At 71.8% G+C, this 54,732-nt stretch carries 58 protein-coding genes and 1 pseudogene; 36 read left to right on the top strand and 23 right to left on the bottom strand.

Annotation, left to right across the window (positions count from 1 at the left end):
- Positions 1–8: 8 nt before the first annotated feature.
- Both ACZ6K0_RS42770 and ypfJ read right to left on the bottom strand, forming a co-directional pair.
- Positions 9–410: a VOC family protein gene (locus ACZ6K0_RS42770; protein WP_376394777.1), complete on the bottom strand. Its 402-nt coding sequence runs from the start codon at positions 408–410 to the stop codon at positions 9–11.
- 68 nt (positions 411–478) lie between these two features.
- The gene (gene ypfJ, locus ACZ6K0_RS42765) at positions 479–1,369 is read right to left on the bottom strand and encodes a KPN_02809 family neutral zinc metallopeptidase (RefSeq protein ID WP_376394774.1); all 891 of its coding nucleotides are present in this window, start codon (positions 1,367–1,369) and stop codon (positions 479–481) included.
- 275 nt (positions 1,370–1,644) lie between these two features.
- On the opposite strand from ypfJ, the gene ACZ6K0_RS42760 reads away from it, so the two are divergent.
- The 3 genes from ACZ6K0_RS42760 to ACZ6K0_RS42750 all read left to right on the top strand — a co-directional run bounded on the left by ACZ6K0_RS42760 (position 1,645) and on the right by ACZ6K0_RS42750 (position 4,772).
- Positions 1,645–3,243 (top strand): ABC-F family ATP-binding cassette domain-containing protein, encoded by a 1,599-nt coding sequence (locus tag ACZ6K0_RS42760; protein WP_024756250.1) that lies wholly within the window; start codon positions 1,645–1,647, stop codon positions 3,241–3,243.
- Between the two features lie 376 nt (positions 3,244–3,619).
- Positions 3,620–3,841, top strand: a complete 222-nt coding sequence (locus tag ACZ6K0_RS42755; protein ID WP_024756249.1) for a helix-turn-helix domain-containing protein — start codon at positions 3,620–3,622, stop codon at positions 3,839–3,841.
- Positions 3,842–3,971: 130 nt separating this feature from the next.
- The gene (locus tag ACZ6K0_RS42750) at positions 3,972–4,772 is read left to right on the top strand and encodes an enoyl-CoA hydratase/isomerase family protein (protein WP_376394769.1); all 801 of its coding nucleotides are present in this window, start codon (positions 3,972–3,974) and stop codon (positions 4,770–4,772) included.
- 24 nt (positions 4,773–4,796) lie between these two features.
- Here ACZ6K0_RS42750 and ACZ6K0_RS42745 read toward each other — a convergent pair whose 3' ends face one another.
- Positions 4,797–5,552, bottom strand: coding sequence for an Asp23/Gls24 family envelope stress response protein (locus ACZ6K0_RS42745; RefSeq protein ID WP_469228081.1), 756 nt, complete (start codon positions 5,550–5,552; stop codon positions 4,797–4,799).
- A 93-nt stretch (positions 5,553–5,645) separates the two neighbouring features.
- Between ACZ6K0_RS42745 and ACZ6K0_RS42740 the strand changes: the two genes are divergently transcribed.
- The 5 genes from ACZ6K0_RS42740 (at position 5,646) to amaP (ending at position 7,985) form a co-directional block, all read left to right on the top strand.
- Positions 5,646–6,122, top strand: coding sequence for an Asp23/Gls24 family envelope stress response protein (locus ACZ6K0_RS42740; protein WP_469228080.1), 477 nt, complete (start codon positions 5,646–5,648; stop codon positions 6,120–6,122).
- Positions 6,123–6,203: 81 nt separating this feature from the next.
- Complete coding sequence (locus ACZ6K0_RS42735) at positions 6,204–6,395, top strand: hypothetical protein (RefSeq protein WP_024756245.1); 192 nt, start codon at positions 6,204–6,206, stop codon at positions 6,393–6,395.
- Between the two features lie 6 nt (positions 6,396–6,401).
- Entirely contained in the window at positions 6,402–6,746 is a 345-nt protein-coding gene (locus ACZ6K0_RS42730; protein ID WP_469228079.1) for an Asp23/Gls24 family envelope stress response protein, read from the top strand.
- Entirely contained in the window at positions 6,743–7,393 is a 651-nt protein-coding gene (locus ACZ6K0_RS42725) for a DUF6286 domain-containing protein (protein ID WP_469228077.1), read from the top strand. Before ACZ6K0_RS42730 ends, ACZ6K0_RS42725 begins: the two co-directional genes overlap by 4 nt.
- 4 nt (positions 7,394–7,397) lie before the next feature.
- A complete protein-coding gene (amaP, locus tag ACZ6K0_RS42720; RefSeq protein WP_376394753.1) occupies positions 7,398–7,985 on the top strand; it encodes an alkaline shock response membrane anchor protein AmaP in 588 nt (195 codons plus the stop codon).
- A 7-nt stretch (positions 7,986–7,992) separates the two neighbouring features.
- Here the strand turns inward: amaP and ACZ6K0_RS42715 are convergent, their stop codons facing one another.
- The 6 genes from ACZ6K0_RS42715 to ACZ6K0_RS42690 all read right to left on the bottom strand — a co-directional run bounded on the left by ACZ6K0_RS42715 (position 7,993) and on the right by ACZ6K0_RS42690 (position 13,555).
- A complete protein-coding gene (locus ACZ6K0_RS42715) occupies positions 7,993–8,775 on the bottom strand; it encodes an SDR family oxidoreductase (protein WP_469228075.1) in 783 nt (260 codons plus the stop codon).
- Positions 8,776–8,789: 14 nt separating this feature from the next.
- The gene (locus ACZ6K0_RS42710) at positions 8,790–10,595 is read right to left on the bottom strand and encodes a glycoside hydrolase family 15 protein (RefSeq protein WP_469228073.1); all 1,806 of its coding nucleotides are present in this window, start codon (positions 10,593–10,595) and stop codon (positions 8,790–8,792) included.
- 34 nt (positions 10,596–10,629) lie between these two features.
- Positions 10,630–11,502: an SURF1 family cytochrome oxidase biogenesis protein gene (locus ACZ6K0_RS42705; protein WP_469228071.1), complete on the bottom strand. Its 873-nt coding sequence runs from the start codon at positions 11,500–11,502 to the stop codon at positions 10,630–10,632.
- A gap of 80 nt (positions 11,503–11,582) precedes the next feature.
- Positions 11,583–11,816 (bottom strand): hypothetical protein, encoded by a 234-nt coding sequence (locus tag ACZ6K0_RS42700; protein ID WP_376394741.1) that lies wholly within the window; start codon positions 11,814–11,816, stop codon positions 11,583–11,585.
- A gap of 63 nt (positions 11,817–11,879) precedes the next feature.
- Positions 11,880–12,881 carry a DEDDh family exonuclease gene (locus ACZ6K0_RS42695; protein WP_469228069.1) on the bottom strand — a complete coding sequence of 334 codons (1,002 nt, stop codon included), beginning with the start codon at positions 12,879–12,881 and terminating at the stop codon, positions 11,880–11,882.
- Complete coding sequence (locus ACZ6K0_RS42690) at positions 12,878–13,555, bottom strand: TetR/AcrR family transcriptional regulator (protein WP_376394735.1); 678 nt, start codon at positions 13,553–13,555, stop codon at positions 12,878–12,880. The genes ACZ6K0_RS42695 and ACZ6K0_RS42690 overlap by 4 nt, the downstream gene beginning before the upstream one ends.
- A gap of 108 nt (positions 13,556–13,663) precedes the next feature.
- On the opposite strand from ACZ6K0_RS42690, the gene ACZ6K0_RS42685 reads away from it, so the two are divergent.
- The 8 genes and pseudogenes from ACZ6K0_RS42685 (at position 13,664) to ACZ6K0_RS42650 (ending at position 21,411) form a co-directional block, all read left to right on the top strand.
- Positions 13,664–14,461, top strand: coding sequence for an acetoacetate decarboxylase family protein (locus tag ACZ6K0_RS42685; protein ID WP_376394732.1), 798 nt, complete (start codon positions 13,664–13,666; stop codon positions 14,459–14,461).
- Positions 14,461–15,342: pseudogene (locus ACZ6K0_RS42680) on the top strand (SDR family NAD(P)-dependent oxidoreductase); the annotation flags it as partial. The gene ACZ6K0_RS42685 and the pseudogene ACZ6K0_RS42680, both read left to right, overlap by 1 nt.
- Before the next feature lie 82 nt (positions 15,343–15,424).
- Complete coding sequence (locus ACZ6K0_RS42675; protein WP_469228067.1) at positions 15,425–16,711, top strand: amidohydrolase family protein; 1,287 nt, start codon at positions 15,425–15,427, stop codon at positions 16,709–16,711.
- Complete coding sequence (locus ACZ6K0_RS42670) at positions 16,708–17,934, top strand: amidohydrolase family protein (RefSeq protein WP_469228065.1); 1,227 nt, start codon at positions 16,708–16,710, stop codon at positions 17,932–17,934. The genes ACZ6K0_RS42675 and ACZ6K0_RS42670 overlap by 4 nt, the downstream gene beginning before the upstream one ends.
- 24 nt (positions 17,935–17,958) lie before the next feature.
- Positions 17,959–18,696 carry a VIT1/CCC1 transporter family protein gene (locus ACZ6K0_RS42665; RefSeq protein ID WP_376394724.1) on the top strand — a complete coding sequence of 246 codons (738 nt, stop codon included), beginning with the start codon at positions 17,959–17,961 and terminating at the stop codon, positions 18,694–18,696.
- A 103-nt stretch (positions 18,697–18,799) separates the two neighbouring features.
- Positions 18,800–19,681, top strand: coding sequence for a sterol desaturase family protein (locus ACZ6K0_RS42660; RefSeq protein WP_376394721.1), 882 nt, complete (start codon positions 18,800–18,802; stop codon positions 19,679–19,681).
- Positions 19,678–20,349: a lysoplasmalogenase gene (locus tag ACZ6K0_RS42655; RefSeq protein ID WP_469228064.1), complete on the top strand. Its 672-nt coding sequence runs from the start codon at positions 19,678–19,680 to the stop codon at positions 20,347–20,349. Before ACZ6K0_RS42660 ends, ACZ6K0_RS42655 begins: the two co-directional genes overlap by 4 nt.
- 18 nt (positions 20,350–20,367) lie before the next feature.
- Positions 20,368–21,411, top strand: coding sequence for a zinc-dependent alcohol dehydrogenase family protein (locus ACZ6K0_RS42650; protein WP_376394716.1), 1,044 nt, complete (start codon positions 20,368–20,370; stop codon positions 21,409–21,411).
- A 108-nt stretch (positions 21,412–21,519) separates the two neighbouring features.
- Here ACZ6K0_RS42650 and ACZ6K0_RS42645 read toward each other — a convergent pair whose 3' ends face one another.
- Positions 21,520–22,821, bottom strand: coding sequence for a CoA transferase (locus tag ACZ6K0_RS42645; protein ID WP_469228061.1), 1,302 nt, complete (start codon positions 22,819–22,821; stop codon positions 21,520–21,522).
- Positions 22,822–22,906: 85 nt separating this feature from the next.
- Positions 22,907–24,448: a S8 family peptidase gene (locus ACZ6K0_RS42640; RefSeq protein ID WP_376394710.1), complete on the bottom strand. Its 1,542-nt coding sequence runs from the start codon at positions 24,446–24,448 to the stop codon at positions 22,907–22,909.
- A gap of 273 nt (positions 24,449–24,721) precedes the next feature.
- On the opposite strand from ACZ6K0_RS42640, the gene ACZ6K0_RS42635 reads away from it, so the two are divergent.
- From ACZ6K0_RS42635 to moaA, 3 genes are all read left to right on the top strand, one after another.
- Positions 24,722–25,096, top strand: a complete 375-nt coding sequence (locus ACZ6K0_RS42635; protein ID WP_469228059.1) for a DUF485 domain-containing protein — start codon at positions 24,722–24,724, stop codon at positions 25,094–25,096.
- Positions 25,093–26,733 (top strand): solute symporter family protein, encoded by a 1,641-nt coding sequence (locus ACZ6K0_RS42630; RefSeq protein ID WP_469228057.1) that lies wholly within the window; start codon positions 25,093–25,095, stop codon positions 26,731–26,733. Before ACZ6K0_RS42635 ends, ACZ6K0_RS42630 begins: the two co-directional genes overlap by 4 nt.
- Before the next feature lie 165 nt (positions 26,734–26,898).
- Positions 26,899–27,888, top strand: a complete 990-nt coding sequence (gene moaA / locus ACZ6K0_RS42625; RefSeq protein WP_376394701.1) for a GTP 3',8-cyclase MoaA — start codon at positions 26,899–26,901, stop codon at positions 27,886–27,888.
- A 99-nt stretch (positions 27,889–27,987) separates the two neighbouring features.
- Here the strand turns inward: moaA and ACZ6K0_RS42620 are convergent, their stop codons facing one another.
- Positions 27,988–28,203 carry a hypothetical protein gene (locus ACZ6K0_RS42620; protein WP_469228054.1) on the bottom strand — a complete coding sequence of 72 codons (216 nt, stop codon included), beginning with the start codon at positions 28,201–28,203 and terminating at the stop codon, positions 27,988–27,990.
- Positions 28,204–28,385: 182 nt separating this feature from the next.
- On the bottom strand, positions 28,386–28,730 hold the full coding sequence (locus tag ACZ6K0_RS42615) for a DUF3099 domain-containing protein (protein ID WP_376394695.1): 345 nt from the start codon (positions 28,728–28,730) through the stop codon (positions 28,386–28,388).
- 170 nt (positions 28,731–28,900) lie between these two features.
- Between ACZ6K0_RS42615 and ACZ6K0_RS42610 the strand changes: the two genes are divergently transcribed.
- Positions 28,901–29,176, top strand: a complete 276-nt coding sequence (locus tag ACZ6K0_RS42610) for a GlsB/YeaQ/YmgE family stress response membrane protein (protein WP_376394692.1) — start codon at positions 28,901–28,903, stop codon at positions 29,174–29,176.
- A 102-nt stretch (positions 29,177–29,278) separates the two neighbouring features.
- Here the strand turns inward: ACZ6K0_RS42610 and tyrS are convergent, their stop codons facing one another.
- From tyrS to ACZ6K0_RS42595, 3 genes are all read right to left on the bottom strand, one after another.
- Positions 29,279–30,553 carry a tyrosine--tRNA ligase gene (tyrS, locus tag ACZ6K0_RS42605; RefSeq protein WP_376394690.1) on the bottom strand — a complete coding sequence of 425 codons (1,275 nt, stop codon included), beginning with the start codon at positions 30,551–30,553 and terminating at the stop codon, positions 29,279–29,281.
- Positions 30,554–30,605: 52 nt separating this feature from the next.
- On the bottom strand, positions 30,606–31,997 hold the full coding sequence (locus tag ACZ6K0_RS42600; protein WP_376394687.1) for a metallopeptidase TldD-related protein: 1,392 nt from the start codon (positions 31,995–31,997) through the stop codon (positions 30,606–30,608).
- 106 nt (positions 31,998–32,103) lie between these two features.
- Complete coding sequence (locus tag ACZ6K0_RS42595; RefSeq protein ID WP_376394684.1) at positions 32,104–33,627, bottom strand: TldD/PmbA family protein; 1,524 nt, start codon at positions 33,625–33,627, stop codon at positions 32,104–32,106.
- 270 nt (positions 33,628–33,897) lie between these two features.
- On the opposite strand from ACZ6K0_RS42595, the gene fabG reads away from it, so the two are divergent.
- The 3 genes from fabG to ACZ6K0_RS42580 all read left to right on the top strand — a co-directional run bounded on the left by fabG (position 33,898) and on the right by ACZ6K0_RS42580 (position 36,035).
- Positions 33,898–34,617, top strand: coding sequence for a 3-oxoacyl-[acyl-carrier-protein] reductase (gene fabG, locus ACZ6K0_RS42590; protein ID WP_376394681.1), 720 nt, complete (start codon positions 33,898–33,900; stop codon positions 34,615–34,617).
- A gap of 4 nt (positions 34,618–34,621) precedes the next feature.
- Positions 34,622–35,398 carry an enoyl-ACP reductase FabI gene (gene fabI, locus ACZ6K0_RS42585; protein ID WP_125749898.1) on the top strand — a complete coding sequence of 259 codons (777 nt, stop codon included), beginning with the start codon at positions 34,622–34,624 and terminating at the stop codon, positions 35,396–35,398.
- A 184-nt stretch (positions 35,399–35,582) separates the two neighbouring features.
- Positions 35,583–36,035, top strand: coding sequence for a hypothetical protein (locus ACZ6K0_RS42580; RefSeq protein ID WP_469228050.1), 453 nt, complete (start codon positions 35,583–35,585; stop codon positions 36,033–36,035).
- On the opposite strand, the gene ACZ6K0_RS42575 is transcribed toward ACZ6K0_RS42580, so the two are convergent.
- Positions 35,938–36,693: a FadR/GntR family transcriptional regulator gene (locus ACZ6K0_RS42575; RefSeq protein ID WP_469228048.1), complete on the bottom strand. Its 756-nt coding sequence runs from the start codon at positions 36,691–36,693 to the stop codon at positions 35,938–35,940. The two genes, ACZ6K0_RS42580 and ACZ6K0_RS42575, sit on opposite strands and share 98 nt — an antisense overlap.
- Positions 36,694–36,756: 63 nt before the next feature.
- Between ACZ6K0_RS42575 and ACZ6K0_RS42570 the strand changes: the two genes are divergently transcribed.
- The 4 genes from ACZ6K0_RS42570 (at position 36,757) to ACZ6K0_RS42555 (ending at position 39,137) form a co-directional block, all read left to right on the top strand.
- On the top strand, positions 36,757–38,088 hold the full coding sequence (locus ACZ6K0_RS42570) for a CynX/NimT family MFS transporter (RefSeq protein WP_469228047.1): 1,332 nt from the start codon (positions 36,757–36,759) through the stop codon (positions 38,086–38,088).
- A gap of 17 nt (positions 38,089–38,105) precedes the next feature.
- Positions 38,106–38,222 (top strand): SGM_5486 family transporter-associated protein, encoded by a 117-nt coding sequence (locus ACZ6K0_RS42565; protein WP_260605691.1) that lies wholly within the window; start codon positions 38,106–38,108, stop codon positions 38,220–38,222.
- Positions 38,223–38,379: 157 nt separating this feature from the next.
- On the top strand, positions 38,380–38,583 hold the full coding sequence (locus tag ACZ6K0_RS42560; protein ID WP_376394668.1) for a hypothetical protein: 204 nt from the start codon (positions 38,380–38,382) through the stop codon (positions 38,581–38,583).
- A 35-nt stretch (positions 38,584–38,618) separates the two neighbouring features.
- Positions 38,619–39,137, top strand: a complete 519-nt coding sequence (locus ACZ6K0_RS42555) for a SixA phosphatase family protein (protein ID WP_376394665.1) — start codon at positions 38,619–38,621, stop codon at positions 39,135–39,137.
- 283 nt (positions 39,138–39,420) lie between these two features.
- On the opposite strand, the gene serB is transcribed toward ACZ6K0_RS42555, so the two are convergent.
- On the bottom strand, positions 39,421–40,635 hold the full coding sequence (serB, locus tag ACZ6K0_RS42550; protein ID WP_376394662.1) for a phosphoserine phosphatase SerB: 1,215 nt from the start codon (positions 40,633–40,635) through the stop codon (positions 39,421–39,423).
- A 198-nt stretch (positions 40,636–40,833) separates the two neighbouring features.
- On the opposite strand from serB, the gene ACZ6K0_RS42545 reads away from it, so the two are divergent.
- Entirely contained in the window at positions 40,834–43,434 is a 2,601-nt protein-coding gene (locus ACZ6K0_RS42545) for an FHA domain-containing protein (RefSeq protein ID WP_376394659.1), read from the top strand.
- Between the two features lie 89 nt (positions 43,435–43,523).
- Here the strand turns inward: ACZ6K0_RS42545 and ACZ6K0_RS42540 are convergent, their stop codons facing one another.
- A complete protein-coding gene (locus tag ACZ6K0_RS42540) occupies positions 43,524–44,303 on the bottom strand; it encodes a transglycosylase SLT domain-containing protein (protein WP_469228044.1) in 780 nt (259 codons plus the stop codon).
- Between the two features lie 670 nt (positions 44,304–44,973).
- Between ACZ6K0_RS42540 and ACZ6K0_RS42535 the strand changes: the two genes are divergently transcribed.
- The 3 genes from ACZ6K0_RS42535 (at position 44,974) to ACZ6K0_RS42525 (ending at position 47,163) form a co-directional block, all read left to right on the top strand.
- Positions 44,974–46,119 (top strand): GAF domain-containing sensor histidine kinase, encoded by a 1,146-nt coding sequence (locus ACZ6K0_RS42535; RefSeq protein WP_376394653.1) that lies wholly within the window; start codon positions 44,974–44,976, stop codon positions 46,117–46,119.
- A complete protein-coding gene (locus ACZ6K0_RS42530) occupies positions 46,112–46,756 on the top strand; it encodes a response regulator (protein WP_376394650.1) in 645 nt (214 codons plus the stop codon). The genes ACZ6K0_RS42535 and ACZ6K0_RS42530 overlap by 8 nt, the downstream gene beginning before the upstream one ends.
- 164 nt (positions 46,757–46,920) lie before the next feature.
- On the top strand, positions 46,921–47,163 hold the full coding sequence (locus ACZ6K0_RS42525; protein WP_359679161.1) for a chaplin: 243 nt from the start codon (positions 46,921–46,923) through the stop codon (positions 47,161–47,163).
- Positions 47,164–47,329: 166 nt separating this feature from the next.
- Here the strand turns inward: ACZ6K0_RS42525 and ACZ6K0_RS42520 are convergent, their stop codons facing one another.
- Positions 47,330–48,121, bottom strand: coding sequence for a hypothetical protein (locus tag ACZ6K0_RS42520; RefSeq protein WP_469228042.1), 792 nt, complete (start codon positions 48,119–48,121; stop codon positions 47,330–47,332).
- A gap of 135 nt (positions 48,122–48,256) precedes the next feature.
- Between ACZ6K0_RS42520 and ACZ6K0_RS42515 the strand changes: the two genes are divergently transcribed.
- From ACZ6K0_RS42515 to ACZ6K0_RS42500, 4 genes are all read left to right on the top strand, one after another.
- A complete protein-coding gene (locus ACZ6K0_RS42515; RefSeq protein WP_376394644.1) occupies positions 48,257–49,054 on the top strand; it encodes an ABC transporter ATP-binding protein in 798 nt (265 codons plus the stop codon).
- 76 nt (positions 49,055–49,130) lie between these two features.
- Positions 49,131–49,562 (top strand): NfeD family protein, encoded by a 432-nt coding sequence (locus tag ACZ6K0_RS42510; RefSeq protein ID WP_376394641.1) that lies wholly within the window; start codon positions 49,131–49,133, stop codon positions 49,560–49,562.
- Between the two features lie 161 nt (positions 49,563–49,723).
- Positions 49,724–50,662 (top strand): SPFH domain-containing protein, encoded by a 939-nt coding sequence (locus ACZ6K0_RS42505; protein WP_376394639.1) that lies wholly within the window; start codon positions 49,724–49,726, stop codon positions 50,660–50,662.
- 92 nt (positions 50,663–50,754) lie between these two features.
- Complete coding sequence (locus tag ACZ6K0_RS42500) at positions 50,755–51,528, top strand: sulfite exporter TauE/SafE family protein (protein ID WP_469228038.1); 774 nt, start codon at positions 50,755–50,757, stop codon at positions 51,526–51,528.
- A gap of 84 nt (positions 51,529–51,612) precedes the next feature.
- On the opposite strand, the gene ACZ6K0_RS42495 is transcribed toward ACZ6K0_RS42500, so the two are convergent.
- The 3 genes from ACZ6K0_RS42495 to ACZ6K0_RS42485 form a co-directional block, all read right to left on the bottom strand.
- Positions 51,613–52,119 carry an HNH endonuclease gene (locus tag ACZ6K0_RS42495; protein WP_024756197.1) on the bottom strand — a complete coding sequence of 169 codons (507 nt, stop codon included), beginning with the start codon at positions 52,117–52,119 and terminating at the stop codon, positions 51,613–51,615.
- 164 nt (positions 52,120–52,283) lie between these two features.
- Positions 52,284–52,823 (bottom strand): YbhB/YbcL family Raf kinase inhibitor-like protein, encoded by a 540-nt coding sequence (locus tag ACZ6K0_RS42490; RefSeq protein ID WP_376394634.1) that lies wholly within the window; start codon positions 52,821–52,823, stop codon positions 52,284–52,286.
- Between the two features lie 42 nt (positions 52,824–52,865).
- Positions 52,866–53,648, bottom strand: coding sequence for a sporulation protein (locus tag ACZ6K0_RS42485; RefSeq protein ID WP_376394632.1), 783 nt, complete (start codon positions 53,646–53,648; stop codon positions 52,866–52,868).
- Between the two features lie 87 nt (positions 53,649–53,735).
- Here ACZ6K0_RS42485 and ACZ6K0_RS42480 point away from each other — a divergent pair, with 87 nt between their 5' ends.
- Positions 53,736–54,398 carry a DNA-3-methyladenine glycosylase gene (locus tag ACZ6K0_RS42480; RefSeq protein ID WP_469228036.1) on the top strand — a complete coding sequence of 221 codons (663 nt, stop codon included), beginning with the start codon at positions 53,736–53,738 and terminating at the stop codon, positions 54,396–54,398.
- Positions 54,399–54,732: the final 334 nt, after the last annotated feature.

Genomic DNA, 54,732 nt, shown 5'->3' with positions numbered 1-54,732 from the left:
GCGCCCGGCTACTCCGCGGCGCCGGGCGTGTACGTCCCGAAGCTCCAGATGTTGCCCTCGGCGTCCCGGGCCGTGTAGTCCCGCGAGCCGTACTCCTGGTCCGTGGGCGGCAGCACGATCTCGATGCCGTGGGCCACGGCCCGCGCGTGGTGCTCGTCCACGTCGTCCACGTGCACGAAGACGCCCACCGGGCCCCCGCCCGCCATCAGCTTGTCGAACTCGCTGCCCGTGCCCTTGCTGCCGAGCATCACCATGCCGTTCCCGTACGCGAGCTCGGCATGCGCGACCAGCCCGTCCTCGGCCTCGTACACGGCGGTCGCCGTGAAGCCGAAGCCCTCCGTGAGCAGCTTGATCGCGCCCTTCGCGTCCTCGTACGTCAGCGTCGGACAGATGTGGGGTGCCTCTGCCATCCCGATCACTTCCTCTCGATTCAGCCGAATGTGACCTGGATCTCAGTCTGGCAGCCCCCACGGACAACTCAGCGGAAGGTGTTGCACTGGGCCATGTCGCCGGTCTTGTACCCCTGGTAGAACCACTGCTGCCGCTGCGCCGCCGAGCCGTGCGTCCAGCTCTCCGGGGTCACCCGGCCCTGGAACCTCTCCTGGATCCGGTCGTCGCCCACCGCGGCCGCCGCGTCGAGGCCGTCCCGGATGTCCTCGTCCGTGAGCCGGGTCAGCAGCGGCCGGCCCGTCTTCTCGTCGGGGGTGGTCGTCGCGTGCCGGGCCCACACCCCGGCGTAGCAGTCGGCCTGGAGCTCGACCCGGACGGCGTTGGAGTTCGCGCCGGTCCGGCCGTCCTGGGCCCGGCCGAGGGTCCCCATCATGTTCTGGACGTGGTGCCCGTACTCGTGAGCCACCACGTACGCCTGGGCGAAGGGTCCGCCGCTCGACCCGAACTTGGTCCGCAGCTCCTCGAAGAAGCCCAGGTCCAGATAGACCTGCCGGTCCCCGGGGCAGTAGAAGGGCCCGACGGCCGAGGTGGCCGAGCCGCACGCGGTCCCGACCCGCTGGGTGAACATCACGGTGGGGGCGTTCCCGTAGGTCCCGCCCCGCCGCGCGTACTCGCTCCGCCAGAAGTCCTGGACGCTGTTGACGACGGCGACGATCCGGCAGTCCTCGCGGGTGTTCGCGTCCGAGCCCTTCTTGCAGGTCTGGTTCACCTGGGCCGCGGAGGAGGAGGTCGCGACCGGTGCCTCGCCGCCGTCGGAGAGCCCGAGCTGGTCGGGACCGACCCCGAAGATCACGCCCAGGATCAGCGCGATGAGCCCGATGACGCCGCCGCCGATCGTCGCCTTGCCGCCGGGGACGCGGCTGCTCCGGACGTCCTTGACCTCCGAGGTGTCCAGGTCGGCGTCGTCGTCGAACTGCACGGTCCACCACCCTCCGCGTCACTGCCGCGGCAGTGGCCGCCGCCCTGCGCCGAGTATCGAACGATCTCTGCGCGCTCGCCCCTTTTGTGTGACATGGGAGAGATCTTGAGAAATGTGAGAAAACTCCGATCCCGCCGCAGGGCACCCACATGGCCGAAAACCAGTTGCAGAAGCCCGTTAGACTGGCCGTATGGCCACTCTCCCCGTGCATTAGCGGCGTCGAAGCCCGTCAGCAGCAGTCCTTCCGCCGTTTCCCACCGCCCTGGAGTCTGTCCGTGATCACCGCCACCGGCATCGAGCTGCGCGCCGGCGCCCGCGTCCTCCTCGAGTCCGCTTCCTTCCGCGTCGCCAAGGGCGACCGCATCGGCCTCGTCGGCCGCAACGGAGCGGGCAAGACCACCCTCACCAAGTGCCTCGCGGGCGAGGGCCAGCCGGCTGCCGGTGCCATCGCCCGCTCCGGCGAGGTCGGCTACCTCCCGCAGGACCCGCGCACCGGCGACCTCGACGTCCTGGCCCGCGACCGCATCCTCTCCGCCCGCGGCCTCGACACGCTCCTCAAGAAGATGCGGGCGAACGAGGAGCGCATCGCGACCGGCAGCGGCGGCACCCGCGACAAGGCCATGCGGCAGTACGAGCGCCAGGAGACCGAGTTCCTGACCAAGGGCGGTTACGCGGCCGAGGCCGAGGCCTCCACCATCGCCGCCGCCCTCGGTCTGCCCGACCGCGTCATGGGCCAGCCGCTGCACACCCTCTCCGGTGGTCAGCGCCGCCGCGTCGAGCTCGCCCGGATCCTCTTCTCGGACGCCGACACGCTCCTCCTCGACGAGCCCACCAACCACCTCGACGCCGACTCCATCGTCTGGCTGCGCGACTACCTGAAGACCTACCGCGGTGGCTTCATCGTCATCTCCCACGACGTCGACCTCGTCGAGACCGTCGTCAACAAGGTCTTCTACCTGGACGCCAACCGCACCACGATCGACGTCTACAACATGGGCTGGAAGCTCTACCAGCAGCAGCGCGAGGCCGACGAGAAGCGCCGCAAGCGCGAGCGTCAGAACGCCGAGAAGAAGGCCGCGTCCCTCAACTCGCAGGCCGACAAGATGCGCGCCAAGGCCACCAAGACCGTCGCCGCGCAGAACATGGCCAAGCGCGCCGAGCGCCTGCTCTCCGGCCTGGAGGCCGTGCGCGCCTCCGACAAGGTCGCCAAGCTCCGCTTCCCGGACCCGGCGCCCTGCGGCAGGACGCCGCTGACCGCCGAGGGGCTCTCCAAGTCCTACGGCTCGCTCGAGATCTTCACCGACGTGGACCTCGCCATCGACAAGGGCTCCCGCGTCGTCATCCTCGGCCTCAACGGCGCGGGCAAGACGACGCTGCTGCGGCTCCTCGGCGGTGTCGAGAAGCCCGACACGGGCCAGGTCACCCCCGGCCACGGTCTGAAGCTCGGCTACTACGCCCAGGAGCACGAGACGCTCGACCCCGAGCGGACCGTCCTGGAGAACATGCGCTCCGCCGCGCCCGACCTCGACCTCGTCGCCGTCCGCAAGACCCTCGGTTCCTTCCTCTTCTCCGGTGACGACGTCGACAAGCCGGCCGGGGTCCTCTCCGGCGGTGAGAAGACCCGTCTCGCGCTCGCGACCCTCGTCGTCTCCTCGGCGAACGTGCTGCTCCTCGACGAGCCGACCAACAACCTCGACCCGGCCAGCCGCGAGGAGATCCTCGGCGCCCTGCGGACGTACAAGGGCGCGGTCGTCCTCGTCACCCACGACGAGGGCGCCGTCGAGGCCCTCGACCCGGAGCGGATCATCCTGCTCCCGGACGGTGTCGAGGACCTGTGGGGCGCGGACTACGCGGACCTCGTGGCCCTGGCCTGACCCGGTCCGGAGCTCCGGACGCGCCCGACGGCGTGTCCCGGGGCCCGGAGTGATCATTCAGGGCTGGATCATTCGGCTCATGGGTGATCCTTCATCTGAGTGAGGGCGTCTCGTACACCCCGGCGCGGTGCTCTGCCGAATCCTTCCGGCAGACCCGCGCCGTACGTGTGTTCCCCCTGCGCCGTTGACCTGGCACTTCCCGCTCCGTACGGCACGGGGCCCGCTTTCCGCCGGTGCGGAATTCATGGTTCCGGTCGTGGCGGGGAGGTGCTCCTCGTGCAACCCGGCGGCACGGACCTTGTCGAATGGGTGGCCAGGACGGCGGGGAGGGGTGATCATGAGAAGTCCAGAGCGCACTTCCCATGAGGAGGCACGGGTGGCCGAGACTCTGAAGAAGGGCAGCCGGGTGACCGGCGCCGCGCGCGACAAGCTCGCGGCAGACCTGAAGAAGAAGTACGACTCCGGTGCGAGCATCCGGGCGCTGGCCGAGGAAACCGGCCGCTCCTACGGATTCGTCCACCGGATGCTGAGCGAGTCCGGAGTCACGCTGCGTGGACGCGGCGGAGCGACACGGGGCAAGAAGGCAGCCTCGGTCTGAGTCATCGGGGCGGCTCGACCGGCCACCGGGTCTCTCGGTGGCCACCCGGTCGGCCGTGCGGTCGGCCAGGTGGTTACTGTGCAGTCACTTAGCATCGATGCAAGTGCTGCACCGGAACCGGAGGCGCCCCATGACTACGCTCGACGACTCTGAGCTCGTATTCGACAAGGACGGTGTACGGCTCACCGTCGAGGACGCCGTTGCCACGGTGACCCTGACCAATCCGGCGAAGCGCAACGCTCAGTCTCCCGCTCTGTGGCGGGCGTTGACAGAAGCCGGCCGGTCGTTGCCCGGCAGCGTGCGGGTCGTGGTCCTGCGCGGAGAGGGAAAGTCCTTCTCCGCAGGGCTCGACCGGCAGGCGTTCACGCCCGAGGGCTTCGACGGAGAGCCGTCCTTCCTCGATCTCGCGCGCGGTTCCGACGAGGACCTCGACGCGGAGATCGCCGAGTACCAGGAGGCGTTCACCTGGTGGCGCCGTAGCGACCTCGTGTCGATCGCGGCCGTCCAGGGGCATGCCATCGGCGCGGGCTTCCAGCTCGCCCTCGCCTGCGACCTGCGGGTCGTCGCCGAGGACGTGGCGTTCGCCATGCGCGAGACCAGCCTGGGTCTCGTCCCGGACCTGACCGGGACGCACCCGCTCGTCTCGCTCGTCGGCTACGCCCGCGCGCTGGAGATCTGCGCCACCGGCCGCTTCGTCCACGCGGAGGAGGCCGAGCGCACCGGTCTCGCCAACATCGCCGTGCCCGCGGAGGAACTCGACGCGACGGTACGGGACTTGAGCGCCGCCCTGCTCGCGGCGCCGCGCGCCGCGGTCAACGAGACCAAGGCGCTCCTCCAGGCTGCCGCCGGCCGCTCGTACGAGGAGCAGCGCACCGCCGAGCGCGCCGCCCAGGCCCGCCGTCTGCGCGACCTCGCGGGCCTCGGCGACTGACGCACGCCCCCCTTACGGCGCTCCCTACCGCAGTTCCGAGACCAGTACCGTGACCGCCGTCGCCTCCGGGGCGGCGGCGGTCACGGCGCTCCGGACGGCGCGGGCCACGTCCAGGGGGCGGTGGCCCGCCGTCACCGCCAGCTCGACCCGCACCCGGCCGGACTCCCGCAGGACCGGCGGGCCCAGCGCGTCCGTCACGCCCGCCACGCCCTCGACCCGCAGCGCCGCGAGGGCGGCGGGGTCGTCCGTCGCGGGCGAGGGTCGCCCGGGTGGGGGAGTGGCAGGCCCGGGATTCTCCGGTGCCGTGTCGAGCAGCTCCGTCACCCGGAGGTCCACGGCCGCCACCACCAGGCCGAGCCCGTCCTCCGCCGCCGCGAGGAGGGCCGCGCGCAGCTCGGCGGCGAGCTCCGGAAGCGGGCGCCCGGCCACGGCCCCGAAGCCCGCCGAGATCCGCAGGCCCCCAGGTGCGGGCCCGTCGCCCGCCCCGCCTTCCGGTCCGCGGTCCGGCCCGCCGTCCGATCCCTCGCCCGACCAGCCTTCCGGTCCGTCGCCCGACCCGGCTTCCGGTCGGTCGTCCTCGTCCGGTCCGGTCTCCGTGGCGGGCCCGACCCGGAGTCCGCCCGGCACCACTCCCCGTACCGCCGCCGCTGCCCCGTCGAGGGCCGTCCGCGCCGCGCGCTCCGTGATCCAGGCCCCGTCCTCCGGTGCCCCGAGCGGCAGCAGCCTGCCCGGTGCGAGCCGGTCCCGTACCGCCGCCGCCCAACCCTCAGCCGTCGTCATTGCCCCAGCCTGCCGTATCCCCGGGGCGGGATCGGGCAGCCGCCCTTAGTGTGGGCGAAGAACCCCGAAATATCCCAGAAGGGGCGAAATCTGATGGCGGACTCCGCACACTCCGGTGACAGCACGACCGACGAACCGCGCCGTACCTCCGTGACCAAACGCGGCGGCGGCGCCCCGGCCTCCCGGGGCCGGACCACGATCGCCGACGGCGTCGTGGAGAAGATCGCCGGCCTCGCCGCACGCGATGTCGTCGGCGTCCACGCCATGGGCAGCGGCCTCTCCCGCACCTTCGGCGCCGTACGCGACCGCGTACCCGGCGGAGGCGGCGGCAAGGCGAGCGTCACCCGAGGGGTGAAGGCCGAGGTCGGCGAGGTGCAGACCGCGCTCGACCTGGAGATCGTCGTCGACTACGGCGTCTCCATCGCCGACGTCGCCGGCGACGTACGGGAGAACGTCATCGCCGCCGTGGAGCGGATGACCGGCCTCGAAGTCGTCGAGGTCAACATCGCCGTCAGCGATGTGAAGCTCCCGGACGAGGAGGAGGAAGAGCCGGAGCAGAGGCTCCAGTAGCCGTCGGCGGCCCGTCCGTCGGCCAGGCCTCGAAAGGCGACCAGGCCTCGAAGGGCGAACAGGCCTCGAAAGGGGACAGGAATGAGCATGGCGGTGGTCGGCCTGGTGGCCGGCATGGCCCTCGGCTTCGCCGGGTACTTCGGCGGCTTCGGGGCGTTTCTGCTGGTCGCGGCCTTGGGCGCGATCGGCTTCGTGGCCGGGCGTTTCCTCGACGGCGATCTCGAACCCGGCGACCTGTTCCGGGGCCGCGAGCGCGGCGACCGGCGGCGGTGACCCGGGGTGGCAGCGGACCCGGTACGCGACCGCGGGGCGACCACGATCGCCGACCGGGTCGTCGCGAAGATCGCCTCCCAGGCCGCACGTGAGGCGCTGGACGCCGTCCCGGAGGGCGGCTCGGCGCCGCACGCCTCGGTCGTCGTCCACCGGGACGTCGCCCGGGTCTCGGTCAACCTCGACCTCGCCTACCCGTCCGACATCGGCCGCCAGTGCGGGGCCGTCCGGGGCCGGGTCCGCAACCGCGTGGAGGGCCTCGTCGGCATGGAGGTCCACGAGGTCACCGTCCACGTGGAGCGCCTCCACTCCCCGCACACGCGCCAGAGCACCCCGAGGGGCCGCCTCTCATGACCACCACCCCGGCCCCCGCCCCGGGCCCGCACCCGCCCTCCGGCGAAGCCGAGGAGGCCGGGCCCCCCGACTCCGTACCCGTCCTCGCCGACGCCCCGGGACCCCGGGTGCGCCGCTTCTGGGCGGTCCGGCGGATCCCCGCCGCCGTCCTGGCGGCCGTCGTCCTCGGCGGAGCGGGGCTGCTCCTGTACGACGTGGCGGCCGTCCGGGCCGATCGCTCCGCCATGGCCTGGCGGCACGAGCTCGCCGACACGCTCGCGAGCAAACCCCTCGACAGCGCCACGGTCCTCACCGGCGCCGCCCTCGCCGTCCTGCTCGGCGTCTGGCTGCTGATCCTGGCCGCCACCCCCGGGCTGCGCGCCGTCCTCCCCATGCGCCGCGAACACGCCGACGTACGGGCCGGGCTCGACCGGGAGGCCGCCGCCCTCGCCCTGCGCGACCGCGCCATGGAGGTCTCCGGCGTCCAGTCCGTCCGGGTCCGCGTCGGCCGCGCCAAGGTGGGCGTCCGGGCCGTCTCGCACTTCCGGGCGCTCGACGAGGTCCGCGCCGACGTGGAGACCGTCCTCGCCACCGGCGTCGACGAACTCGGCCTCGCCCACCCGCCCGCGCTGACCGTACGGGTGACCCGACCGGCCAGGAAGGGGTGACCCGGTGACGGTCGTCCTCCGACGCGTCAACCGCGTCCTGCTCGGGCTCGCCGGGCTGCTCCTCGTCCTCGCCGGCGGCGCCGTCCTCGCCGCGGGCCTCGACCTGTCCGTGCCGTCCTGGTGGCCCTGGTCCGGCCCCTCCGACGTCCTGCTCTCCGCCGCCGACCGGCAGCGGTGGCGCGACGAGAGCTGGTGGTGGCCGGTGGTCATCGCGGGCCTCGGGCTCGTCGTCCTGCTCGCCCTGTGGTGGCTGCTCGTCCAGTTCCGGCGGGCCCGGCTCCGCGAGGTCCTCGTCGACACCGGCGACGGCGAGGGGGCGGTCCTGCGCGGCCGGGCCCTGGAGGACGTCCTGGAGGCGGACGCCGCCGCGCAGGACGGCGTGGCCAAGGCCCGGGTCTCCCTCACCGGCCGCCGCACCGCCCCCCGTACCCGCGTCGCCCTCCTCCTGGAGCCGCACGCCGTCCCGGGGGACGCCCTGAGCACCCTCAGCACCGAGGCCCTCGCGCACGCCCGGACGTCCGCGGGGCTGCCCGCGCTGCCGACGGAGGCCCGCCTGCGGGCCGTGAAGCACCGGGCCCGCAGGGTCACCTGAGCGCGGCTCAGAAGCCGCCGCGCGCGCCGCCGTCCACCGGGAGCATCAGCCCCGTCAGGTACGAGGCGGCCGGCGACAGCAGGAAGGCCGCCGTCCGCCCGAACTCCTCCGGGGTGCCGTAGCGGCGCAGCGGGATCGTGGCCTCGTTCGCCGCGCGGGCCGCGTCCGCGTCGCCGGAGAGCGCGTCGAGGGAGCGCACCCGGTCCGTGTCGATCCGGCTCGGCAGCAGCCCGACGACGCGGACCCCGCGCGGGCCCAGGTCGTTGGCGAGGGACTTCGCGAAGCCGGCGAGCCCCGGCCGCAGCCCGTTGGAGATGGTCAGGCCGGGGATCGGCTCGTGGACCGAACCGGACAGGACGAAGCCGATGACACCGCCCTCGGTGAGCGTGGCGGCCGCCGCGCGGGCCAGCCGTACGGCCCCGAGGAAGACGGTGTCGAAGGCGGCCGCCCACTGCTCGTCGGTGTTGTCGGCCGCGAAGCCGGGCGCCGGGCCGCCGACGCTGATCAGGACGCCGTCGAAGCCGCCGAAGCGCGCCCGGGCCTCGGCGATCAGCCGGTCAGGGGTGCCCGGATCGGCGTTGTCGGCGGCGACCCCGGCGACCTCGCCCGCACCCGCGACCCCGCCCGCACCGGCACCCAGCTCGGCCACCGCCTCCGCGACGGCCTTCTCCTCGCGCCCGGTGATCAGCACCTTCGCGCCCTCGGCGAGCAGCGCCTCCGCCGAGGCCCTGCCGAGCCCACGCGTCGCGCCGGTCACCACGTACACACGGTCCTTCAGTCCAAGATCCATGGCCCCATCCTGGCCTATCCCGCCGTCTCCGCAGCCGCCGCCGCCTCCTCCTCGGCGGCCAGGGCGAAGGCGGTGCCCACGAGCCCGATGTGGCTGAAGGCCTGCGGGAAGTTCCCCAGCTGGCGCCGGGCCACCGGGTCGTACTCCTCCGCGAGGAGCCCCACGTCGTTGCGGAGGGCGACGAGCCGGTCGAAGAGCCGGCGCGCCTCCTCGGTCCTGCCGGTCAACCGCAGCGCGTCCGCCAGCCAGAACGAGCAGACGAGGAACGTCCCCTCCTGGCCGGGCAGCCCGTCCACCGTCCCGGAGTCCGTGCTGTACCGGCGCAGGAAGCCGCCGTGCAGCAGCTCCTTCCGCACCGCGTCCACCGTCCCGACGACCCGGGGGTCGTCCGGCGGCAGGAAGCCGACCTGCGGGATGAGCAGGGTGGCGGCGTCCAGCTCCCGGGAGCCGTACGACTGGGTGAAGGTGTTCCGCTCGGGGTCGTACGCCTTCGCGCACACCTCGGCGTGGATCTCGTCGCGCATCGCCCGCCACCGCGCCGGATCGCCCGGCAGCGACGGATCCGCCTCCAGGGTGCGCACCGCCCGGTCGGCGGCCACCCAGGCCATCACCTTCGAGTGGGTGAAGTGGCGGCGCGGCCCGCGGACCTCCCACAGGCCCTCGTCGGGGTTCCGCCAGGTCGACTCCAGGAAGCCGAGCAGGCTCAGCTGGAGGTTCCAGGCGTGCCGCTCCGCCGGGATCCCGGCCTCGCGCGCCCGGTTGAGCGAGTCCATGACCTCGCCGTACACGTCGAGCTGGAACTGCTCCACGGCCGCGTTCCCGGTCCGTACCGGCGCCGAGTCGGCGTAGCCGCGCAGCCACGGCAGCGTCGTCTCGGGCAGCCGGCGCTCTCCGGCGGGGCCGTACATGATCTGGAGGTCGGCCGGGTCGCCCGCGACCGAGCGCAGCAGCCAGTCCCGCCAGGCGGCCGCCTCCTCGACGTATCCGGCGGAGAGGAGCGCGCCGAGGGTGAGGGAGGAGTCGCGCAGCCAGCACGCCCGGTAGTCCCAGTTCCGTACGCCGCCGAGCTCCTCCGGCAGCGAGGTGGTGGGGGCGGCGACGATCCCGCCGGTCGGGGCGTACGTGAGGGCCTTGAGGGTGATCAGGGAGCGCAGCACCGCCTCCCGGTGGGGGCCGCGGTAGGTGCAGCGGGCCGCCCACGCCCGCCAGTCCTCCAGGGACAGCTCCAGGGCCTCGAAGGGGTCGACGAGGTCGGGGCGCGGCTCGTGGGAGGGGTGCCAGGTCAGGACGAAGGCGACCTTCTCGCGGGCGGCGACGGTGAAGGAGGAGCAGGTGGCGAACTGCTGGCCCCAGGTCTTCACGGGCGGCTCGCTGCGCAGCCAGACGGCGTCGGGCCCGGCGACCGCGACCCGGTGGCCGTCGGCGCGGCGCACCCAGGGCACGATCGAGCCGTAGTCGAAGCGCAGCCGCAGGGCGGCGCTCATCTCGACGGTGCCGCTGACGCCCTCCACGATCCGCATGACGTCGGGCGACTTGTCCCGCTGCGGCATGAAGTCGACGACCTTGACGGTGCCGGTGCGGGTCGTCCAGAAGGTCTCCAGGATCAGGGAGTCCTCGACGTAGCGGCGGCTCGTGCAGGTCGTGGCGCCCTTGGGCGCGATGCGCCAGTGGCCGTTGTTCTCGTCGCCGAGGAGCGCGGCGAAACAGGCGGCCGAGTCGAAGCGGGGCAGACACAGCCAGTCGATCGACCCGTCACGGCCGACGAGCGCGGCGGTCTGGAGATCGCCGATGAGGGCGTAGTCGTCGATACGTTGCGTCACGCTTTGGGCTGTTCCCGGAAGCGGCGGCCGTCAATCAGAGGGACGGGGTGGCCTGGACCGCAGCGGTGTCCCCGGCAGGTGCCTCCGGGGCGTCGGAGGCAGCCCCGTCGCCGTCCCCGTCGCCGTCCCCGGCCCCGCTCCCGGCGGCTCCGGCGCGGGCGGCGGCCTCCTGGTCGCGCTTCTCCCGGCGCACGAGGATCACCCAGCCGACGGGCACCCCTGCGGTGAAGAGCCACCACTGCACGGCGTACGCCATGTGGGCGCCGATCGAGTCGTGGTCGGGCTCGGGGATCAGCTCGGGGGTGTCGCCGACCGGATCGGGGGCGGTCTGTTCGAGGTAGCCGCCGAGGACCTCGCGGCCGATGAGCGCGGCCTGCTGCTCGCTGTTGATCAGCATGACCTGGCGGTCCGGCAGGCCCTTCAGGTCCTTGATGCCGCTGGCGCCGGTCGTCTCGTCCGCCTTGAGCCGGCCGGTGACGGTGATCTCGCCCTTGGGGGCGGGCGGCACCGACGGGTAGGAACGCTGGTCGGCGGCGGCCGGCACCCAGCCGCGGTTGACCAGGACGACGCGGCCGTCCCGGAGGACGAGCGGCGTCAGGACGAGCACGCCCTGCCGGTCGTCGGAGTTCGTGCGACGGCGGACGACCACCTCGTGGGAGGTGTCGAAGGTGCCGGTGGCGGTGACCTGCCGCCAGTAGTCGGCGCGCGGGACGGTGTGGCCGGGGGAGGTGAGCTCCCCGACCGGGACCGGCTTCGCCTTGAGGTTGTCTGCGATCAGGGCGTTCTGGGCCACGCGGCGTTCGTGCCGGTGGAACTGCCAGAAACCCAGCTCGATCATCGTGGGGATGAGAACGAGGGCGATGAGGGTGAGGATCACCCACTGCCGGGACAACAGGAAGCGGTACACCCCATGACGGTACAACTGCGGTCATGGGGTGCACGCGGCGGGGTTCGGCCGACTCGGAGGCCGACCCCAGGATCGTTTCCTCACACCCTGTCGACGATGCCCACCTTTCCCTCCGCGCGGGCGCAGTGGGCGCCGCAGAACCAGCTGCCCTCGACCTCGACGCCCTGTCCGATGATCTGGACGCGGCAGTGCTCGCAGATGGGCGCCATGCGGTGGATGGCGCAGGAGAAACAGTCGAAGACGTGAATCGCACCCTGGGCATGAACCTCGAAGGACATGCCGTAATCGTTTCCGCAGACCTCACAACGTGCCATGCGCCACAGGGTGGAGCGCCCGGCGGGCGGGCGCAGCGAGGCACGCCCACCCGGCCCCGCGCGTCACCCGTCTGCCGGGGCCACGTCCCGCAGCAGCTGCGTGTAGGCCGCCTCGTCGACGACCGGCGTCCCGAAGGACTTCGCCTTCAGCGTCTTGGAGGTGTGCGCGTCGGGGTCGTTCGTGACGAGGAGGCTCGTCAGCCGGGAGACGCTCGTGGCGACGTGGAGCCCGGCGTCGACCGTACGGTCCTCCAGGAGCTCGCGGTCGACGGAGGTGTCGCCGGAGAAGGCCACCCGCATGCCCTGCTTGAGGGGGCGGTCCTTCTCGTACCGCCCGGGGTTGGGGTACGGGCAGGCCGGGCGCTTCCGGGAGGGGCGCCAGCTGTTCATGCGGTACGCGGAGGCGGAGGACGACGACGGGTACGAGCCCTGGTGGCCGACCCGGGGCTGCGCGGGGGCCCCGGCCCACTCCGTCAGCGGCCGGCACTCCAGGAGCGGCAGCCGGACGTTCCGCTCGGCCGCCGTGTGCAGGCTCGGCCGGAACGCCTCGGCGAGGACCCGCGCGTCGTCCAGCGCGTTGTGCGCGCGCTGCTGGACGACGCCGAAGTGCGCGGCGAGCGACTCCAGCTTGTGGTTGGGCAGCGGCAGCGACAGCTCCTTGGCGAGCGCGATCGTGCACAGCCGCTGGCGCACCGGCGCGGCCGACTCGGCGCGCGCGTACTCCCTGGCGATCATCTGCCAGTCGAACATCGCGTTGTGCGCGACCAGGACCCGGCCGTCGAGCCGGGCCGCGAACTCCGCCGCGATCTCCGGGAAGAGCGGCGCGCCCTCCAGGACGTCGGTGGTCAGCCCGTGGATCCAGACGGGACCGGGGTCGCGCTCGGGGTTGACGAGCGTGTACCAGTGGTCCTCGACGTTCCCCTGGGCGTCCAGCCGGTAGACGGCAGCCGACACTATCCGGTCGTCGCGGGCGAGGCCGGTGGTCTCCACGTCGACGACCGCGTACCCCTGTGGGTAGGCGGCCGGCCACGTCGCTGCTGTCGTACGGTCGTCGAGCATGGTCAATGAGAATACGGCCCGCGACCGACAGTGCCGTCCCCGGTGTCCCCGCCGGTCCCGCCGGCGGGGGTGAGCAGACCGTCCACCAGGGCCCGTACGGAGTCGACGAAGAGGGCCTCGGTGTCGATCGGCGCGGCCAGGGCGCGGGCCAGCTCGGGGTCGGCCTCGGCGGTCTCCTCGCGCCACAGCTCCTCCTCGGCGGGGGACTGGGCGGGGGCCCGCTCGCGGTTGCGCTCGACCAGCACGTACCCGACGACCTGGAACTGCAGCGCGCGGACGGCCCGCGCCGCGTGCGCCCCGCGCAGCCCCGCCGCGTGGGCTTCGTGGACCAGGGCGCGCTGGGCCGGCAGGAACATCCGCTCCGTCAGGCCCCGTTCGTGGACCATCGCCACCAGGTGCGGGCGCTCGCGCAGGGCGCGGCGGAGCGCGCGGGCGACCGAGACGATCCGCTCGGCGGGGTTCGTCCCGCGCGGGCGGATCGTGCCGAGATCGGTGACCGTACGGGTGACGAGCGCGTCGAGGAGCGACTCGCGGTTGCCGACGTGCCAGTAGATCGAGGTGACCGCCGTGCCCAGCTCGGCAGCGAGCCTGCGCATGGTCAGGGCGCCCGGCCCGTGCTCCCTCACCAGGGCGGCCGCGGTGTCCAGGACTTCGTCGCGGCTCAGCGCCGAGCGTGCCATCGCTTCCCCCAACTCCTCTGCGTGCACGGGTCTTTACCCTTCATCGGTCACGGTGTAACTGTGTTACAGGCCGAGTGTCCAGCCGACTGTCCCGAAGGGTGGTACGTCATGGCACGAGTACGGTACGGAGCGCGCACCGAGGTCGAGGCCGCCGCGGCCCGCGAGCGGAGCTCCCGCCTCCCCGACATCTGGTCCACCGGAGTGGTCGCCGTCTGGGAGACCGACCCCGACGTCGTCGCGGCGATCCTGCCGCCCCCGCTGAAACCCACCGCACGCCCGCTCGTCCGCGCCAACATCAGCCGGGTCGACCTGCCCGGCTACCCCCTCGGCGCCGGCTCCGTGGCGGTCGCCGCCGCCCACGGCGACCGCGAGGGCTGGTACCCGCTGGTCATGCCGATGACCCACGAGCGCGCCCTGATCGGCGGCCGCGAGGTCTTCGGCGAACCGAAGAAGCTGGGCGAGGTCACGGTCGAGCGCGAAGGGCTCGTCGTCCGCGCGGCCCTCGCCCGGCACGGCATCGCCTTCGTCGAGGTGCGCGGGGCCGTCTCCGGCCCGCTGCCGCTGCCGGAGCCCGTCCAGAAGACCGACTTCTACTTCAAGTTCCTGCCCGGCGTCGACGGCACCGGCTTCGACGGCGACCCCGTCCTCGTCCACTGCGTCCGCAACGAGAAGGTGCGGAAGCTGGAGCGGGTCACCGGTGACGTGATCCTGCGCGAGTCCATGTACGACCCGGTGGCCGACCTCCCCGTACGCCGGCTCGTCGAGATCACGATCGGCGAGAAGACCACCGACCAGCGGGGCACGGTCGCCGAGCGCGTCTCCGCGCAGGCGCTGCTGCCCTACATCCACCAGCGGTACGACGACCCGCTGCAGATCCTCGACGGCCCCCCGGAAGGAAGTGTCTGATGGAGCTGCGCGCGGGACAGGTCGCCGTCGTCACCGGCGCGGCGAGCGGCATCGGGCGCGCCATGGCCCGCCGCTTCGCCGCCGAGGGCATGGCCGTCGTCCTCGGGGACGTCGAGCCGGGCGCGCTCGCGGAGGCCGCCGACGAGCTGATGGAGGGCGGGGCGCAGGTCCTCGCCCGGACGGTCGACGTCTCCGACCCCGACGAGGTCCGGGCGTTCGCGGAGGCGGCGTTCGACACCTTCGGAGCGGTCCACGTCCTCTGCAACAACGCCGGCGTCGGCTCCGGCGCCGAGGGCCGGATGTGGGAGCACGAGCCGAACGACTGGAAGTGGGCGTTCTCCGTCAACGTCTGGGGCGTCTTCCACGGCATCCAGGCCTTCGTCCCCCGCATGATCGCGAGCGGCGAGCCCGGCCACGTCGTCAACACCTCCTCCGCCGACGGCGGCATCGCCCCCCTGCCCACCGCCTCCGTGTACGCGGTCACCAAGGCGGCCGTCGTCACCATGACCGAGTCGCTCTACGCCCACCTCCGGGCCGAGCACGCGCGCGTGGGCGCCTCCGTGCTCTTCCCCGGCCCGCACATGCTCCGCACCGGCCTGTGGGAGTCGCACCGCAACCGGCCCGAGCGGTTCGCCAAGGAACGCCCGCGGAAGACGCCGTACCGCAGCCTCGACCAGTGGGAGGCCGCGATGAAGGAGGCGGGGCAGGAGATCGCCTTCACCCCGGTGGAGGAGGTCGCCGAGCTGGTCGTCGACGGCATCCGCGCCGACCGGTTCTGGATGCTGCCGGAGAGCGAGCACAGCGACGGCCAGATCCGGGCGCGCTCGCGGTCGATGCTCGACCGCGCCAACCCGGCGTACCTGGAGAGCTTCATCCTCGACCGGGCCCCGGCCCCGGCCAAGGACCGAGAAGGCGACCGAGCCGGCGACCGCCCCGGCGACCGAGACTGAAGGACGCACCGCCATGACGACGTACGAGGATCCGTATCTGATCATCTCCTCCGACTGTCACGCCGGACTGCCCACCGAGCGATACCGGCCCTATCTGGAGTCCCGCCACCACCGCGCCTTCGACGAGTTCCTCGCCGGGCGCGACGCGCGCCGCGAGGCGATGACCCGCCTCGGCGTACGCAACGAGGCCTTCGCCGACAAGTGGTTCCACGACAACGAGGAGGGCCTGCGCGGCGGCTGGGACGCCGCCCAGCGGCTCAAGGAGCTCGACGGCGACGGGGTCGCCGCCGAGGTCGTCTTCCCCGACGCGGACGCCGTCGACAGCCAGACCGCCGCCCCCTTCGGCGTCGGCCTCGGCCTCTCCGGCGACCAGGACCCGGTCCTCGGCATGGCCGGCGCGAAGGCGCACAACCGCTGGCTGGCCGAGTTCGTCGGACAGAACCCGCAGCGGCACTGCGGGGTCGCGCTGCTCCCCGTCACCGCCGACCCCGTCGAGGTCGTCGCCGAGATCCACCGGGCCAAGGAGTCCGGGCTCGGCGCGCTCATGATCCCCTCGATGTGGGTGGACAAGGCCCCCTACCACGACCGGCGTTACGACCCGGTGTGGGCGGCCGCCGCCGAGACCGGCATGCCGGTCGTCACCCACTCCGGCGCCGCGCCGCGCGAGGAGTACGGCGACCACCTCGGGATCTACGTCTCCGAGGTCACCTTCTGGCCGGCCAGGCCGCTCTGGTTCCTCCTCTGGTCCGGGGTCTTCGAGCGCCACCCCGGACTGAGGTTCGGCGTCGCCGAGTCCGGCTGCTGGTGGCTGCCCAACCTGCTCTGGTTCATGGACCGGCTCTACCTCGGCGCGCACGGCGGCAAGAAGCTGTCCCCGTTCGCGGAGCTGAAGCGGCCGCCGAGCGAGTACCTGGACCGGCAGGTCTTCATCTGCGCGACCAACACCAAGCGGCGCGAGCTCGCCCAGCGGTACGAGATCGGCGTCGACAACATCCTGTGGGGCTCGGACTTCCCGCACCCGGAGGGGACCTGGCCCGCCACCCGCGCGTGGCTGCGGAACACCTTCCACGACATCCCGGTGGAGGAGACCCGGCGCATGCTCGGCCTGGCGGCGGCGGAGGTCTTCGGATTCGACCTCCCGGCCCTCGAACCGATCGCCCGCCGGATCGGCCCCACCCCCGCCGAGCTCGGCCAGCCGGCCGACCAGACGGCCGTGGAGGCGTCCTGGGCGCGCTCCCGCGAGGTCGGCCGCCACTGGCTGACGGACCACGACTTCCCGGTCCTGGGCGTGACGTCATGACGGACCGCTACACGGTGATCTCCGCCGACTGCCACGCCGGCGCCGACCTCCTCGACTACCGGCCGTACCTGGAGAAGAGGCACCACGAGGCCTTCGACGCCTGGGCGGCCGGCTACGTCAACCCGTACGAGGACCTGCTCGCCGACACCGCCGACCGCAACTGGAACTCGCAGCGCCGCCTGCGGGAGCTGGAGGCCGACGGGATCGTCGCCGAGGTCGTCTTCCCGAACACCATCCCGCCGTTCTTCCCGTCCGCCTCCCTGATGGCCCCGGCGCCGACCCGCGAGGAGTACGAGCTCCGCTGGGCGGGCCTGCGCGCGCACAACCGCTGGCTCGCCGACTTCTGCGCGGACGCGCCGGGCCGTAGGGCGGGCGTGGCGCAGATCCTCCTCAACGACGTCGACGAGGCCGTACGCGAGATCCGCCGCGTCAAGGAGGCCGGACTGACCGGCGGGATCCTGCTGCCCGGCGCCCCGCCCGGCAGCGGCGTGCCCGAGCTGTACTCGGAGGCGTACGACCCGATCTGGGCCGTCTGCGCGGAGCTGGACGTGCCGGTCAACCACCACGGCGGCTCGGCCTCGCCGCCGCTCGGCGACGAACCGGCGGCCCGGGCCGTCTTCATGGTGGAGACGACCTGGTTCTCCCACCGGGCCCTGTGGCACCTCGTGTTCGGCGGCGCGTTCCGTCGCCACCCGGACCTCAAGCTGGTCCTGACGGAACAGGGCTCCGGCTGGATCCCCGGGGTCATGGACATGCTGGACTACTACCACGGACGGCTGGTCGCCGCGGCCTCGCGGGCCACCACCGCCGAGTCCAAGTTCGGCGCCGGGCTCGCGGAGTCCATGGGCAAGGGCCCCAGCGAGGTCTGGCGCGACAACTGCTTCGTCGGCGCGAGCTTCATGCGCCCGCACGAGGTGCCGCTGCGCCACCGGATCGGCCTCGACAAGATCATGTGGGGCAGCGACTACCCGCACGACGAGGGCACCACGCCGTACTCCCGCGAAGGCCTCCGCATCGCCTACGCGGGCGTGCCGAGGGAGGAGGTCGCCGCCATGGTCGGGGGCAACGCCGCCCGCGTCTACGGCTTCGACCTCGCGCTCCTCGACCCCCTCGCCGCCGTCCACGGCCCGGAGGTCGCGGAGATCGCCACGCCCCTGGAGAAGATCCCGGAGGAGGCGACCAGCCCGGCCTTCGCCCCGGGCGGGTCGGTCCGCGTCTGGTGAACCGCCGGGTGCGAACCTCCTGACGTGACCGCACCCGCAGCATCCGACGACGTACCCGACGCAGCGCACGACGAGGCCCACGGCGGAGCCCTCGGCTCCCGTCTCAACTGGCTCCGGGCCGCCGTGCTCGGAGCCAACGACGGAGTCGTCTCCACCGCGGGCCTCGTCGTGGGCGTCGCGGGCGCCACGGAGTCCCAGGCGGCCCTGCTCACCGCCGGCCTCGCGGGGCTGCTCGCCGGGTCGATGTCGATGGCGGCGGGGGAGTACGTCTCCGTCTCCACCCAGCGCGACTCGGAGGAGGCCGCGCTCGCCCAGGAGAAGCGCGAACTGCGCGAGCGGCCGGAGGCCGAACTGGACGAGCTGACCGGGCTCCTGGCCGCCCGCGGGCTCTCCTCGGACGTGGCCCGCGAGGCCGCCGAGCAGCTCACCGAGCGCGACGCCCTGCGCGCCCACGCGCGCGTGGAGCTGGGCATCGACCCCGACGCCCTCACCAACCCCTGGCACGCGGCCGGCGCCAGCTTCCTCGCCTTCACCGTCGGCGCCCTGCTCCCCCTCCTCGCGATCGTCCTGCCGCCGGCCCCGGCCCGCCTCTGGGTCACGGTCGCGTCCGTCCTGGCGGCCCTCACCCTCACCGGCTGGTGGAGCGCCCGCCTCGGCAGCGCCCCCGCGGGCCGCGCGATCCTCCGCAACGTCGGCGGCGGCGCGCTCGCGATGGCGGTCACGTACCTCGCGGGCTCGCTCCTCGGCGCCACCGGGCTCTGACAGGCTTGTCAGAAGGTGCCAAAGCTTGCTGACAAGCCGTCTCGCATACTTGTTGGTAACAACGTCTAGCGGGCCCCCGCCCGCCCCGCCTACCGTCGACGGCATGCCGAACCTGCCCGATGTCGTGCTCTGGTCCATACCGGCGTTCGTCCTGCTCACCGTCCTGGAGATGGTCAGCCACCGCATCCACCCCGACGAGGACGCCGCCGGGTACGAGACCAAGGACGCCGCCACCAGCCTCGGCATGGGGATCGGGAGCCTCGCCTTCGACGCGCTGTGGAAGATCCCCGTGGTCGCGATCTACACCGCCGTCTACGAGCTCACCCCGCTCCGCGTCCCCGTCCTGTGGTGGACGATCCCGCTGATGCTGCTCGCACAGGACTTCCTCTACTACTGGCAGCACCGCGGACACCACGTCATCCGCATCCTCTGGGCCTGCCACGTCGTCCACCACAGCAGCCGCAAGTTCAACCTCACCACCGCCCTGCGCCAGCCGTGGACCAGCGTGACGGGCTGGCCGTTCTACCTGCCGATGATCGCCCTCGGCGTGCACCCGGCGGCCGTCGCCTTCTGCTACTCGATCAATCTCGTCTACCAGTTCTGGATCCACACCGAGCGCGTCGGGAAGCTGCCCCGGCCCTTCGAGTACGTCCTCAACACGCCCTCGCACCACCGCGTCCACCACGCCTCCCAGGGCGGCTACCTGGACCGGAACTTCGGCGGGATCCTCATCGTCTGGGACCGGATGTTCGGCTCCTGGGTCGGCGAGACCGACCGGCCCGTCTACGGCCTCACCAAGAACATCGAGACGTACAACCCGCTGCGCGTCGCCACCCACGAGTACGCCGCCATCGCCCGCGACGTCCGCTCGGCGAGCGACTGGCGCGAGCGGGCCGGCCGGGTCTTCCGCGGCCCCGGCTGGCAGCCGGGAGCCCCCTCGCCCAAGCCCCCGCAGACCGGTGCCGCGCCGGAGGCCGCCGCGTGAGCGCCGCCCCGACGGCCGTCCCCGCCGCCTCGCCCTCCTCGACCGTCTCCCGCGCGCTGCTCGCCGCCTTCGGCCTCGCCGCCGCCGTCGACCTGGTCTCCCTCCTCGCCGGCGCCGAGCTCGGCCACCAGCTCGCCAAACCGCTCCTGATGCCCCTGCTCGCCGCGTACGCCGTCACCCGGGGCGCCCCGAAGCTCCTCGTCGCCGCGCTCCTCTTCGGCTGGGGCGGCGACGTCTTCCTGCTCTCCGACGCCGACTGGGCCTTCCTCGTCGGCATGGGCTCCTTCGCCGGCGGACACGTCTGCTACCTGGTCCTCTTCGGCCGACGGCGTACGTCGCCGCTCCTCGGCGCCGCATACGCGGCCGCCCTCGTCGGCACCGTCGCGCTCCTCTGGCCCGACCTCCCCGCCGACCTGCGGATTCCCGTCGCCGGGTACTCGCTCCTGCTCACCGCGATGGCCTACCGCGCGAGCGCCCTCGGGCGCGTCGCCGGCGTCGGCGGCGCGCTGTTCCTGTTGTCCGACACCCTCATCGCCACCGGCGTCGCCGAGTGGCCCCAGCTGCCGGCCCCCGACTTCTGGGTCATGCTGACCTACATCGCGGCGCAGTACCTGCTGACCGCGGGAGTGCTCTCCGCGATGTACGGTGAACGTCGTACAACTGTCTGACAGCAAGGACCGCCCCCCATGCGCGCCACCACCATCCACGCCCCGTTCGACATGCGCGTGGAGGACGTGCCCGACCCGGTGATCCAGGACTCCACCGATGTCGTCCTGCGCGTCCTGCGCGCCTGCATCTGCGGCAGCGACCTGTGGGCCTACCGCGGAGAGTCGGCCCGGAAGCCCGGCCAGCGCATCGGCCACGAGTTCCTCGGCATCGTCGAGGCGGCCGGCTCCGACGTCACCGGCTTCGCCGCCGGCGACCTCGTCGTCGCCCCCTTCGTCTGGTCCGACGGCACCTGCGAGTACTGCGCCGAGGGCCTCCAGACCTCCTGCCCGCGCGGCGGCTTCTGGGGCTCGGTCGGCTCCGACGGCGGCCAGGGCGAGGCCGTCCGCGTCCCCTTCGCCGACGGCACGCTCGTCAAGCTCCCCGCCGACGCCGCCTCCGACGACCACCTGCTGACCGCGCTGCTTGCCCTCTCCGACGTCATGGGCACCGGCCACCACGCCGCCCTCGGCGCCGGCGTGACGCGGGGCTCCACCGTCGCGGTCGTCGGCGACGGCGCCGTCGGCCTCTGCGGCGTCCTCGCCGCCAAGCGCCTCGGCGCCGAGCGGATCATCGCCCTCGGCCGGCACACCGCCCGGACCGACATCGCCCGCGCCTTCGGCGCCACCGACGTCGTCGCCGAGCGCGGCGAGGCGGCCGAGGCCGCCGTCCGCGAGCTCACCGGCGGCCAGGGCGCCCACGCCGTCATCGAGGCCGTCGGCACCGAGCAGTCCATGCGGACCGCCGTCGCCATCGCCCGCGACGGCGGCTCCATCGGCTACGTCGGCGTCCCGCACGGCAGCGGCACCGGCCTCGACCTGTCCGTCATGTTCGACCGGAACATCGCGCTGCGCGGCGGCGTCGCGCCCGTTCGCGCGTACATCCCGGAGCTGCTCCCGGACGTCCTCGACGGCACCATCGACCCGTCCCCGGTCTTCGACCTGACCGTCGGCCTCGACGGCGTCCCCGGCGGCTACCAGGCCATGGACGAGCGCACGGCCCTGAAGGTCCTGGTCAAGCCGTAGGCGGCCGGCCGGGGGTGCGCCCGCCTCGGCTTCACCGCCGAGCAGGTGCGCCCCCGGCCCGTGCCTCCCGGCCCGCGCTCGGCCCGCGCCTCCCGGCCCGCCCGCCCGTCAGCCCCCGGCCCACTCCGGCGCGTCCGCTCCCGCGATGCCCGGGGGCCGGGACCAGCCCGCCGGGCCGCCCTCGTACGCGACCGGCGACAGCGCGTGCAGCAGCCGTCCCAGCGGGCCGTCCGTCTCGGTGACGTACCGCCCGGGCTCGTACCGGGGCAGCGCGTGCGTCAGCCAGTGGCCCGTCTGCGCGAGCGCGAGCCGTACGAGCCGGGTGCCGCCGTCCCGGTCCTGCTCGGTCAGCGAGCGCAGCACCGCCGCGGCGAGCAGATAGCCCGTGCCGTGGTCCAGGGCCTGAGCCGGCAGCGCGCCCGGCTCCTCCGCCGAGCCCTCGGTCGCGGCGATCCCGGTCGCCACCTGCACCAGACTGTCGAAGCCGCGCCGCCCGCCCCAGGGGCCGTAGTCGCCCCAGGCGGACAGCCGGGCGGTCACCAGACCCGGCCGGTCCAGGTCGAACCGGTCGAGCGCGCCCGGCCGGTAGCCGGTGACCAGCACGTCCGCGGAGTCGAGGAGCTCACCGAGGGCACGCCGGCCCGAGGGGCTGTCCAGGTCGACGGCGGAGGTCCGCTTCCCGACACCCGTCTCCGCGTGCTGGTCCGGCAGTTCGGGGTTGCCCGGCGGGTCGATCCGCAGCACGTCCGCGCCGAGCAGCGCCAGCGTCCGGGTCGCGACGGGACCGGCGATCACCCGGGTCAGATCGAGCACCCGCAGGGGACCCGAGCGGCGCCGCGGCGGGGCGTCGTCGAGCCGCTCCCGGGTCAGCAGCGGCCGCGCCGCCACCTCCCGGCCCTGCTCGCTCGCGGCCCACTCGCCGGGCGTGCGCAGGGCGACGGCCAGGCCCCCGGCCGCGTACACCGCGCTCTCCACCTCGACGGCCTTCCGCTCCCCGATCGCCGCCGCGACGGCCTCCACCGACTCGGTCGGGACGCCGAGCGCGGCGAGCAACGCCGCCCGGTGGTGCGGGTAGTTGGCATGCGTACGGACCCAGCCGTCCGCCGCCCGCCAGAACCGCGACAGCGGCGCGAAGTTCACCGGCGCCCGACCGTCGACCCGCAGATGACGCTCGCTCACGAAGGCGGTGGCGACGGCCCCGTCGTCCACCCGCACGGGCCCCGGAAGGCCGGCGTGCTCCACGGCGGCGAGCGAGCAGGCCGCCACCGTCGCCCGGGCCAGGTCCATCACGGGCAGCCGCGCGGGCAGCAGCCCCGAGGTCCCTCCGTACTCCACCCGGTCGACCAGGGCGGGATCGCCGCCGAGGGCCGACCAGAGCAACTCCGTACCGGAACGCACTGTGTTGTCCATGAAGGCACTATGGCACTCAGTGCCATGCGAAAGGGCCCCGATGCGGCACACCGCACCAGGGCCCTCCGTCACGCACACGCGATGACTACCGGCGAACGGCGTCCAGCGCGTCGATCAGACCGGCTCCGTAGAAGCCGTTCTTGTTCTTGCCACCCTCGCAGACGGCGTCGATCTTGCCGTCGCCCTCGATGTCGTACGGGTTGGTGCAGGCGCGGTCGTCGGCCTGCGCGTACAGCAGCGCCTTGAGGGCCGCCGGGCTCGCGTAGGGGTGCGTCGACTTGATCAGCGCGAGGACGCCCGCCGCGTGCGGCGAGGCCATCGACGTGCCGGCCTTGTAGTTGTAGCCGCCGTCGACCGTGGTCGACAGGATGCGGCCGTTGACCGCCGGGGCGTCCGGCGTCTGGTACTCGGTGCGGTCACCGCCGGGGGCGGCGATGTCGATCACGCCGAGACCGTAGTTGGAGTAGGACGCCTTGAGGTCCTTGGCTCCGGTCGCGGAGACCGTGACGACACCCGGCAGCTGGGCCGGGTAGTCGAAGCACTCCTTCGGGTCGATGACCCGGTCGCCCGGCGTGGTGTCGTTCGGGCTGCTGTTGTCGACGATCGAGTCGGCCGCGAGGTCGAACTTCGAGTTGCCGGCCGCCGCGACGTTGACCGTGCCCTTGCGCTCCGCGTAGCGGGTCGCACGGGTGACCGCCTCGATGAGGGCCTTCTGGTCCTCGTCGGTCTTGCAGGCGAACATCCACGGGTCGGTGTAGTAGCTGTTGTTCGTGATGTCGACGCCGTGCTCGGCCGCCCACACGAAGCCGCAGACGACGGCCTCGGTGTAGAAGAAGCCGTCCGGGGTGGACACCTTGATGCCGGAGACCTTGACGCCCGGGGCGACACCGGTGATGCCGATGCCGTTCTTGGCGGCGGCGATCGTGCCGGCGACGTGCGTGCCGTGGTCGCTCTCGCCCGGGTTCGGACGCCACGAGCCGGCGGTGGTGTCCGGCTTGCCGGACACGCAGTTGGCGGAGGCCTTGGCGTCGAAGTTCGGCGCCAGGTCCGGGTGGGTGTCGTCGACACCCGTGTCGATGACGCCGACGGTGACGCGCTTGCTGCCGAGCGTCTTCTGGTGGGCCTTGTCGGCCTTGATCGCCGGGAGGTCCCACTGCAGGGGCTCCAGCGGGTCCTGCTCGTCCGTCGCCTTGGCGGCGGCGGCCTTCGCCTCGGCCGCGGAGAGCGACTGCGCGCCCTCGTCGACGGCGTCGTCGGACTGGACGGAGAGCGGGGCGGTACGGGTCGAACCGACCGACGCCACGCCACGGGCCTGACGAACCGTCTTCGCGAACTCGGGGTTCTGCGAGTGGACGACTATCACGCCTATCTGGTCGTACGAGATGACCACCTCGCCGCCCGCGGCGGCGATCGCCTTCTTCACCGAGGCGGCGGTCCAGCGGCCACCCTCGACGTTGACGACGTACGAGAGCTTCGGCCCGTTCGCCGCGGCTACGGCTGCCGCCGGTGCGTCACTCAGCTCCGCGGCGGAGGCGGCGCCGGAAGGCAGGAAGCCGAGCGAGGCCGTGAGCGCGAGACCAGCAGGCAGAGCAAGAGCTCGGCCGCGCCTCGATCCCAGATGAGCCATGGGTTCTCCACATCATCCGTATGTACTGTCCACGCGCGGGTTTACGCGTGAACAGGTGCATGACGAGTGAAGCTATCGCTGATCTTCCTGGTCCTTCAATAAGTTGAGAAGACTTCATGAAGATCTGTTCAAGAAAATCCCCAGCGTGAACCACTTCGCTTCCGGCTCCGTGCCGTTGGGCAGGGGAGGGGCTCCGACCGGAGCCCCCGTTTCCGCACCCCTGGTGAGGCCCCCTTGACCATGCCGCCCGCCCCCGCGTCACGAGGAGATTCCGTGGCTACCGAAGCACCGCCGCCGCCCAGAAACGGAACGGAGATCGACCACGGTCCCGTGCCGCCCACGACGGAGCAGTTCGTCGAGGTGCAGCAAGGCGCGGAGTTCGGCGAACTGCGCCGTACCTACCGCTCCTTCGCCTTCCCCCTCACCCTCGCCTTCATCGCCTGGTACCTGCTCTACGTACTGCTCTCCAACTACGCCGGCGACTTCATGGGCACCAAGGTCTTCGGCAACATCAACGTGGCGCTGGTCCTGGGCCTCGGTCAGTTCCTGACCACCTTCCTCATCGCCTGGCTCTACTCGCGGCACGCCGCGAACCGCCTCGACCCCCGGGCCGAGGCCATCCGGAACCGTATGGAGGGCGACGCATGAGAACCACCGTCCTGCTCGCGGCGGGCAACGCCACCACCGAGCACCGACCCCTGATCATCGCCCTCTTCGGGGCCTTCGTCGTCGCCACCCTGGTCATCACCGTCTGGGCCGGCCGCCAGACCCGCAGCGCCGCCGACTTCTACGCCGGCGGAGGCCAGTTCACCGGCTTCCAGAACGGCCTCGCGATCTCCGGCGACTACATGTCCGCCGCGTCCTTCCTCGGCATTAGCGGCGCCATCGCCCTCTACGGCTACGACGGCTTCCTCTACTCGATCGGCTTCCTGGTCGCCTGGCTCGTCGCCCTGCTCCTGGTCGCCGAACCGCTGCGCAACTCCGGCCGGTTCACGATGGGCGACGTCCTCGCCTACCGGATGCGCCAGCGGCCCGTCCGTACCGCCGCCGGCACCTCGACCATCGTCGTCTCGATCTTCTACCTGCTCGCGCAGATGGCCGGCGCGGGCGTCCTCGTCTCGCTGCTGCTCGGCATCACCAGCGACGGCGGCAAGATCGCGATCGTCGCCCTCGTCGGCCTCCTGATGATCGTGTACGTGACCATCGGCGGCATGAAGGGCACCACCTGGGTGCAGATGGTGAAGGCCGTCCTGCTCATCGCGGGCACGCTCCTCATCACCTTCCTCATCCTCCTCAAGTTCCACTTCAACATCTCCGAGCTGCTCGGCGCCGCCGCCACCAACAGCGGCAAGGGCGACGCCTTCCTGAACCCCGGTCTCAAGTACGGGGCCACCGCCCTGTCGAAGCTGGACTTCCTCTCCCTCGGCATCGCGCTCGTCCTCGGCACGGCCGGCCTGCCCCACATCCTGATCCGCTTCTACACGGTGCCGACCGCCCAGGCCGCCCGTAAGTCGGTCAACTGGGCCATCGGCATCATCGGCGCCTTCTACCTGATGACGATCGTCCTCGGCTTCGGCGCCGCCGCCCTGCTCAGCGGCGACACCATCAAGGCGTCCAACAAGGCGGGCAACACGGCGGCCCCGCTCACCGCCCTGGAGGTCGGCGGCGGTGCCGGCTCCACCGGCGGCGCGATCCTCCTCGCCGTCATCTCCGCCGTCGCCTTCGCCACCATCCTCGCCGTCGTCGCGGGTCTGACCCTGGCCTCGTCCTCGTCGTTCGCGCACGACATCTACGCGAACGTGATCAAGCGCGGGAAGGCCACCGAGAAGGAGGAGATGCGGGCCGCCCGCTGGTCGACCGTCCTCATCGGCATCGTGTCGATCGCGCTCGGCGCCCTCGCCCGCGACCTCAACGTCGCCGGCCTGGTCGCCCTGGCCTTCGCGGTCGCCGCCTCCGCCAACCTGCCGACGATCCTCTACTCGCTCTTCTGGAAGCGCTTCACCACCCAGGGCGCGCTCTGGTCGATCTACGGCGGACTGATCTCCTCCGTGGTCCTCGTCCTCTTCTCGCCGGTCGTCTCCGGCGGACCGGCCTCGATGTTCAAGGGCGTGGACTTCCACTGGTTCCCGCTGGAGAACCCGGGCCTCGTCTCCATCCCGCTCGGCTTCCTCCTCGGCTGGCTCGGCTCGCTCCTCTCCAAGGAAGAGCCGGACGCGGGCAAGTACGCGGAGCTGGAGGTCAAGTCGCTCACCGGCGTCGGAGTGGCCGCCGCGGTCAAACACTGACCGGAGAGCAGCGGGTCGTATACGTTCCGCGACCGCCGGACGGCCGCGTCGTAGAGTTCTACGACGCGGCCGCGTCGGTCCTCGTGACAATCTGCCCTGCTCGTTGTCCGCTGCCTCACGTAGTCTCGAACCACACGCCACCACAAGACGGGGAGGGGGCCCACAGTGCTCATCGACACCTATGGCCGTGTGGCCACCGACCTGCGCGTCTCACTGACGGACCGCTGCAATCTGCGCTGCACGTACTGCATGCCGGAAGAGGGCCTCCAGTGGCTCGCCAAGCCGGATCTGCTCACCGACGACGAGATCGTCCGGCTGATCCGTATCGCGGTCACCGACCTCGGCGTCACCGAGGTCCGCTTCACCGGCGGCGAGCCGCTGCTCCGCCCCGGCCTCGTCGGGATCGTCGAGCGCGTCGCCGCCCTGGAGCCCCGCCCCCGGATGTCCCTCACCACCAACGGCATCGGGCTGAAGCGCACCGCGACCGCCCTCAAGGCCGCCGGCCTGGACCGGGTCAACGTCTCCCTGGACACCCTGCGCCCCGAGGTCTTCAAGACCCTCACCCGGCGCGACCGCCACCGGGACGTCATCGACGGCATGGCCGCCGCGCGGGACGCTGGCCTCACCCCGGTGAAGGTCAACGCGGTCCTGATGCCCGGGCTCAACGACGACGAGGCACCCGACCTGCTCGCCTGGGCGATGGAGGAGGGGTACGAGCTCCGCTTCATCGAGCAGATGCCCCTCGACGCCCAGCACGGCTGGAAGCGCGACGGCATGATCACCGCCGGGGACATCCTGGAGTCGCTGCGCACCCGCTTCACCCTGACCGCCGAGGGCGCCGACGAGCGCGGCTCCGCCCCCGCCGAGCGCTGGGTCGTCGACGGCGGACCGCACACGGTCGGCGTCATCGCCTCCGTCACCCGCCCGTTCTGCCGGGCCTGCGACCGCACCCGGCTCACCGCCGACGGACAGGTGCGCACCTGCCTCTTCGCCACCGAGGAGACGGACCTGCGGGCGACGCTCCGCTCGGACGCCCCGGACGACGAGGTCGCGCGGATCTGGAAGCAGGCCATGTGGGGCAAGAAGGCCGGCTCGGGCCTCGACGACCCGAGCTTCCTCCAGCCCGACCGCCCGATGTCGGCGATCGGCGGCTGAGCCGCAAGGCATCGGCCCCGGCTCCGACCGATAGCGACGCCCGGCCGGGATCAGCCCCGGCCGGCATCAGCCCCGGCCGGGATCAGTCCTCGGCCGGCGTCAGTCCCCGACGGGCTCCCACTCGCTCAGCGGGACGACGTCCTTGAGGAATCCCCGCACCCCCAGGAACTGGGAGAGGTGCTCGCGGTGCTCCTCGCACGCGAGCCACGTCTTGCGCCGCTCGGGCGTGTGCAGCTTGGGGTTGTTCCACGCGAGGACCCAGACGGCGTCGACGCGGCAGCCCTTGGCGGAACAGATCGGCTTCTCTTCGCTCACCTGATCATTGTCCAGCAAAGGCGATGCCGGGCAGCCACGGGGGGAGCTGCCCGGCATCGGTCTGTCGCTCCGACGGGGGATGCGGAGCGCGTAGGCAGTATGTCACGGCACATGGGGTCCGAGGCACTGGAACTTCACGATTGATCTGAGCTTTTCTTGAGGTTTCCGGCCACTGTCCGTGATCAGTTCCGGCCGTGCGGAGTCTCTGTTCCAGCGCCCTCCGCCGCCTCCGCAGCGCCCAGCGCGGGGCGCACCGGAGCCGGTACGAAGGTGGAGGGAAGGGACGGAGCCGACTCCCGGCCCGCGTTCGCGATGACCACGGCGACATAGGGGAGCAGGATCCCCAGGGCGAGCGCCACGATCGCCACGTGCCGCTCGACGTTCCACAGCACCGCCGCGGCGATCACGGAGAGCGTTCGGACCGTCATCGAGATGATGTACCGCCGCTGTCGTCCCCGGACGTCGTCCGCGAGCCCTTGACGGGCCCCCGTGATCCGGAAGACCTCGGTTCCGCCACTCTTCGGCATTGCCCGTCCACCACCCACCGGTCATGCCGGACCCTCCCCGGTCCGGACCTCGTTCCACCGTACGCCCGCCCTCCCGCGCCGACGAGACCGGGGCACGGATGGCGGTGCCCGACATGCGCCGAATGGTCGACGGGCCGAAACTGGGCCCACATGCGCAATAGGAGGCGACGATGAGTTGGTTGTGGGCGATCATCGTGGGATTCGTCCTCGGTCTGATCGCGAAGGCGATCCTCCCGGGGAAGCAGCAGATCCCGCTCTGGCTGACGACCGTGTTCGGCATTCTCGGCAGTGTCCTCGGCAACGCGGTCGCGACCTGGATCGGTGTCAACGACACCAAGGGCATCGACTGGACCCGCCACCTGCTCCAGCTGCTCGGCGCCGTCGCCGTGGTCGGCGTGGGCGACATGCTGTGGGTCTCGCTGAAGGGCAACAAGCAGCGGGCGTGACACACCCGGGAAAACCGGGAGGCCCGGTACGGCACATCACGTGCCGTACCGGGCCTCCGGCATGCGGGGCGAGCTTGTGACCTCGGGGCCTCTCCGGCCCCGTCAGCCCTCCGCGCCGGCGAACTCGATCGCCGCCAGGTTCTTCTTGCCGCGCCGCAGCACCAGCCAGCGGCCGTGCAGCAGCTCCTCCGCCGACACCTCGGCGTCCTCGGCGGTGACCTTCACGTTGTTCACGTACGCCCCGCCCTCCTTCACCGTGCGGCGGGCGCCCGACTTGCTCGGCGCGAGTCCGACCTCGGTGAACAGGTCCACGACCTGGCCGAGCTCGGTCACGCGCGCGTGCGGCAGCTCGGACAGGGCGGCGGCCAGCGTCGCCTCGTCCAGCTCGGCCAGGTCGCCCTGCCCGAACAGCGCCTTCGAGGCGTTGATGACGGCCGCGCACTGGTCCGCGCCGTGCACGAGCGCGGTGAGCTCCTCGGCGAGCGCCCGCTGGGCGGCGCGCGCCTGCGGCCGCTCGGCGGTCTGCGCCTCCAGCTCCTCCAGCTCCTCGCGGGACCTGAAGGAGAGGATCCGCATGTACGTCGAGATGTCCCGGTCGTCCACGTTCAGCCAGAACTGGTAGAACGCGTACGGCGTGGTCATCTCCGGGTCCAGCCAGACGGCCCCGCCCTCGGTCTTGCCGAACTTGGTGCCGTCCGCCTTCACCATCAGCGGCGTCGCGAGCGCGTGCACGTCCGCACCCGGCTCCAGGCGGTGGATCAGGTCGAGACCGGCCACCAGGTTGCCCCACTGGTCCGAGCCGCCCTGCTGGAGGACGCAGCCGTAGCGGCGGTACAGCTCCAGGAAGTCCATGGCCTGGAGCAGCTGGTAGCTGAACTCCGTGTAGCTGATGCCCTGCTCGGACTCCAGGCGCCGAGCGACGGAGTCCTTGGTCAGCATCTTGTTGACCCGGAAGTGCTTGCCGATGTCCCGCAGGAACTCGATCGCCGACAGGCCGGCGGTCCAGTCCAGGTTGTTCACCATGACCGCCGCGTTCTCCCCCTCGAAGGAGAGGAAGGGCTCGATCTGCGAGCGCAGCCGGTTCACCCAGTTCGCGACCGTCTCGGGGTCGTTCAGGGTGCGCTCGGCCGTCGGACGCGGGTCACCGATCTGCCCGGTGGCCCCGCCGACCAGCGCCAGCGGCCGGTGCCCGGCCTGCTGGAGCCGGCGGACGGTGAGGACCTGGACGAGGTGACCGACGTGGAGACTGGCCGCGGTCGGGTCGAAACCGCAATAGAACGTGACGGGACCGTCCGCGAGAGCCTTGCGCAGTGCGTCCTCATCGGTGGACTGGGCGAAGAGCCCACGCCACTTCAGCTCGTCGACGATGTCCGTCACGACCGTCAGTCTCCTCAGGTTGTTGGTGGTACGACGACTCAGTCTAGGTGGGTCAGACCCCCTTGCTGACCGAGCTCATGTTGAAGTCCGGCACCCGCAGGGCGGGCATCGCGGCCCGGGTGAACCAGTCGCTCCACTCGCGCGGCAGCGTCTTCTCCGTCCGGCCCGCCTCCGAGGCCCGCGACAGCAGGTCCACCGGCGACTCGTTGAACCGGAAGTTGTTCACCTCGCCGACGACCTCGCCGTTCTCGACGAGGTAGACGCCGTCCCGGGTCAGTCCGGTCAGCAGCAGCGTCGCCGGATCGACCTCGCGGATGTACCAGAGGCAGGTCAGCAGCAGACCGCGCTCGGTGGAGGCCACCATCTCCTCCAGGGAGCGCTCGCCGCCGCCGTCCAGGATCAGGTTCCCCGCCCCGGGCGCCACGGGCAAGCGAGTAAGTCCCGCGGTGTGCCGGGTGGTGATGAGGTGGGCCAGGCTGCCGGCCTTCACCCAGTCGATCGGCCCGACCGGCAGACCGTTGTCGAAGACGGAGGAGTCGTCGCCGGAGGAGTGCGCGATCACGAACGGCGCGGACTCCAGGCCCGGCTCGTTCGGGTCGCTGCGCAGGGTCAGCGGCAGCGGGGAGAGGGTCTCGCCGAGCCGGGTGCCGCCGCCGGGCTTGGAGAAGACCGTACGGCCCTCCACCGCGTCCCGGGCGGTGGACGACCACAGCTGGTAGATCATCAGGTCGGCCACGGCGGTCGGCGGCAGCAGCGTCTCGTACCGCCCGGCGGGCAGCTCGATGCGCCGCTCCGCCCAGCCGAGGCGGGTCGCCAGCTCGGCGTCGAGCGCGGCCGGGTCGACGTCCTTGAAGTCCCGCGTCGAGCGGCCGGCCCACGCGGAGCGCGAGCGGTCCGGGGACTTCGCGTTCAGCTCCAGCGTCCCGTTCGGCTGGTCGTGCCGGAGCCGCAGCCCCGTCGACGTCCCCAGGTACGTGGAGGTCAGCTCGTGGTTGGCGAAGCCGTAGAGCTCGCGCCCGCCGGCCCGGGCCCGGGCGAAGGCCTCGCCGAGCGCCGGGGCGAAGTCGGCGAAGACGGCGGAGGAGGTCTCGGCCGGGGCGTCCGTGAAGTCGGGGGAGGAGGACCCGCCCTCGACCAGCGGCTGGGCGTCCTCGGCGGGCCCGGCGGCCCGCGCGGCGGCCTCGGCGGCCCGGACCAGCGGCTCCAGGTCGTCGACGGTCACGGCGGAGCGGGACACGACACCGGAGGCGGTGCCCTGGGCGCCGTCGACGGTCGCGATGACGGTGAGCGTACGACCCCGGGTGACACCGTTGGTCGTCAGCGCGTTCCCGGCCCAGCGCAGATTGGCCGAGGACTCCTCGTCCGCGATGACGACACACCCGTCGGCACGGGACAGCTCAAGCGCCCGCTCGACGATCTCGTACGGCTTGCTGACGCGGCTCATCGACCGGCCTCCTGCGTCGTGTTCAGGCTGTGCTTGCCCGGGGGACACTGCATCTGATTGCGGCCGCGCCGCGGGCCGGACCCCCGGCAAATCTGGTGGCGCGCGCTCATCGACCGGCCTCCTGCGTCGTGTTCAGAATGTTGACGCCCCGGAAGAGGGCGGAGGGGCAGCCGTGGGAGACCGCGGCGACCTGGCCCGGCTGGGCCTTGCCGCAGTTGAACGCGCCGCCGAGCACGTACGTCTGCGGGCCGCCGACCTGCTCCATCGAGCCCCAGAAGTCCGTCGTCGTCGCCTGGTACGCCACGTCCCGCAGCTGCCCGGCGAGCCGGCCGTTCTCGATGCGGAAGAAGCGCTGACCGGTGAACTGGAAGTTGTAGCGCTGCATGTCGATCGACCACGACCGGTCGCCGACCACGTAGATGCCGCGCTCGACCCCGCCGATCAGGTCCTCGGTCGACAGGCCGCCCGGGTCCGGCTGGAGCGAGACGTTCGCCATCCGCTGCACCGGCACGTGCGCGGGGGAGTCCGCGAAGGCGCAGCCGTTCGAGCGGCCGAGGTCCGTGAGCTTCGCGATCCGCCGGTCCAGCTGGTAGCCGACGAGCGTGCCGTCCTTGACCAGGTCCCAGCTCTGCGCCTCGACGCCCTCGTCGTCGTACCCGATGGTCGCCAGGCCGTGCTCGGCGGTCCTGTCACCCGTCACGTTCATGATCGACGAGCCGTACGCCAGCTTGCCCAGCTGGTCGAAGGTGGCGAAGGAGGTGCCCGCGTAGGCCGCCTCGTAGCCGAGGGCCCGGTCCAGCTCGGTGGCGTGGCCGATGGACTCGTGGATGGTCAGCCACAGGTTCGACGGGTCCACGACGAGGTCGTACCGGCCCGCCTCGACGCTCGGCGCCCGCATCTTCTCGGCGAGCAGCCCCGGGATCTCGTCGAGCTCCTTGTCCCAGTCCCAGCCGGTGCCCGTCAGGTACTCCCAGCCCCGCCCGGCCGGCGGCGCGATCGTCCGCATCGAGTCGAACTCGCCGGTCGTGTCGTCGACGGCGACCGCCGTGAGCTGCGGGTGCAGCCGGACGCGCTGCTGGGTGGTGACCGTGCCGGCCGTGTCCGCGTAGAACTTGTTCTCGTGGACGGTGAGCAGCGACGCGTCGACGTGCGCCACGCCGTCCGCCCGCAGGAGTCGCGCGCTCCAGTCGGCGAGCAGCGCGCTCTTCTCCTCGGCGGGGACGGAGAACGGGTCGATCTCGTACGAGGAGACCCAGGTGCGCTCGGCGTGCACCGGCTCCTCGGCCAGCTCCACGCGCTCGTCCGAACCCGCCGCCGCGATCACCTTCGCCGACAGCTTGGCCATGGCGACCGCCTGCGAGGCGACCTTCGCGGCACCGTCCATGGTCAGGTCGACCCCGGAGGCGAAACCCCAGGCCCCGCCGTGCACCACCCGCACCGCGTAGCCGAGGTCGGTGGTGTCCGAGGAACCGGACGGTTTGGCGTCGCGCAGCCGCCACGAGGCGCTGCGCACCCGCTCCAGGCGGAAGTCCGCGTGCTCGGCGCCGAGCGCGCGCGCCCGGGCGAGCGCCGCGTCGGCGAGCGCCCGCAGGGGCAACGCGACGAACGTAGGGTCGATCTGATGGACCACGAGCGGCCTCGCTCTCGGTGATCGGAAGTCTGGGGTGGAGACGGTGGTTCAGCTGTCCCGGAAGTCAATCATGGGAAGGGCGGCCGGGTGGGCCCATTAGAGGGGCTCCGCGGGCCGCGCGCCGGGGGCTCCCGGGCGGACCCGCACCGTCCCCGAGCTGTAGGGATCCGACAGTGACGCCCCGATGCCACTGTCGGAGGTCGATTCCTCATGTCGGGGGCGATACCGATAGGTTTTCGGCTACCAGACCGCTATCGAAAGGGTGATCCGTTGAGCCGCTCGGTTCTCGTCACCGGAGGAAACCGGGGCATCGGCCTCGCCATCGCCCGCGCGTTCGCCGAGGCCGGCGACAAGGTCGCGATCACGTACCGCTCCGGCGAGCCGCCGGCCGCCCTGGTCGAACTCGGCTGCCTGCCCGTCAAGTGCGACATCACCGACACGGAGCAGGTGGAGCAGGCGTACAAGGAGATCGAGGAGAAGCACGGTCCGGTCGAGGTCCTCGTGGCCAACGCCGGCGTGACGAAGGACCAGCTCCTCATGCGCATGTCGGAGGAGGACTTCACGTCCGTCGTCGACACCAACCTGACCGGCACCTTCCGGGTCGTCAAGCGCGCCAACCGGGGGATGCTGCGGGCCAAGAAGGGCCGCGTCGTCCTCATCTCCTCGGTCGTCGGTCTGCTGGGCTCCGCGGGCCAGGCCAACTACGCCGCCTCCAAGGCCGGCCTGGTCGGTTTCGCCCGCTCCCTCGCGCGTGAGCTCGGCTCGCGCAACATCACGTTCAACGTCGTCGCCCCTGGTTTCGTCGACACCGACATGACCGCGGTCCTCACCGACGAGCAGCGCGCGGGCATCGTGTCCCAGGTGCCGCTGGGCCGTTACGCGCAGCCGGAGGAGATCGCCGCCGCGGTGAAGTTCCTCGCCTCCGACGACGCCTCGTACATCACTGGAGCCGTCATCCCGGTTGACGGCGGATTGGGCATGGGTCACTGATCACATGAGCGGAATTCTCGAGGGCAAGCGCATCCTGATCACGGGTGTGCTGATGGAGTCCTCCATCGCCTTCCACACCGCGAAGCTGGCCCAGGAGCAGGGCGCGGAGATCATCCTCACCGCCTGGCCTCGGCCGTCGCTGACCGAGCGCATCGCCAAGAAGCTCCCCAAGCCCGAGAACGTGAAGGTCCTGGAGCTCGACGTCTCCAACGACGAGCACCTCGCGCGCCTGGAGGGCCAGGTCCGTGAGCAGCTGGGCGACCGTCTCGACGGCATCGTCCACTCCATCGGCTTCGCCCCGCAGGACGCCCTCGGCGGCAACTTCCTGAACACGCCGTTCGAGTCCGTCGCCACGGCCATGCACGTCTCCGCCTTTTCCCTGAAGTCGCTGACGACGTCGCTGCTGCCGCTGATGACGGAGGGCGGCTCGGTCGTCGGCCTCACCTTCGACGCGCAGTTCGCCTGGCCGCAGTACGACTGGATGGGCCCGGCCAAGGCCGCCCTTGAGGCCACCAGCCGCTACATGGCCCGCGACCTGGGCAAGCGGAACATCCGCTGCAACCTGATCTCGGCGGGCCCGATCGGTTCGATGGCCGCGAAGTCCATCCCGGGCTTCAGCGAGCTCGCGGCGGTCTGGGACAGCCGTTCCCCGCTGGAGTGGAACCTCGCCGACCCGGAGCCGGCCGGCAAGGGCGTCGTGGCGCTGCTCTCCGACTGGTTCCCGAAGACGACGGGCGAGATCGTCCACGTCGACGGCGGTCTGCACGCGATCGGCGCGTAAGCGCCCGCAGCACGGCCGAGGGCCCGCGCGTCTCCCCTGGTGGGGAGGGTGCGCGGGCCCTCTCCGTCTGTCTGGAAGGTCCTCGACAGCTCGTCGACAGCTCCTCGACTCGAAAAGTCGCGCGAATCACCCCAGACTGGGGCGGAGCGTGATGTTCTGCTGCTGACGGGGAGGAGGTACGGGCATGCGCGCGATACGTCACGGGTTGGGCGCGTTCGCCTCGGTCGCCGTTCTGCTCACCGGGGTCGCCGTCGCCGCCGAGGTGAACGCCGCTCCCGCCCCGGCCGAGGAGCTCCCCGCCGCCGCCCCGGCGGCCGAGGAGCCGGAGAACTTCGGGGCGTCCTGCCGCACCGTCGTCCAGGGCTCCCGCGTCACCGCCTACTGCCAGAACCCGTACCCCGGCACCGACCGCGTCCGGCTCCACGTCGAGTGCGACCGCTGGTGGGACATCGACACCGACAGCGCCCCCGTGGAGGTCGGCCCCGCGGACTACGCCCGGGTCACCGGCCGCTGCTGGAAGGAGGTCGCATCCGCCTGGGTCACGCACGAGCCGGCGGAACCGGCCCCCGCGCAGGCGCCGTCCCCGCCGTCGGTGCGGCCTCCGGCTCCGGCTCCGGCTCCGGCGCCGGGCTCTTGAGGCACATGAAGGGGTAGCCGGCGGCCTCCGTCCCGGCCCGCTCGGCGTCGCCCTCGCGGATCGCGTCCACCAGCCGCGCGTGGTCCATGTGGTTCTCCGGCCGCAGCTCCCGACCCACGTCGTCGCGCAGCCAGTCCCGCAGGAGATCGCCCAGGTCCGCGTAGAGCTCCGTCAGCACGTCGTTGCCCGAGGCGGCGACGACCGCGTGGTGGAAGGCCGCGTCGACCGTCACGAACCGCTCCGCGTCACCCGACTCCCAGGCCTCCTCGCGGCGTACGAGCAGAGCGTCGAGCTGCTTCAGGTCCCGCTCCGTGCGCCGCTCCGCGGCGAAGCGGGCGGCGGCGGACTCCAGGGTCGAGCGCAGCTCCGCGACGTGCCGGGGGTCGGAGCCGGCGAAGCGCCGGTGCATGACCCCGGCCAGCTCGCTGGTGGCGATGACGTACGTCCCCGAGCCCTGGCGGATGTCGAGCAGCCCGTTGTGCGCCAGCGCCCGGACGGCCTCGCGCACGGTGTTGCGGGCCACGCCCAGCTGCTCGACCAGCTCGGGCTCGGTCGGGATGCGCGAACCCACCGGCCATTCGCCGGAGGTGATCTGGTTCCGCAGCTCGGCGATCACCTGATCGGAGAGTCCTGCGCGCCGCGGGTGGCCGAGGGCCATGGAGTACCGTCCCCTTCGTTCGAGATTGGACAACCAATCATCCCATGATTCTATGATGGCCTCATGGCTGACGAACCGAAGACCCTCGAACCCGCCGTACGACCGGTCGGGATCACCGCCCGAGCGGCCGTCGCCGCCGGCGATTCTCCCGCACCCGGCCGGGCGCAGCGCTGGACCCTCGGGCTCGTCACCGTCGGCCTCGTCCTCGCCGCGTTCAACCTGCGCCCCGCCATCACCAGCCTCGGCGCGCTCCTCGAAGAGGTCAGCGAAGGCCTCCACATGAGCGGCAGCGTCGCCGGCGTCCTCACCTCCGTCCCCCCGCTCTGCTTCGCGGTCTTCGGCATCACCGCCCCGCGCCTCGCCCGCCGCTTCGGCCCCGCCGCCGTCGTCTGCGCGGGCATGGCCGCGATCTTCACCGGCCTCGTCGTCCGCCCCTTCGCCTCCGGCACGGTCGGCTTCCTCGCCGCCAGCGCCCTCGCCCTCATGGGCATAGCCGTCAGCAACGTCCTGATGCCCGTGATCGTCAAGCGGTACTTCCCCGACCGCGTCGGCACCATGACCGGCCTGTACTCCATGGCGCTCGCCCTCGGCACCTCCGTCGCCGCGGCGGCGACCGTCCCGATGACCGACGCCCTCGGCGGGGACTGGCGCCTCGGCCTCGGCATCTGGGCCGTCCTCGCCTCGCTCGCCGTCCTGCCCTGGATCCCGCTGCTCCGCGACCGTGACCGCGACCGCGGCGACCGTGACCGCGGCGCCCGCGGCCGTACGGAGAAGGCGACCGCGACCGCCGCCCCCGCGGACACCACCACCGCCGCCCCGCGCATCACCCGCAGCCGCACCGCCTGGGCCCTCGGCTGCTTCTTCGGCCTCCAGGCCACCGGCGCCTACATCACCATGGGCTGGATGCCGCAGATCTTCCGCGACGCCGGCGTCCCCGCCTCCACCGCGGGCGTCCTCCTCGCCGTCACCATGGTCATGGGCGTCCCGCTCGCCTTCGTCATCCCCCGGCTCGCGACCCGGATGAAGAACCAGGGACCGATCGTCGTCGCCCTCGCCCTGTGCGGCCTCGGCGGCTACACCGGCCTCTTCTTCGCCCCGGCCGCCGGAGCCTGGGTCTGGGCCGTCCTGCTCGGCGTCTCCAACTGCGCCTTCCCGCTCGCCCTCACCATGATCGGAATGCGCTCGCGGACCGGCGCCGGCGTCGTCCGCCTCTCCGCCTTCGCACAGAGCGTCGGCTACCTCATCTCCATCCCCGGCCCCCTCCTCGTCGGCGTGCTCTACCAGCACAGCGGCGGCTGGGGACTGCCCATCGCGCTCATGGGCGGCCTGATGGTGCCGCAGATGATCGTGGGCACCCTCGCCGGGAGGGACCGGACGGTCGAGGACGAATGCTGAGATGCGAGACTGGTCCCATGCCAGTCCTCGAACCCAATCCCCAGAACGGCCAGAAGAAGCTGCTCATCGTGCTCGGCGCGATGCTCGGCATCACGGTGGTCATCGCCGTGATCGCCTCCCTCGCCTCACCGTGACCCCCGGGGGTGGGGACAACCCCCGCATCCCCTAGGGGGTGAGTGTCAGGGTGAAGTGGGTGGATCACCTGATGGGCCGACGGGCGCCCGATCCGTACGTTGGAGACAACCCGCCGGAGACGGCGGCCAAAGGATCTCCCACCCCTCGGAGGCGGCCATGTCGGCCCGTACGGACACCAGCACCCGGCCCCTGCCGACCGGCGTCGACACCCGGCTGCCCTGGTGGGCGCTCGCCCTCCCCGTGGCCGCGTTCGGCGTCCTGCTGCTGCTCATAGCGGGGCCGGGAGGTACCCCCGCGACCAGTGGTGACCTGGGGGTCGGCCGGGTCCTGGAGCACCTCCAGCAAACGCTCGCTCTCTGAGTCACCGAAAGCCGTTCCGTGCGAAGCTGTTGACCATGAGCGTCGATACACCCCGCAGGATCGTGCTGCTCCGCCACGCGAAGGCGGACTGGAGCGACGAGTCCGACCACGAGAGGCCCCTCGCCGAGCGAGGCCGCGCGGACGCCCCCGTCGTGGGCCGCAGGCTCGCCGGGACCGGCATCGGCTTCGACCTGGCCCTCTGTTCGACCGCCGTCAGAACCAGGGAGACCTGGAAGCTGGCCGTGCACGAACTGCCGGAGCGCCCCAGGACCGTGTACGAGGACCGGCTGTACGAGGCCTCGCTCGGCGAGCTCATCGCCCTGCTCAACGAGACCTCGGAGGACGTCGACGACCTCCTCGTCGTCGGCCACAACCCCGGGATGCACGCCCTCGCCGACGCCCTCGCGGGCGAGTCCGACGGAGACACGCTGCCCCGTATGACCCGCAGCGGCTTCCCGACCTCCGCCTACGCCGTCCTCACCTTCAACGGCACCTGGAAGTCGCTGGAGCACGGCGCCGCACGGCTCGTGGACTTCTGGACCCCGCACGCCTGACGAGCGGTACCCCGCCCCGTACGCGAGAGGGCCCGGCCGTCCGAAGACGACCGGGCCCTCTCCCGTACGGGCGTACCGGCGGCCAGGGCCTGCCCGGCGGCGGTACAGGGTCGGACAGGCCCTAGGGGGTGTCTTGCCGATCAGGCCGGGCTCGCGGCGTCTGGCACCGCGCCTCGCCGCGTTGTCGTCGGTCGCCAACGCTCCGCGTTGACTCCCTCCTCCGCCTTGCGATCCACGGCACCAGACGCCGCTCCCTGATCCGGCCTGATCGACAAGACACCCCCTAGTGCAGCAGGTCCTCGCCGCCGTCGGCGGCCTCGACCTCCTCGCGCGTGATCCCGAGCAGATAGAGCACGGTGTCCAGGAACGGCACGTTCACCGCCGTGTCGGCGGCCCGGCGCACCACCGGCTTGGCGTTGAACGCCACCCCGAGCCCCGCCGCGTTCAGCATGTCCAGGTCGTTGGCCCCGTCGCCGATGGCCACGGTCTGCGCCAGCGGCACACCCGCCTCCGTGGCGAACCGGCGCAGCAGCCGCGCCTTGCCCGCACGGTCCACGATCTCGCCGGTCACCCGCCCGGTGAGCTTGCCGTCCACGATCTCCAGGGTGTTGGCCGAGGCGAAGTCGAGCCCGAGCCGCTCCTTCAGATCGTCGGTGACCTGCGTGAACCCGCCGGACACGACGCCCACCTGGTAGCCGAGCCGCTTGAGCGTACGGATCAGGGTCCGGGCCCCCGGCGTCAGCCGCACCTCCGCGCGGACCTTGTCGACCACCGAGGCGTCCAGCCCGGCGAGCAGCTCCACCCGCGCGTGCAGCGACTGCTCGAAGTCCAGCTCGCCGCGCATCGCGGCCGCCGTCACCTCGGCGACCTTGTCCTCGCACCCCGCGTGCGCCGCGAAGAGCTCGATGACCTCGTCCTGGATCAGGGTCGAGTCGACGTCCATGACGACGAGCCGCTGGGCCCGCCGGTGCAGCCCGGCGGAGACCACGGCCACGTCCACGCCGATGGTGTGGGCCTCGGTCGCCAGCGCCGTCCGCAGCGGCTCGGTCTCGCAGCCCGAGACGGCGAACTCCACGGCCGTCACCGGGTACTTCGCGAGGCGGAAGACACGGTCGATGTTGCCACCGGCCTCCGCGATCCTGGCCGCTATGGCCGCCGTCTGCTCCGCGGTGAGCGGGTTGCCGAGCACGGTGACGTGCGAGCGTCCCTCGCCGCGCGGCCGGTTGTCACCCGTACCCGAGATGATCTCGGCCTGGAGCTTCAGGGACTCGGCCCAGCTGTGGACGGTCGCCCGCAGCTCGCCCTGCGAGGCGACGGTGGGCTCGGTGACGAGCGCGCACAGGACGAGACGGCCGCGGGAGACGACCTGCTCGATGTCCACGACGTCGACGGAGTAGGCGGCGAGGGTGTCGAAGAGTCCGGCGGTGATCCCGGGACGGTCCTTGCCGAAGATCTTGACGAGAAGGGTGGGAACGTCTGAGGTCTGCGATGCGCTCATGGTGGTTCCACCGTATCGGGCACCTCGTGCCACCTGACCCCCCGTCCCGCCCAGCGGACACCCGAGTGGTCGTGGACTTGCCCCGCGCGGCTCCTCACACGGCCCGACTTTCGGAGAGGGGACCGGGCCTGAAATAGTTCCCCCCGATGTTCGCCATCCCTAGACTCCCGACCTCGGGGGTACATCGGGGGACAAGTAGTGGGGCATGGAGTGCCAGAACTCGTACTGGAATTGAATGGAAGGACCTGGACTCTCGATCCGTCCAGGTCGTACACCTTGGGTCGCGATCCGCAGGGCGACCTGGTCATCGACGACGCCCGGGTCTCGTGGCGGCACGCCACCGTCAGCTGGGGCGGCCGGAGTTGGGTCATCGAGGACCACGGCTCCACGAACGGCACGTTCGTCCAGGGGCAGCGGATCCACCAGATGGAGATCGGCCCGGGATCGGCCGTTCACCTCGGCAACGCGACCGACGGACCCCGGCTGAATCTCGCCGCCGGAGCCCAGGCCGCGCACCAGGCCCACCAGCCGCCGGCCCAGGCCCAGGCACCGGTGGCCCAGCCCGCCGCCCACCAGGCCGGCCCGGCGCAGGCCGCCGCCCAGGCCGACTGGGCGACGCACCAGGCCCCGCCGCCGCAGCAGCAGGCCCCGGCGCAGCAGGGCTGGCAGCAGCAGGCCCAGCAGCAGCACGCACAGCCGCAGGTCCCGCACCAGCAGGGCGGCCCCCAGGGCCCCCACCACGGTCACCAGGGGCCCGGCGCCGCCGCGGGGGCGTCGTCGGCCTACGCCGACCGCAGCCCCACCACGTTCCATCAGCTGAACCTCGGCCACGTCATGCGCATCGGCCGTGCCCTCGAGAACGAGCTGGTCGTCTCCGACCTCCAGGTCTCGCGGCACCACGCCGACTTCCACGCGACGCCCGACGGCCGCTTCGAGATCCGTGACCTCGGCTCGCACAACGGCACGTACGTCAACGGTCAGCCGATCCCCAAGGGCGGCTCGGCCGTCCTCGGCCCGCAGGACATCGTCGGCGTCGGCCACTCGACGTTCCGCATCGTCGGCGGCCAGCTGGAAGAGTTCGTCGACACCGGCTCCGTCTCCTTCTCGGCCCGCCACCTCACGGTGGAGGTCGACGGCGGCAAGAAGATCCTCCAGGACGTCTCCTTCGGCGTCCCGGAGAAGTCGCTGATCGGTGTCATCGGCCCGTCCGGCTCCGGAAAGTCCACGCTGCTCAAGGCGCTGACCGGCTACCGCCCGGCCAACGAGGGCGACGTCCTCTACGACAACCGGAGCCTCTACAAGCAGTTCGCCGAGCTGCGCCAGCGCATCGGTCTGGTCCCGCAGGACGACATCCTGCACAAGGAGCTGACCGTCCAGAAGGCGCTCCGCTACGCGGCCAAGCTCCGCTTCCCCGGCGACACCGCCGCGGCCGAGCGCGAGGCCCGTATCGACGAGGTGCTGCGCGAGCTCAAGCTCGACATCCACCGGGAGAAGAAGGTCACCTCCCTCTCCGGCGGCCAGCGCAAGCGCGTCTCCGTCGCCCTGGAGCTCCTCACCAAGCCGTCGCTGATCTTCCTGGACGAGCCGACCTCCGGCCTCGACCCGGGCATGGACCGCGACGTCATGCAGCTGCTGCGCGGCCTCGCCGACGACGGCCGCACGGTCCTCGTCGTCACCCACTCGGTGGCCGAGCTGGGTCTCTGCGACAAGCTCCTCGTCATGGCGCCCGGCGGTTCCGTGGCGTACTTCGGCCCGCCGGAGGAGGCGCTGAACTTCTTCGGCTACTCCACCTGGGCCGACGTCTTCTCCGCCTTCGAGAACTACCGCGACTACGACTGGGCGGGCCGCTGGAAGGGCTCCCAGCACTACCAGATGTACGCCGCGGACATCGACGCCGTCGCCGCGCAGCCCGTCCAGATGCCGCAGCAGGCGATGGCCCGCCCGCCGAAGCCGCAGGGCTGGGGCTCGCAGCTGTGGACGCTGATCCGCCGCTACGTCTCGGTGATCGCCTCCGACAAGGGCTTCCTTGGCCTGATGGTGATCCTGCCGGCCGTCCTCGGCGCGGTCTCGGTCGTCATCCCGGCGGACTTCGGCCTCGGCTCGCCGACGGCACCGTCCCGCTTCAACGGCGACGCGGGAACGATCATGCTGATCCTCATGGTCGGCATGTGCTTCAGCGGCGCGGCCAACTCGGTCCGCGAACTGATCAAGGAGCGGGTCATCTACGAGAGGGAGCGCGCCACCGGCCTCTCCCGCTCCGCGTACCTGATGTCCAAGGTGATCGTCCTCGGCCTGATCACGGCCTTCCAGGGCGTCATCATCTGCGGCATCGGCTTCTCCACCCGCGCGCTGCCCGCCGAGGGCCTCCTCATGCCCCCGGCCGTCGAGCTGTGCATCCAGGTGATCGCCCTCGGCCTCACCTCGATGATGTTCGGCCTGGTCATCTCCGCGCTCGTGAAGACCGCCGAGAAGACCATGCCGCTGCTCGTCATGTTCGCGATCATCCAGGTCGTGTTCACCGGCATCCTCTTCCAGGTGTACGGCTCGCCCGGCCTGGAGCAGTTCGCCTGGCTGATGCCCTCGCGCTGGGGCATCGCCGGCGCCGGCACCACCCTCGACCTGGCCCGCCTCATGCCGCCGTGGGACCCGAAGAACCCCACGGACACCGACTCCCTGTGGGAGCACACGGCCGGCCAGTGGGGCTTCGACCTCGGCGTCCAGCTGCTCATGGCCGCCGTCTGCTGCGTCGTCGTGGCGCGGCTGCTGCGCCGCCACGAGCCCGAGGTCATGCGCAAGTGACCCCGTAGGCAGTACGCCCGAGGGCGGCACCCCGCACAGGGGGTGCCGCCCTTCGGCGTACGCCAGGAGAATCCGCGGAGAAGCGGGGATCAGTAGGCGCTGTTGACGTTGTCGATCGAGCCGTAGCGGTCGGCCGCGTAGTTGGCGGCGGCGACGATGTTGGCGACCGGGTCGTACTGGTCGAACGCGGTGCCGGGCACGTGGTAGGTCTTGAAGGTCGGGTAGATGACCTGGAGCAGACCCTTCGACGGGATGCCGTTGATGGCGTTGATGTCCCAGTTGTTGATCGCCCGCGGGTTGCCGCTGGACTCGCGCATGATGTTCTTGTGCAGGCCGTTGTAGCTGCCCGGGATGTTGTGCTTGTCCATGATGGACAGCGCCTCGCGGATCCAGCCGTCGAGGTTGTTCGCGTAGACCGGGGTACGGGCGACGGAACGGCTCGCGGCCGCCTTCTCCGCGGCGCGCTTCTTCGCGGCCGCCTTCGCCTTGGCCTCGGCCTTCGCCTTCGCGGCGGCCTTGGCTCGGGCGTCCGCCTTCGCCTTGGCGTCGGCCTTGGCCTTCGCGGCGGCCTTCGCCTTCGCCGCGGCCTTCGCCTTGGCGTCGGCCTCCTGCTTGGCCTTCAGGCCGACAGTGGTGTGCTGCTCGGTGACGCTGGCGGCCAGCGCCTTCGCCTGCGGGCTGGCGGCGTCGTACGACCACGCGACCTGCTGCGTACCGGAGAGGGCCTGGGGCTCGGTCTCGGTGGAGCCGCCGTTGCCCTGCACGAGGGAGAGGGTCAGTGCTGCGGCGCTCAGAGCGGCGACGCCGGCGATCGTGGCCTTGTGGGTCTTCTTCAGACCACGACTGTGGCCAGGAGTGTTCGCAGACATCAGGACTACCTCTTCGAATCGCAGGGGTTGTCGCTCGCCGGGGCGGCGCTGCGCCTGCTCGGCGGCGACGAGGGCAATTCTTAGCGGCAGCAAAATCGCGTGGCAAAGGTGTGACGTACGATCCCGGGTAGTGGATCAGGGTCCCGTGCACGGGCCACGGAACGCCCGTTGTGGCCAGGTTCCTCCGCCTCTATCAGGCCTCCTGGCGTCCACTAGCGGCCTTCGTAAGTGATGTGGGTCCTATGCGCGGGCTCACATCGGGCACGTAACAAACTCACCGCGCGTTGCGGACGCAATGCACACGGTGAGGCAGGTCCTCCGGAGGGAGGAGAAGGACGCCACCGCCCTCCTCCCGAAGGCGCCCAACACCCCACCGCCCTCCTCCCGAAGGCGCCCCGCACCCCACCCGCCCACGCCCCATCCGCCCCACCCGCCCACGCCCCATCCGCCCCACCCGCCCACGCCCCATCCGCCCCACCCGCCCACGCCCCATCCGCCCCACCGGACCCGCGCCCCATCCGCCCCACCGGCTCCCGCCCCGCGTCCCCGCCGCCGCCGACACCGAGCCCGTCGGCCCCGACAGGGGCACGTGGACCTAGGTCCCGGGTCCCCCTCCTCCGCCGTCCCCGGGCGGATACGCACGGTCACACCCCGCCGGTACGGTGAACGCATGAGCCATCGACCGAGCTCCGGCCTCGCCGCCGTGAGCACCGCACTCCTCGCGATGAGCCGCCGTCTGGAGGTCCGCGACGTCCTCAAGACGATCGTCGCCTCCGCCCGCGAGCTCCTCGACGCCGAGTACGCGGCCCTGGGCGTCCCGGACGACCACGGCGGCTTCGCCCAGTTCGTGGTCGACGGCGTCAGCGACGAGCAGTGGAAGGCGATCGGCCCCCTGCCACGCCAGCACGGCATCCTCGCCGCGATGCTCCACAAGGCCGAACCCGAGCGGCTCGGGGACGTCCGCAAGGACCCCCGCTTCGAGGGCTGGCCGGACGCCCACCCCGAGATGTCCGACTTCCTCGGCCTCCCCGTCAGGGACGGCGACGAGATCCTCGGCGCCCTCTTCCTCGCGAACAAGCGCTGCCCGAAGGAGACCGGCAGCTGCGGCTTCACCGCGGAGGACGAGGAACTGCTCTCGATCCTCGCCCAGCACGCGGCCATCGCCCTCACCAACGCCCGGCTGTACGAGCGCAGCCGCGAGCTCACCATCGCCGAGGAGCGCTCCCGCCTGGCCCACGAGCTCCACGACGCCGTCAGCCAGAAGCTCTTCTCGCTCCGGCTCACGGCCCAGGCCGCGGCCGCCCTCGTCGACCGCGACCCCGCCCGGGCCAAGGACGAGCTCCACCAGGTCGCCGTCCTCGCCGCCGAGGCGGCGGACGAGCTGCGCGCCGCCGTCGTCGAGCTGCGCCCCGCCGCGCTCGACGAGGACGGCCTCGTCCACACCCTCCGCACCCAGATCCAGGTCATGGACCGCGCCCACACCGCCCGGGTCACCTTCGAGAGCCCGGGCGTACGGGCCCTGCCCGCAGCCCAGGAGGAGGCCGTCCTCCGCGTCGCCCAGGAAGCCCTGCACAACGCCCTGCGCCACGCCGAGGCGGAGCTCGTCACCGTCACCCTCGCCCGCAGCGGCCAGGGCGCGCGGCTCACCGTCACCGACGACGGCAAGGGCTTCGACCCGCGGACGGTCCGCAGCGCCGGCCGCCACCTCGGCCTGGTCTCCATGCGGGACCGGGCGGGCGGCGTCGGCGGCGCACTCACCGTGACCTCGGCCCCCGGCGAGGGCACCACGATCGAGATGGAGGTTCCCGGTGGCTGACAAGCCGATCCGTGTCCTGCTGGTCGACGACCACCAGGTCGTCCGCCGAGGCCTGCGCACCTTCCTCGAGGTGCAGGACGACATAGAAGTGGTGGGGGAGGCCTCCGACGGCGCCGAAGGAGTCGCCCGTGCCGAGGAGCTCCGCCCCGACGTGGTCCTCATGGACGTGAAGATGCCCGGCACCGACGGCATCGAGGCGCTGAAGCGGCTCCGCGAGCTGGCCAACCCGGCCAGGGTCCTGATCGTCACGAGCTTCACCGAACAGCGCACGGTCGTCCCCGCGCTCCGCGCCGGCGCCTCCGGATACGTCTACAAGGACATCGACCCCGAAGCCCTGGCCGGCGCCATCCGCTCCGTCCACGCGGGCCACGTCCTGCTCCAGCCCGAGGTCGCCGGCGCGCTCCTCAGCCAGGAGGACTCCCCGGGGGGTACGGGACGGGGCTCGACCCTCACGGAGCGCGAGCGCGAGGTCCTCGGCCTGATCGCGGACGGCCGCTCCAACCGCGAGATCGCCCGCGCGCTCGTCCTCTCCGAGAAGACGGTCAAGACGCACGTCTCGAACATCCTCATGAAGCTCGACCTCGCGGACCGCACCCAGGCCGCCCTCTGGGCGGTCCGCAACGGCCTCACGGAGTGACGCGCCCCTGAACGAGCGCCTTGCGCGCCGGGGCGCACGACCGTTCAGTCCTTCATACCGTCGGGTGTATATCCCCCGTTCGGCGCAACCCGGCGGGGGCGGCGGCGTTCTCCATGACGTGCTGCGGCGGACCGGCCGCAGCGATGACCAGGAGGATGTACCAAGTGAAGAACCTCAAGAAGGCCGCTGCCGTCACCATGGTCGCCGGTGGCATCATCGCCGCCGGTGCGGGTGTCGCCTCCGCCCACGGCGCCGAGGCCGACGGCAAGGCCCTCAACTCGCCGGGCGTCGCGTCCGGCAACCTGGTGCAGGTCCCGGTCCACGTCCCCGTGAACGTCTCCGGCAACACGGTCAACGTGATCGGCCTGCTCAACCCGGCCTTCGGCAACCACGCCCTCAACGGCTGAGCCACCCCAGAACCACCGGCCCCCGGACGATCCCCCGGGGGCCGGCCCCTTTTTCCGGCCGCATCTCCCACACGCGCCCCTGACACCACTCGGCCCCTGCGGGCCTCCCGGGCCTCGGCCCGCCGCGGTGGCCTCCGACCGTCGGGTCGACGGCGAGCCCCTCGGCTCAGAACCCCCGCTCGCGCTCCCGTTCCTCGACATACGCGTTGTACGCGGCGACCTGCGCCCGCCGGGCCACCCGCTCCACCGGCCGCAGCGCCTCCCCCCGCGCCGCCATTTCCGAGGCGCTGACCGCACCCCCGTGCCCGTGGTCGTACGCCAGGTCCACCAGCAGTCCGATCCGCTGGGCCAGCTCCAGGACCCGCACCGCCCGCGGCGGGTAGCCCGGGGCCAGGACCTCCCGGCCCACCTCCGCCCGCGCCCGGTACGCCGCGCGCGCCACGTCCGCCGCGGGGCCCGAGGCCGCCACGTCCAGCCGCGTCAGCACCGCCGTCGCGTCCCGCAGCGCCTCCGCGAGCTCCCGCTCCGCCTCACCGAGCGACGGAACGTCCGCCGGCGGAGCCTCCCGCACCGAGAGACAGCGCCAGACGACCTCCACGTGCACGTCGCCCGTCGGCCCCGCCTCCGTGACCTCCGGCACGAGACCGTACGGCGCGCCGAAGCCCACCACGGCTTCCTCGGCCTCCAGGGCGCGCGCGTTGAAATCCGGCGGCCCGCTCAGCCCCAGCGGATGCCCCGGCGCCGGCAGCGCCACCCGCCACCCGGTCACCCCCAGCCGCCGCAGCCGGCCCAGCGCCAGCGTCAGCCCCACCGGCGCCGCCTCACCCGGCAGCCCTTCCACGCGGTGCACCGCGTCCTCCCCGACAATGGCCAGCGCCGCGTCGTCCGGCGACACCGCCCCGGCCAGCAGGGCATTGCCCCAGGCGGCCAGGCGTCCTGAGCGTGGTTCCGAAAGCATCCCCCCAGACTAAGGACTCAAAGGAAGCCCTAGGGACCGGCCCGCTCCGTCGATAACGTAGGTTTTCCCCTGGACGCCGCGCCCATCGGCGCAAGGCGACGACACGACTCGACCGCAAGGGGAGACAACGCGCTCATGAGCGATGTACTGGAGCTGGTGGACGTATCCGTGGTCCGCGGCGGACGGGCTCTGGTGGACGAGGTCTCCTGGTCGGTCAAGGAGGGCGAGCGCTGGGTGATCCTCGGACCCAACGGCGCCGGCAAGACCACCCTCCTGAACATCGCCTCCAGCTACCTCTTCCCCACCAAGGGCACCGCCACGATCCTCGGCGAGCGGCTCGGCGGCGTCGGCACCGACGTCTTCGAACTCCGCCCCCGCATCGGCATGGCCGGCATCGCCATGGCGGAGAAGCTGCCCAAGGGCCAGACCGTCCTCCAGACCGTCCTCACCGCCGCGTACGGCATGACGGCCACCTGGCACGAGGACTACGACCCGGTCGACGAGGAGCGCGCGAAGGCCTTCCTCGACCGCCTCGGCATGAACGACTACCTGGACCGCAAGTTCGGCACCCTCTCCGAGGGCGAGCGCAAGCGCACCCTGATCGCCCGCGCGATGATGACCGACCCCGAGCTCCTCCTCCTCGACGAGCCCGCCGCCGGCCTCGACCTCGGCGGCCGCGAGGACCTCGTCCGCCGCCTCGGCCGCCTCGCCCGCGACCCGTACGCGCCCTCCATGATCATGGTCACGCACCACGTCGAGGAGATCGCCCCCGGCTTCACCCACGTCCTGATGATCCGCCAGGGCAAGGTCCTCGCCGCCGGCCCCGTGGAGACCGAGCTCAGCTCCCGCAACCTCTCGCTCTGCTTCGGGCTGCCGCTCGTCGTCGAGCGCGTCGGCGACCGCTGGACCGCCCAGGGCCTGCCGCTGAAGTAGCGGACCGGAGCGCCGGCGTCCCGCACAGCCGCCCGCGCCCTGTCCCGGAAGGACCCCACCGCCCTACCATGACCACGTGGACATCGACGCGTGGGTCTGGTGGTTGATCGGCGCGGTGGGGCTCGGCATTCCGCTGGTCCTGACCGCGATGCCGGAGTTCGGCATGCTGTCCGTCGGCGCGGTCGCCGGGGCGGTGACCGCCGCCCTGGGCTTCGGCGTCACCCCCCAGGTGATCGTCTTCGCCGCCGTCTCCGTGGCGCTGGTCGCGGTGGTCCGCCCGATCGCCGCCCGCCACCGGGACGACCGGCCCCGGCTGGCCAGCGGCATCGACGCCCTGAAGGGACGTCAGGCGGTCGTCCTGGAACGGGTCGACAGCAGCGGCGGAGGCCGTATCAAACTCGCCGGGGAGATCTGGTCCGCCCGCGCGCTCGACAGCGAGCAGACCTTCGAACCGGGCGACCAGGTCGACGTCGTGGAGATCGACGGCGCGACGGCCGTCGTCATGTGACCCGAACCGCACACCGCACGTGAGCGAACCACACGTGGCCGAACCCCATGTGACGGAACATCATGTGGCCGAACCTCGCCCATGACGTTCCGCCGTCTGGGAAACTCGATCATCGAAAGCCATCCGGCAGTCAACCGGTAGCGAAGGGCACGGGGAACACGATGTCAGCTGTCATCATCGTCCTGATCATTCTGGTGGTGCTCGTCTTCATCGCCCTGGTCAAGACGATCCAGGTCATCCCGCAGGCGAGCGCGGCGATCGTGGAGCGCTTCGGCCGCTACACCCGCACGCTCAACGCCGGACTGAACATCGTCGTCCCGTTCATAGACTCGATCCGTAATCGGATCGACCTCCGCGAACAAGTCGTCCCGTTCCCGCCGCAGCCGGTGATCACCCAGGACAACCTCGTCGTCAACATCGACACGGTCATCTACTACCAGGTGACCGACGCCCGGGCCGCGACCTACGAGGTCGCCAGCTACATCCAGGCGATCGAGCAGCTCACCGTCACCACCCTCCGCAACATCATCGGCGGCATGGACCTGGAGCGGACCCTCACCTCCCGCGAGGACATCAACGCGGCACTGCGCGGCGTCCTCGACGAGGCCACCGGCAAGTGGGGCATCCGCGTCAACCGCGTCGAGCTCAAGGCGATCGAGCCGCCGACCTCCATCCAGGACTCGATGGAGAAGCAGATGCGCGCCGAGCGCGACAAGCGTGCCGCGATCCTCACCGCGGAGGGCACCCGCCAGTCCGCGATCCTCACCGCCGAGGGTGAGAAGCAGTCCGCGATCCTCCGCGCCGAGGGCGAGTCCAGGGCCGCCGCCCTGCGCGCCGAGGGCGAGGCGCAGGCCGTCCGTACGGTCTTCGAGGCCATCCACGCGGGCGACCCCGACCAGAAGCTGCTCTCGTACCAGTACCTCCAGATGCTCCCGAAGATCGCCGAGGGCGACGCCAACAAGCTCTGGATCGTGCCCAGCGAGATCGGCGACGCCCTCAAGGGCCTCTCCGGCGCCTTCGGCAACGTCGGCGGCGGCGCTCCCGGCTTCAACACGAAGGACAGTCGGTCCGATCGGCGAGAAGAACCCCCCGTTGACTGACACGTACACGTAAGTCTCGTGCATGATCGGTGCGAGCCCCTCGACCCTGACGACCTCAGAGCGGGGAGGCGACTCACTGACCATGTAAGGAGATGGCGTTGTCCATCTGGGAAATGCTGGCGGTCTTCGCCGCCGGCATCGGCGCCGGCACCATCAACACCATCGTCGGATCGGGAACGCTCATCACGTTCCCGGTCCTCCTCGCGACCGGGCTCCCCCCGATCACCGCGAACGTCTCCAACGCCCTGGGCCTCGTCCCCGGCTCCATCAGCGGGGCCATCGGCTACCGCCGCGAACTGAAGGGCCAGAAGGCCCGCATCCTCCGCCTCGGCAGCGTGGCCCTCCTCGGCGGCCTCATCGGCGCGATCCTGCTCCTCGCGCTCCCGTCCGACGCCTTCGACGCGATCGTCCCCGTCCTCATCGGCCTCGCGCTCGTCCTGGTCCTCCTCCAGCCCCGCATCGCCGCCGCCGTGCAGCGACGCCGCGAGCAGACCGGCACCGTGGCCCACCCCGACGGCGGCCCCGTCCTCCTCGTCGGCCTCTGCTTCGCCAGCATGTACGGCGGGTACTTCGGCGCCGCCCAGGGAGTGCTCTACCTCTCGCTCATGGGCCTGCTGCTCCACGACACCCTGCAGCGGATCAACGCCGTCAAGAACATCCTCGGCGCCCTCGTCAACGGCGTCGCCGCCGTCTTCTTCCTCTTCGTCGCCGAGTTCGACTGGACCGCCGTCGTCCTCATCGCCGTCGGCTCCACCATCGGAGGCCAGATCGGCGCCAAGGTCGGACGCAAGCTGCCGCCGTCCGTCCTGCGCGGAGTGATCATCGCGGTCGGCATCGTGGCGATCCTCCAGCTGACGCTGAACTAGCCCGGCCCACGGAAGAGCCCGCCTCCCCACACAGGGGAAGGCGGGCTCACACCGTACGAGACGGCCCACACCGTACGAGAAGGTCTACGCGGCCGAGTTCGCCAGCCACTCCGGCAGCTCGGACCGCTCACCCGCCCGCATCGCGAGCAGCATCGCGTCCGCAGGCGACGGCACGAACGGCTCGTGCAGCAACGGCATCCCCGCCTGCTCCGGCGTCCGGTCGGCCTTGCGGTGGTTGTCCTCGGCGCAGGAAGCGACGGTATTCAGCCAGCTGTCCCCGCCCCCCTGGGCCCGCGGCACGACATGGTCGACGGTCGTCGCCCTCCTCCCGCAGTACGCGCACCGGTGTTGGTCCCTGACCAGCACCCCCCGCCTCGACCACGGGGCGTGTCTTCGGAAGGGCACCCGCACGTACCGGCAGAGCCTGATCACCCGCGGCACCGGAAGATCGACGGCGGCACCTCGCACCCGCAGCTCGGGATGGGCCTGCTCGACGACGGCCTTGTCCTGAAGAACAAGCACCACCGCACGGTTGAGAGTGACCGTCGACAGCGGCTCGAAGCTCGCGTTGAGTACCAGCGTGTCCCGCATTGTGCCCACCTCCCGTGTGCCGGCCCCGCCCCGGAGCGGGGCGTGGGGCCTGGATCAACGATGGCCGGGCCGGCCGGGGTTGGACAACGCAATTTCCCGCGAAACAAAAGATGCCCGCTTCTGATCTCTCCAAGACCAGAAGCGGGCAAACAACAAACGAACGATCAGACCGCCGCGGGAGCCGCGTACTCACCGATCAACTGGGCACGCCCCAGCGTGTGGAACCGCAGATTGAAGCCGACCGCCGCCGGCGACACGTCGCCATCGGGACCGAGCTTCTCGCTGTCCACCGCGTACACGGTGAAGACGTAGCGGTGCGCCGGGTCCCCGGGCGGGGGAGCGGCGCCGCCGAACTCCTTCGTGCCGTAGTCGTTCCGTACGTGCACGGCCCCGGCCGGCAGCCCCTCGAACGACCCCGACCCGGCACCGACGGGCAGCTCCGTCACCGACACCGGGATGTCGAACAGCGACCAGTGCCAGAACCCGCTGCCCGTCGGGGCGTCCGGGTCGAAGCAGGTCACGGCGAAGCTCTTCGTCTCCGCGGGGAAGCCCTCCCAACGCAGGTGCGGAGAGGTGTTCCCCGCCGCGTACACCTGCGCGTCCTTCAGCACCGCACCCGGCGCGATGTCGTCGCTCACCACCGTGAACGACGCCACCGGCGGATGGAAATCGTGAGGGAGCGGCGCCCTCTTACCCTCGGACACGTGGAGCCTCCGTATCGCCTGTCGCTGGTTACCCGGCCGAGCCTAGAGCCAGTTGCGACGGCCGCCGACCTCGGCGAGCCACTGGTTCAGGTAGGCCGCCCAGTCGGTCGTGTGGAAGTCGTGCAGGCCCACCTTGAACGCACGGAACGAGTCGCTGCCCTCGCCGAACAGACCGGGCTTCTTGTCCATCTCCAGGACGACGTCCATCTCACGGTCGTCGGCGACGAAGCTGACCTCGACCTGGTTCAGCCCGCGGTACTGCTGCGGCGCGAAGAACTCGATCTCCTGGTAGAAGGGCAGCTTCTGCCGCGTCCCCCGGATGTGCCCGCGCTCCATGTCCGCGCTCTTGAAGCGGAAGCCCAGACCGATGAACGCGTCCAGGATCGCCTGCTGCGCCGGCAGCGGGTGCACGTTGATCGGGTCCAGGTCGCCGGAGTCCACGGCCCGCGCGATCTCCAGCTCGGTGACCACACCGATGTTCATGCCACGCAGCTGCTGACCGGCGATGGCGGTCACCGGGGTCTCCCACGGCACCTCGATACCGAACGGCACGACGTGCACCGCGCCGGCCTTCACCTCGAAGGCACCGCCCAGCCGCACCTTGAGGAACTCGACGTCCTGCTTGTGCTCCTGGTCGCCGCCCTCGACCTCGACGCGCGCCTGCAGGCCGACGGAGAGCGCCTCGATCTGCTGGTCGACGCTGCCGCCCTGGATCCGCACCTCACCCTGGACGACACCACCCGGAACCACGTTCTCCTCGGAGAGCACGGTCTCCACGGTGGCCCCACCGGCACCCAGGCTCGCGAGCAGCTTCTTGAATCCCATGACTTCCACTCCTTCTCGGTACTGACCTCTACATACGCGCGACGACCGTAACCGGTTCCCCGCCGGCCGCCACTACGCTCGGCCGCCATGAGCGACACCCCCTCCCGTACGCCGCTCCCGCGGGCCTTCTTCGACCGCCCCGTCCTGGAGGTCGCCCCCGACCTGCTCGGCCGCACCCTCGTCCGTACCTCCCCGGCGGGCCGGATGGAACTGCGCCTCACGGAGGTGGAGGCGTACGCCGGCGCGATCGACCCCGGCTCGCACGCCTTCCGCGGCCGCACGCCACGCAACGCCGTCATGTTCGGCCCGCCCGGGCACGCGTACGTCTACTTCACCTACGGCATGTGGCACTGCCTCAACCTGGTCTGCGGTCCCGAGGGCGAGGCGAGCGGAGTCCTCCTGCGCGCCGGCGAGATCCTGACCGGCGCCGATCAGGCCCGGGCCCGCCGCCGCTCGGCCCGCCACGACCGGGAGCTGGCCCAGGGCCCCGCCCGCCTGGCCACGGCCCTGGACATCGCCCTCTCCCTGAACGGCACGGACACCTGCGCCGGCCCCGAAGCCCCGCTCTCCCTGCTCACCGGCACGCCACCCACGCCGGCCGCGATCAGCAGCGGCCCGCGCACGGGCGTCGGCGGCGACGGCGCCCCCCACCCCTGGCGTTTCTGGATCACGGACGACCCGACGGTCAGCCCGTACCGGGCCCACACCCCCCGGAAGCGTCGGCTTGACTCGGCCCCTCCGACCGCCTAACGTAGCCCGAGCCGCTGGAAACGGGCCTGCTTGTTCAAGCACCCCGTAGCGGCCACCCACTACTCTCGATGATTCCCCAGCAGGGGCTTATTTCGGCATTCCCGAAATTCGTTTCGAATGACTCGATTATGAGTCGCCAGAGAAATCAGCTAAAGTAGTGACCACGCCGGAAGGGCCCAGCGCGAAAGCGAAATGGGACCGGAAAGCACCGAGGAAATCGGATCGAAAAGATCTGATAAGCTTCGGAACGAAGGGAAAAGCCCGGAGGAAAGCCCGAGAGGGTGAGTACAAAGGAAGCGTCCGTTCCTTGAGAACTCAACAGCGTGCCAAAAAT

The organism is Streptomyces sp. NPDC042346, assembly GCF_055581845.1.
Note: the sequence above shows the minus strand (reverse complement) of the source record. Positions and strands in the feature narration are given on the sequence as shown.

What these genes read in the sequence shown, in the direction of transcription:
- ACZ6K0_RS42770 (WP_376394777.1), bottom strand. Translation starts at nt 410, where the DNA reads ATGGCAGAGGCACCCCACATCTGTCCGACGCTGACGTACGAGGACGCG.
- ACZ6K0_RS42750 (WP_376394769.1), top strand. Translation starts at nt 3,972, where the DNA reads ATGACTACGCTCGACGACTCTGAGCTCGTATTCGACAAGGACGGTGTA.
- ACZ6K0_RS42745 (WP_469228081.1), bottom strand. Translation starts at nt 5,552, where the DNA reads ATGACGACGGCTGAGGGTTGGGCGGCGGCGGTACGGGACCGGCTCGCA.
- ACZ6K0_RS42740 (WP_469228080.1), top strand. Translation starts at nt 5,646, where the DNA reads ATGGCGGACTCCGCACACTCCGGTGACAGCACGACCGACGAACCGCGC.
- ACZ6K0_RS42735 (WP_024756245.1), top strand. Translation starts at nt 6,204, where the DNA reads ATGAGCATGGCGGTGGTCGGCCTGGTGGCCGGCATGGCCCTCGGCTTC.
- ACZ6K0_RS42725 (WP_469228077.1), top strand. Translation starts at nt 6,743, where the DNA reads ATGACCACCACCCCGGCCCCCGCCCCGGGCCCGCACCCGCCCTCCGGC.
- ACZ6K0_RS42715 (WP_469228075.1), bottom strand. Translation starts at nt 8,775, where the DNA reads ATGGATCTTGGACTGAAGGACCGTGTGTACGTGGTGACCGGCGCGACG.
- ACZ6K0_RS42700 (WP_376394741.1), bottom strand. Translation starts at nt 11,816, where the DNA reads ATGGCACGTTGTGAGGTCTGCGGAAACGATTACGGCATGTCCTTCGAG.
- ACZ6K0_RS42690 (WP_376394735.1), bottom strand. Translation starts at nt 13,555, where the DNA reads ATGGCACGCTCGGCGCTGAGCCGCGACGAAGTCCTGGACACCGCGGCC.
- ACZ6K0_RS42685 (WP_376394732.1), top strand. Translation starts at nt 13,664, where the DNA reads ATGGCACGAGTACGGTACGGAGCGCGCACCGAGGTCGAGGCCGCCGCG.
- ACZ6K0_RS42675 (WP_469228067.1), top strand. Translation starts at nt 15,425, where the DNA reads ATGACGACGTACGAGGATCCGTATCTGATCATCTCCTCCGACTGTCAC.
- ACZ6K0_RS42670 (WP_469228065.1), top strand. Translation starts at nt 16,708, where the DNA reads ATGACGGACCGCTACACGGTGATCTCCGCCGACTGCCACGCCGGCGCC.
- ACZ6K0_RS42660 (WP_376394721.1), top strand. Translation starts at nt 18,800, where the DNA reads ATGCCGAACCTGCCCGATGTCGTGCTCTGGTCCATACCGGCGTTCGTC.
- ACZ6K0_RS42650 (WP_376394716.1), top strand. Translation starts at nt 20,368, where the DNA reads ATGCGCGCCACCACCATCCACGCCCCGTTCGACATGCGCGTGGAGGAC.
- ACZ6K0_RS42645 (WP_469228061.1), bottom strand. Translation starts at nt 22,821, where the DNA reads ATGGACAACACAGTGCGTTCCGGTACGGAGTTGCTCTGGTCGGCCCTC.
- ACZ6K0_RS42640 (WP_376394710.1), bottom strand. Translation starts at nt 24,448, where the DNA reads ATGGCTCATCTGGGATCGAGGCGCGGCCGAGCTCTTGCTCTGCCTGCT.
- ACZ6K0_RS42630 (WP_469228057.1), top strand. Translation starts at nt 25,093, where the DNA reads ATGAGAACCACCGTCCTGCTCGCGGCGGGCAACGCCACCACCGAGCAC.
- ACZ6K0_RS42615 (WP_376394695.1), bottom strand. Translation starts at nt 28,730, where the DNA reads ATGCCGAAGAGTGGCGGAACCGAGGTCTTCCGGATCACGGGGGCCCGT.
- ACZ6K0_RS42610 (WP_376394692.1), top strand. Translation starts at nt 28,901, where the DNA reads ATGAGTTGGTTGTGGGCGATCATCGTGGGATTCGTCCTCGGTCTGATC.
- ACZ6K0_RS42600 (WP_376394687.1), bottom strand. Translation starts at nt 31,997, where the DNA reads ATGAGCCGCGTCAGCAAGCCGTACGAGATCGTCGAGCGGGCGCTTGAG.
- fabI (WP_125749898.1), top strand. Translation starts at nt 34,622, where the DNA reads ATGAGCGGAATTCTCGAGGGCAAGCGCATCCTGATCACGGGTGTGCTG.
- ACZ6K0_RS42580 (WP_469228050.1), top strand. Translation starts at nt 35,583, where the DNA reads ATGCGCGCGATACGTCACGGGTTGGGCGCGTTCGCCTCGGTCGCCGTT.
- ACZ6K0_RS42575 (WP_469228048.1), bottom strand. Translation starts at nt 36,693, where the DNA reads ATGGCCCTCGGCCACCCGCGGCGCGCAGGACTCTCCGATCAGGTGATC.
- ACZ6K0_RS42570 (WP_469228047.1), top strand. Translation starts at nt 36,757, where the DNA reads ATGGCTGACGAACCGAAGACCCTCGAACCCGCCGTACGACCGGTCGGG.
- ACZ6K0_RS42565 (WP_260605691.1), top strand. Translation starts at nt 38,106, where the DNA reads ATGCCAGTCCTCGAACCCAATCCCCAGAACGGCCAGAAGAAGCTGCTC.
- ACZ6K0_RS42560 (WP_376394668.1), top strand. Translation starts at nt 38,380, where the DNA reads ATGTCGGCCCGTACGGACACCAGCACCCGGCCCCTGCCGACCGGCGTC.
- ACZ6K0_RS42555 (WP_376394665.1), top strand. Translation starts at nt 38,619, where the DNA reads ATGAGCGTCGATACACCCCGCAGGATCGTGCTGCTCCGCCACGCGAAG.
- serB (WP_376394662.1), bottom strand. Translation starts at nt 40,635, where the DNA reads ATGAGCGCATCGCAGACCTCAGACGTTCCCACCCTTCTCGTCAAGATC.
- ACZ6K0_RS42540 (WP_469228044.1), bottom strand. Translation starts at nt 44,303, where the DNA reads ATGTCTGCGAACACTCCTGGCCACAGTCGTGGTCTGAAGAAGACCCAC.
- ACZ6K0_RS42535 (WP_376394653.1), top strand. Translation starts at nt 44,974, where the DNA reads ATGAGCCATCGACCGAGCTCCGGCCTCGCCGCCGTGAGCACCGCACTC.
- ACZ6K0_RS42520 (WP_469228042.1), bottom strand. Translation starts at nt 48,121, where the DNA reads ATGCTTTCGGAACCACGCTCAGGACGCCTGGCCGCCTGGGGCAATGCC.
- ACZ6K0_RS42515 (WP_376394644.1), top strand. Translation starts at nt 48,257, where the DNA reads ATGAGCGATGTACTGGAGCTGGTGGACGTATCCGTGGTCCGCGGCGGA.
- ACZ6K0_RS42505 (WP_376394639.1), top strand. Translation starts at nt 49,724, where the DNA reads ATGTCAGCTGTCATCATCGTCCTGATCATTCTGGTGGTGCTCGTCTTC.
- ACZ6K0_RS42500 (WP_469228038.1), top strand. Translation starts at nt 50,755, where the DNA reads ATGGCGTTGTCCATCTGGGAAATGCTGGCGGTCTTCGCCGCCGGCATC.
- ACZ6K0_RS42495 (WP_024756197.1), bottom strand. Translation starts at nt 52,119, where the DNA reads ATGCGGGACACGCTGGTACTCAACGCGAGCTTCGAGCCGCTGTCGACG.
- ACZ6K0_RS42485 (WP_376394632.1), bottom strand. Translation starts at nt 53,648, where the DNA reads ATGGGATTCAAGAAGCTGCTCGCGAGCCTGGGTGCCGGTGGGGCCACC.
- ACZ6K0_RS42480 (WP_469228036.1), top strand. Translation starts at nt 53,736, where the DNA reads ATGAGCGACACCCCCTCCCGTACGCCGCTCCCGCGGGCCTTCTTCGAC.